58 protein-coding genes and 1 pseudogene (2 of these 59 running past the window's edge) are annotated in these 57,671 nt (G+C 39.0%); 49 read left to right on the top strand and 10 right to left on the bottom strand.

The window, feature by feature from the left end:
• From ACFPU1_RS03760 to ACFPU1_RS03730, 7 genes are all read left to right on the top strand, one after another.
• On the top strand, positions 1 to 558 hold the 3' portion of the coding sequence (locus ACFPU1_RS03760; protein ID WP_054637814.1) for a cytochrome c biogenesis CcdA family protein. Its footprint begins 153 nt before the window's first position; the window shows 558 of its 711 coding nt (coding positions 154-711); its start codon lies beyond the left edge, outside the window; it ends in the stop codon at positions 556 to 558.
• A 96-nt stretch (positions 559 to 654) separates the two neighbouring features.
• Positions 655 to 1,581, top strand: a complete 927-nt coding sequence (locus ACFPU1_RS03755) for a F510_1955 family glycosylhydrolase (protein ID WP_385938797.1) — start codon at positions 655 to 657, stop codon at positions 1,579 to 1,581.
• A 208-nt stretch (positions 1,582 to 1,789) separates the two neighbouring features.
• The gene (locus tag ACFPU1_RS03750) at positions 1,790 to 2,494 is read left to right on the top strand and encodes a response regulator transcription factor (RefSeq protein WP_385938794.1); all 705 of its coding nucleotides are present in this window, start codon (positions 1,790 to 1,792) and stop codon (positions 2,492 to 2,494) included.
• Complete coding sequence (locus tag ACFPU1_RS03745) at positions 2,491 to 3,909, top strand: HAMP domain-containing sensor histidine kinase (protein ID WP_385938791.1); 1,419 nt, start codon at positions 2,491 to 2,493, stop codon at positions 3,907 to 3,909. The genes ACFPU1_RS03750 and ACFPU1_RS03745 overlap by 4 nt, the downstream gene beginning before the upstream one ends.
• Entirely contained in the window at positions 3,896 to 4,126 is a 231-nt protein-coding gene (locus ACFPU1_RS03740) for a hypothetical protein (protein WP_385938788.1), read from the top strand. Before ACFPU1_RS03745 ends, ACFPU1_RS03740 begins: the two co-directional genes overlap by 14 nt.
• Before the next feature lie 345 nt (positions 4,127 to 4,471).
• Complete coding sequence (locus ACFPU1_RS03735; protein WP_385938785.1) at positions 4,472 to 5,635, top strand: FtsW/RodA/SpoVE family cell cycle protein; 1,164 nt, start codon at positions 4,472 to 4,474, stop codon at positions 5,633 to 5,635.
• A gap of 240 nt (positions 5,636 to 5,875) precedes the next feature.
• Entirely contained in the window at positions 5,876 to 6,208 is a 333-nt protein-coding gene (locus ACFPU1_RS03730) for a four-helix bundle copper-binding protein (protein WP_385938782.1), read from the top strand.
• 327 nt (positions 6,209 to 6,535) lie between these two features.
• Here ACFPU1_RS03730 and ACFPU1_RS03725 read toward each other — a convergent pair whose 3' ends face one another.
• The 4 genes and pseudogenes from ACFPU1_RS03725 to ACFPU1_RS03710 form a co-directional block, all read right to left on the bottom strand.
• Complete coding sequence (locus ACFPU1_RS03725) at positions 6,536 to 7,888, bottom strand: cell wall-binding repeat-containing protein (RefSeq protein WP_385938780.1); 1,353 nt, start codon at positions 7,886 to 7,888, stop codon at positions 6,536 to 6,538.
• Positions 7,889 to 8,281: 393 nt separating this feature from the next.
• A pseudogene (gene lgt / locus ACFPU1_RS03720) lies at positions 8,282 to 9,121 on the bottom strand (prolipoprotein diacylglyceryl transferase).
• A 229-nt stretch (positions 9,122 to 9,350) separates the two neighbouring features.
• Entirely contained in the window at positions 9,351 to 10,415 is a 1,065-nt protein-coding gene (locus ACFPU1_RS03715; protein ID WP_385938778.1) for an acyltransferase family protein, read from the bottom strand.
• A 1,059-nt stretch (positions 10,416 to 11,474) separates the two neighbouring features.
• On the bottom strand, positions 11,475 to 12,176 hold the full coding sequence (locus ACFPU1_RS03710) for a response regulator transcription factor (protein WP_385938775.1): 702 nt from the start codon (positions 12,174 to 12,176) through the stop codon (positions 11,475 to 11,477).
• A gap of 580 nt (positions 12,177 to 12,756) precedes the next feature.
• Here ACFPU1_RS03710 and ACFPU1_RS03705 point away from each other — a divergent pair.
• From ACFPU1_RS03705 to ACFPU1_RS03590, 24 genes are all read left to right on the top strand, one after another.
• Complete coding sequence (locus ACFPU1_RS03705; RefSeq protein ID WP_385938772.1) at positions 12,757 to 14,307, top strand: multicopper oxidase family protein; 1,551 nt, start codon at positions 12,757 to 12,759, stop codon at positions 14,305 to 14,307.
• 436 nt (positions 14,308 to 14,743) lie between these two features.
• Positions 14,744 to 15,706 carry a D-alanyl-D-alanine carboxypeptidase family protein gene (locus tag ACFPU1_RS03700; RefSeq protein ID WP_385938769.1) on the top strand — a complete coding sequence of 321 codons (963 nt, stop codon included), beginning with the start codon at positions 14,744 to 14,746 and terminating at the stop codon, positions 15,704 to 15,706.
• Between the two features lie 157 nt (positions 15,707 to 15,863).
• Positions 15,864 to 16,163, top strand: coding sequence for a metal-sensitive transcriptional regulator (locus ACFPU1_RS03695; protein WP_385938766.1), 300 nt, complete (start codon positions 15,864 to 15,866; stop codon positions 16,161 to 16,163).
• Between the two features lie 30 nt (positions 16,164 to 16,193).
• Positions 16,194 to 16,403 carry a copper chaperone CopZ gene (copZ, locus tag ACFPU1_RS03690; protein WP_385938763.1) on the top strand — a complete coding sequence of 70 codons (210 nt, stop codon included), beginning with the start codon at positions 16,194 to 16,196 and terminating at the stop codon, positions 16,401 to 16,403.
• 399 nt (positions 16,404 to 16,802) lie between these two features.
• Positions 16,803 to 19,268, top strand: a complete 2,466-nt coding sequence (locus ACFPU1_RS03685; protein WP_385938760.1) for a heavy metal translocating P-type ATPase — start codon at positions 16,803 to 16,805, stop codon at positions 19,266 to 19,268.
• Between the two features lie 427 nt (positions 19,269 to 19,695).
• On the top strand, positions 19,696 to 19,827 hold the full coding sequence (locus tag ACFPU1_RS03680) for a hypothetical protein (protein WP_385938757.1): 132 nt from the start codon (positions 19,696 to 19,698) through the stop codon (positions 19,825 to 19,827).
• Positions 19,828 to 19,842: 15 nt separating this feature from the next.
• Complete coding sequence (locus tag ACFPU1_RS03675; RefSeq protein ID WP_054637048.1) at positions 19,843 to 20,553, top strand: DUF421 domain-containing protein; 711 nt, start codon at positions 19,843 to 19,845, stop codon at positions 20,551 to 20,553.
• Between the two features lie 45 nt (positions 20,554 to 20,598).
• The gene (locus ACFPU1_RS03670; protein WP_083465515.1) at positions 20,599 to 20,724 is read left to right on the top strand and encodes an FbpB family small basic protein; all 126 of its coding nucleotides are present in this window, start codon (positions 20,599 to 20,601) and stop codon (positions 20,722 to 20,724) included.
• A 276-nt stretch (positions 20,725 to 21,000) separates the two neighbouring features.
• Positions 21,001 to 21,516 (top strand): VanZ family protein, encoded by a 516-nt coding sequence (locus ACFPU1_RS03665; protein WP_385938752.1) that lies wholly within the window; start codon positions 21,001 to 21,003, stop codon positions 21,514 to 21,516.
• 104 nt (positions 21,517 to 21,620) lie between these two features.
• Complete coding sequence (locus ACFPU1_RS03660; RefSeq protein ID WP_385938749.1) at positions 21,621 to 22,556, top strand: DMT family transporter; 936 nt, start codon at positions 21,621 to 21,623, stop codon at positions 22,554 to 22,556.
• 62 nt (positions 22,557 to 22,618) lie between these two features.
• The gene (locus tag ACFPU1_RS03655; RefSeq protein WP_385938746.1) at positions 22,619 to 24,940 is read left to right on the top strand and encodes an AAA family ATPase; all 2,322 of its coding nucleotides are present in this window, start codon (positions 22,619 to 22,621) and stop codon (positions 24,938 to 24,940) included.
• Between the two features lie 14 nt (positions 24,941 to 24,954).
• Positions 24,955 to 25,386, top strand: coding sequence for an acyl-CoA thioesterase (locus ACFPU1_RS03650; protein WP_385938743.1), 432 nt, complete (start codon positions 24,955 to 24,957; stop codon positions 25,384 to 25,386).
• A 53-nt stretch (positions 25,387 to 25,439) separates the two neighbouring features.
• Entirely contained in the window at positions 25,440 to 25,661 is a 222-nt protein-coding gene (gene tlp / locus ACFPU1_RS03645; protein WP_100399122.1) for a small acid-soluble spore protein Tlp, read from the top strand.
• Positions 25,662 to 25,845: 184 nt separating this feature from the next.
• On the top strand, positions 25,846 to 26,160 hold the full coding sequence (locus tag ACFPU1_RS03640; protein ID WP_385938740.1) for a hypothetical protein: 315 nt from the start codon (positions 25,846 to 25,848) through the stop codon (positions 26,158 to 26,160).
• Positions 26,161 to 26,228: 68 nt separating this feature from the next.
• Positions 26,229 to 27,062 carry an ammonia-dependent NAD(+) synthetase gene (gene nadE / locus ACFPU1_RS03635; protein WP_385938737.1) on the top strand — a complete coding sequence of 278 codons (834 nt, stop codon included), beginning with the start codon at positions 26,229 to 26,231 and terminating at the stop codon, positions 27,060 to 27,062.
• Between the two features lie 210 nt (positions 27,063 to 27,272).
• Positions 27,273 to 27,767: a DUF4352 domain-containing protein gene (locus ACFPU1_RS03630; RefSeq protein WP_100399120.1), complete on the top strand. Its 495-nt coding sequence runs from the start codon at positions 27,273 to 27,275 to the stop codon at positions 27,765 to 27,767.
• Positions 27,768 to 27,793: 26 nt separating this feature from the next.
• A complete protein-coding gene (locus ACFPU1_RS03625) occupies positions 27,794 to 28,663 on the top strand; it encodes a PHP domain-containing protein (protein ID WP_054637011.1) in 870 nt (289 codons plus the stop codon).
• A 493-nt stretch (positions 28,664 to 29,156) separates the two neighbouring features.
• A complete protein-coding gene (gene metA / locus ACFPU1_RS03620) occupies positions 29,157 to 30,071 on the top strand; it encodes a homoserine O-acetyltransferase MetA (RefSeq protein WP_385938733.1) in 915 nt (304 codons plus the stop codon).
• 411 nt (positions 30,072 to 30,482) lie between these two features.
• Positions 30,483 to 31,343, top strand: a complete 861-nt coding sequence (locus ACFPU1_RS03615; RefSeq protein ID WP_385938731.1) for an alpha/beta fold hydrolase — start codon at positions 30,483 to 30,485, stop codon at positions 31,341 to 31,343.
• Positions 31,344 to 31,370: 27 nt separating this feature from the next.
• Positions 31,371 to 31,985, top strand: a complete 615-nt coding sequence (locus tag ACFPU1_RS03610; RefSeq protein WP_385938728.1) for a flavin reductase family protein — start codon at positions 31,371 to 31,373, stop codon at positions 31,983 to 31,985.
• 142 nt (positions 31,986 to 32,127) lie between these two features.
• Positions 32,128 to 33,345 (top strand): EAL domain-containing protein, encoded by a 1,218-nt coding sequence (locus tag ACFPU1_RS03605; protein WP_385938726.1) that lies wholly within the window; start codon positions 32,128 to 32,130, stop codon positions 33,343 to 33,345.
• A 77-nt stretch (positions 33,346 to 33,422) separates the two neighbouring features.
• Entirely contained in the window at positions 33,423 to 34,577 is a 1,155-nt protein-coding gene (locus ACFPU1_RS03600) for an MFS transporter (protein WP_385938723.1), read from the top strand.
• 78 nt (positions 34,578 to 34,655) lie between these two features.
• Complete coding sequence (locus ACFPU1_RS03595; protein ID WP_385938720.1) at positions 34,656 to 38,489, top strand: dynamin family protein; 3,834 nt, start codon at positions 34,656 to 34,658, stop codon at positions 38,487 to 38,489.
• A gap of 64 nt (positions 38,490 to 38,553) precedes the next feature.
• Entirely contained in the window at positions 38,554 to 38,886 is a 333-nt protein-coding gene (locus tag ACFPU1_RS03590) for a cyclic-phosphate processing receiver domain-containing protein (RefSeq protein ID WP_385938717.1), read from the top strand.
• Positions 38,887 to 39,392: 506 nt separating this feature from the next.
• Here the strand turns inward: ACFPU1_RS03590 and ACFPU1_RS03585 are convergent.
• Complete coding sequence (locus ACFPU1_RS03585) at positions 39,393 to 39,710, bottom strand: YppG family protein (protein WP_054637021.1); 318 nt, start codon at positions 39,708 to 39,710, stop codon at positions 39,393 to 39,395.
• Between the two features lie 122 nt (positions 39,711 to 39,832).
• Here ACFPU1_RS03585 and ACFPU1_RS03580 point away from each other — a divergent pair, with 122 nt between their 5' ends.
• From ACFPU1_RS03580 to ACFPU1_RS03565, 4 genes are all read left to right on the top strand, one after another.
• Positions 39,833 to 40,762 (top strand): dipeptidase, encoded by a 930-nt coding sequence (locus ACFPU1_RS03580; RefSeq protein ID WP_385938712.1) that lies wholly within the window; start codon positions 39,833 to 39,835, stop codon positions 40,760 to 40,762.
• Between the two features lie 54 nt (positions 40,763 to 40,816).
• A complete protein-coding gene (locus ACFPU1_RS17090) occupies positions 40,817 to 41,107 on the top strand; it encodes an iron-sulfur cluster assembly accessory protein (protein ID WP_442857434.1) in 291 nt (96 codons plus the stop codon).
• Positions 41,108 to 41,252: 145 nt separating this feature from the next.
• Positions 41,253 to 41,513 (top strand): hypothetical protein, encoded by a 261-nt coding sequence (locus tag ACFPU1_RS03570; protein ID WP_385938709.1) that lies wholly within the window; start codon positions 41,253 to 41,255, stop codon positions 41,511 to 41,513.
• Between the two features lie 52 nt (positions 41,514 to 41,565).
• Positions 41,566 to 41,817 carry a hypothetical protein gene (locus tag ACFPU1_RS03565; RefSeq protein ID WP_385938706.1) on the top strand — a complete coding sequence of 84 codons (252 nt, stop codon included), beginning with the start codon at positions 41,566 to 41,568 and terminating at the stop codon, positions 41,815 to 41,817.
• Positions 41,818 to 41,988: 171 nt separating this feature from the next.
• Here ACFPU1_RS03565 and ACFPU1_RS03560 read toward each other — a convergent pair whose 3' ends face one another.
• Positions 41,989 to 42,573, bottom strand: coding sequence for a DNA-3-methyladenine glycosylase (locus tag ACFPU1_RS03560; protein WP_385938703.1), 585 nt, complete (start codon positions 42,571 to 42,573; stop codon positions 41,989 to 41,991).
• Positions 42,574 to 42,674: 101 nt separating this feature from the next.
• Positions 42,675 to 42,797 (bottom strand): hypothetical protein, encoded by a 123-nt coding sequence (locus tag ACFPU1_RS03555; RefSeq protein ID WP_385938700.1) that lies wholly within the window; start codon positions 42,795 to 42,797, stop codon positions 42,675 to 42,677.
• A gap of 166 nt (positions 42,798 to 42,963) precedes the next feature.
• Here ACFPU1_RS03555 and ACFPU1_RS03550 point away from each other — a divergent pair, with 166 nt between their 5' ends.
• The 7 genes from ACFPU1_RS03550 to ACFPU1_RS03520 all read left to right on the top strand — a co-directional run bounded on the left by ACFPU1_RS03550 (position 42,964) and on the right by ACFPU1_RS03520 (position 49,352).
• On the top strand, positions 42,964 to 43,773 hold the full coding sequence (locus ACFPU1_RS03550; RefSeq protein WP_385938697.1) for an ABC transporter ATP-binding protein: 810 nt from the start codon (positions 42,964 to 42,966) through the stop codon (positions 43,771 to 43,773).
• 111 nt (positions 43,774 to 43,884) lie between these two features.
• Positions 43,885 to 44,145, top strand: a complete 261-nt coding sequence (locus ACFPU1_RS03545; protein WP_385938694.1) for a hypothetical protein — start codon at positions 43,885 to 43,887, stop codon at positions 44,143 to 44,145.
• Positions 44,146 to 44,356: 211 nt separating this feature from the next.
• On the top strand, positions 44,357 to 45,136 hold the full coding sequence (locus ACFPU1_RS03540; protein WP_054637029.1) for a SurA N-terminal domain-containing protein: 780 nt from the start codon (positions 44,357 to 44,359) through the stop codon (positions 45,134 to 45,136).
• Positions 45,137 to 45,276: 140 nt separating this feature from the next.
• Positions 45,277 to 46,164, top strand: a complete 888-nt coding sequence (locus ACFPU1_RS03535; protein WP_385938691.1) for a chemotaxis protein — start codon at positions 45,277 to 45,279, stop codon at positions 46,162 to 46,164.
• A gap of 110 nt (positions 46,165 to 46,274) precedes the next feature.
• Entirely contained in the window at positions 46,275 to 47,702 is a 1,428-nt protein-coding gene (locus ACFPU1_RS03530; protein WP_385938688.1) for a sodium/glutamate symporter, read from the top strand.
• 594 nt (positions 47,703 to 48,296) lie between these two features.
• A complete protein-coding gene (locus tag ACFPU1_RS03525; RefSeq protein WP_054637030.1) occupies positions 48,297 to 48,542 on the top strand; it encodes a hypothetical protein in 246 nt (81 codons plus the stop codon).
• 210 nt (positions 48,543 to 48,752) lie between these two features.
• Positions 48,753 to 49,352, top strand: a complete 600-nt coding sequence (locus ACFPU1_RS03520) for a hypothetical protein (RefSeq protein ID WP_385938685.1) — start codon at positions 48,753 to 48,755, stop codon at positions 49,350 to 49,352.
• Positions 49,353 to 49,426: 74 nt separating this feature from the next.
• Here ACFPU1_RS03520 and ACFPU1_RS03515 read toward each other — a convergent pair whose 3' ends face one another.
• Positions 49,427 to 49,567, bottom strand: coding sequence for a hypothetical protein (locus tag ACFPU1_RS03515; RefSeq protein WP_157842982.1), 141 nt, complete (start codon positions 49,565 to 49,567; stop codon positions 49,427 to 49,429).
• A 380-nt stretch (positions 49,568 to 49,947) separates the two neighbouring features.
• Here ACFPU1_RS03515 and ACFPU1_RS03510 point away from each other — a divergent pair, with 380 nt between their 5' ends.
• Both ACFPU1_RS03510 and ACFPU1_RS03505 read left to right on the top strand, forming a co-directional pair.
• Positions 49,948 to 50,718 (top strand): SDR family NAD(P)-dependent oxidoreductase, encoded by a 771-nt coding sequence (locus tag ACFPU1_RS03510; protein ID WP_385938682.1) that lies wholly within the window; start codon positions 49,948 to 49,950, stop codon positions 50,716 to 50,718.
• Positions 50,719 to 51,120: 402 nt separating this feature from the next.
• Entirely contained in the window at positions 51,121 to 51,771 is a 651-nt protein-coding gene (locus ACFPU1_RS03505) for a CAP domain-containing protein (RefSeq protein WP_054637032.1), read from the top strand.
• Between the two features lie 472 nt (positions 51,772 to 52,243).
• Here ACFPU1_RS03505 and ACFPU1_RS03500 read toward each other — a convergent pair whose 3' ends face one another.
• Positions 52,244 to 52,474, bottom strand: a complete 231-nt coding sequence (locus ACFPU1_RS03500; protein ID WP_385938679.1) for a spore germination protein — start codon at positions 52,472 to 52,474, stop codon at positions 52,244 to 52,246.
• Between the two features lie 264 nt (positions 52,475 to 52,738).
• Here ACFPU1_RS03500 and ACFPU1_RS03495 point away from each other — a divergent pair, with 264 nt between their 5' ends.
• Both ACFPU1_RS03495 and ACFPU1_RS03490 read left to right on the top strand, forming a co-directional pair.
• Entirely contained in the window at positions 52,739 to 53,017 is a 279-nt protein-coding gene (locus ACFPU1_RS03495) for a class-II aminoacyl-tRNA synthetase family protein (protein ID WP_385938676.1), read from the top strand.
• A gap of 273 nt (positions 53,018 to 53,290) precedes the next feature.
• Entirely contained in the window at positions 53,291 to 54,163 is an 873-nt protein-coding gene (locus tag ACFPU1_RS03490; RefSeq protein WP_385938673.1) for a polysaccharide deacetylase family protein, read from the top strand.
• 48 nt (positions 54,164 to 54,211) lie between these two features.
• Here the strand turns inward: ACFPU1_RS03490 and ACFPU1_RS03485 are convergent, their stop codons facing one another.
• The gene (locus tag ACFPU1_RS03485) at positions 54,212 to 54,976 is read right to left on the bottom strand and encodes a YheC/YheD family protein (RefSeq protein ID WP_385938670.1); all 765 of its coding nucleotides are present in this window, start codon (positions 54,974 to 54,976) and stop codon (positions 54,212 to 54,214) included.
• An 806-nt stretch (positions 54,977 to 55,782) separates the two neighbouring features.
• Between ACFPU1_RS03485 and ACFPU1_RS03480 the strand changes: the two genes are divergently transcribed.
• The 3 genes from ACFPU1_RS03480 to ACFPU1_RS03470 form a co-directional block, all read left to right on the top strand.
• Positions 55,783 to 56,511, top strand: coding sequence for a YheC/YheD family protein (locus tag ACFPU1_RS03480; protein ID WP_385938667.1), 729 nt, complete (start codon positions 55,783 to 55,785; stop codon positions 56,509 to 56,511).
• A gap of 24 nt (positions 56,512 to 56,535) precedes the next feature.
• On the top strand, positions 56,536 to 57,285 hold the full coding sequence (locus tag ACFPU1_RS03475; RefSeq protein ID WP_385938664.1) for a YheC/YheD family protein: 750 nt from the start codon (positions 56,536 to 56,538) through the stop codon (positions 57,283 to 57,285).
• Positions 57,286 to 57,454: 169 nt separating this feature from the next.
• Positions 57,455 to 57,671, top strand: the 5' portion of a protein-coding gene (locus tag ACFPU1_RS03470) for a thioredoxin domain-containing protein (protein ID WP_385938661.1). Its footprint extends 1,856 nt past the window's final position; the window shows 217 of its 2,073 coding nt (coding positions 1-217); it begins with the start codon at positions 57,455 to 57,457; its stop codon lies off the right edge, out of view.

Raw genomic sequence — 57,671 nt, 5'->3', positions numbered from 1 at the left:
GCGATTATTCATACGATTTTTTTCTTGCTTGGGTTTTCAATTATTTTCGTAGTACTTGGAATGTCTACGAGTTTCATAGGTTCCTTGTTTATGCAATACAATGATTTTATTAGGCAAATGGGTGCTATATTTATTATTTTGTTTGGTTTAGTTATCCTTGGCATTTTCCAACCAAGCTTTTTGATGAAAAACAAACAGTTAAAGTTTAAAAAGAAGCCGTCTGGCTATGTCGGGACTAGCTTTATTGGAATGGGTTTTGCAGCTGGTTGGACACCATGTATTGGACCTATCCTTGCTGGGGTTATGGCATTGAGCCTAACAAATCCAGGGTCTGGGATGATGTATATGGCGATTTACAGTCTCGGTTTTTCTATTCCATTCTTATTGATGACATTCTTTATTGGAAAATTAAACATCATTAGGAAATATAGTTACCAAATCACTAAGATAGGTGGATCTGTTATGGTGATAATGGGGGTGTTTTTGTTTTTCGATTGGATGACACAAATTACTTCTTTTCTAGTTAATCATGTATTTGGTGGATTTACAGGATTTTAAAAGAGGTTATACTACATGAACAAATAAACTGTATCAGTTAACAGTACCCAAGAATAGAAAAAAGAAGACTGCATGAGAGATAGGAGGATACATTTTATGATAAAGATAAAGTACGGTCTATTCGCATTAGGGATATCTTCATTAGTGTTGGCTGCTTGTGGTGATTCGGATAGTCCCGATATAGGAGTAGATTCTTTTACCCATGTCCACGGTCTTTCATATGGAGCCGATGCTCCTTATGATTTATACATGAGCACACACCATGGACTTACTAAAAATGATGAGGAGAGAAATTGGGAGTGGGTTGGTGAACCAGAAGAACGACATGATTTGATGGGCTTTGCCATTTCAAATGAGGGGACAATGATTTCAAGTGGTCACCCCAATGCACAATCAGATTTAGAGAATCCCTTAGGGCTCATGATTAGTGAAGACGATGGGGAAACGTGGGACCCAATTGCCTTACATGGAGAAGTCGATTTTCACTTATTAGAGGTAAATGCCAATGACCCAAGCATCATTTATGGGATTGATAGCCATCAAGAAGGGCTCTTTAAATCAACGGACGGAGGTTACAATTGGGACCGTGTAGAAGCAAGCGGATTTCCTGACAGTGGATCCATTGCTTCCATTGTTTCCGATCCAGGGGATCCTGAATCTTTACTCGCAGGAACGGAACACGGGATCTTACAGTCAAATGACGGCGGAGAAACATGGGAAGAAAAAGATAATACCAGAGTAATGTATAGTGCTACGGGTGCAGGCGAAGCTGGACATATTGTTGGTTATGTAGTGGATCACGAAACGGCCGTCCTTGCAAAAAGCGACGATTTTGGAGAAACATGGGAATCACTTCACTTATCCCTTGAAGAAGATGTAGGGACTCATGTAGCTGTCCATCCTTCCGAGGAAGGAGTGTACGCTGTGGGTACTTTCCATGAAAGTTTATATGAAACGAGAGATGGAGGGGAAACGTGGGAGTTGCTTGCTGAAGAAGGAGTACCATGGGGGCAAGGGAATTAGTTTTTAATAGCTCTGTTTTTCTTCAGTACCCCCAGGTTTCTCATCTCTTCTACTAATTCCTTTTTAGGGGTCAAGAAAAGGAATAAGGGAATGCTTCTTATTAAAAGAGCTAACTTTCTCTAAAGGAAGTTAGCTCTGTGAATTTGACATAGTTAGATAAAGAATTTGCTTAACTTATGTATTCGTTAGTAAGTGGAGGTAAGGCTAGATGGGAAATAGGAAAATCCTGATTGTTGATGATGAGTGGTCCATGCGTAACCTGCTAAAAATTTATTTACACAAAGAAGGGTTTGACTATAGTGAGGCAACTAATGGGAAAGAGGCCTTACAAACGATAGGGTCTTCCTCTTTTGAAGTGATAGTGCTGGACCTAATGATGCCCGACATGGATGGGATAGAAGTTTGTAAAAAGATCCGAGACCAAAGTGACGTTCCTATTTTAATGCTAACAGCACGAAAAGAGACGAAAGACAAAGTGGAGGGTTTAAATATGGGGGCAGATGACTACTTAACAAAACCCTTTGAACCAGAAGAACTTGTAGCTAGAATAAATTCTTTAATAAGAAGAAAAAGTACAAGTATCCTCCCAACAGTGAAGGAAAAGGTCCTCAAAATTGACGGTTTAACCATTGATCATGTCAGCAGGAAAGTTATAGTACACCAATCAGTCATAGAAGTTACCCCTAAGGAATTTGATTTGCTTTACTTATTGGCCAACCATCCTGAAAGAGTTTACACTCGTGAAAACATTTTAGATATTATTTGGGAAGGGGATTTTATTGGATATGAACGCACGGTAGATACCCACGTAAAAAGCATTCGGTCCAAGTTACGAAAAGCTGGATTACCGTTTAATCCAATTGAAACGGTATGGGGTGTAGGTTATAAGTTCAATCCGGGACATAAACAATGAAGTGGAATAGGATCAGTGTAAAGCTGGGCGCTATTATAATTACCCTTTTCCTTTTGGTTTTACTGCCATTAGGTTTTGTCATTAACCAAATCCTCTCAGGTTTTTTCCATCAACAATTGGAAGAGGAGACCAGTCAATTATCTTCTCATTACGCCAGTTTAATTGAAAATAATCAGGACGATATGATTGTCCCAATGATTCAAAGAATGGCTGAACTCTCTCAAATTCCTATGTATATTACCAACGCTGAGGGAGAAGTAATAGCTCTTGCCCACCTTGCTGGGGTAGAGGAAGGGCAGTTAATTACTCAGGAGGAAATGACGGAACTTTTAGCAGGTCGTACAGTAGAAAGTCTTTATGAAGACCCGGAAGGACAGTCCTATTATGCGATAGGCACACCATTTTTCTCCGAGAACTCCTTTGAAGGAAGTGTATTCGTATTATCTACTATGGAAGGGTTGGAGCAATCCCTCCTTCAAGTAAGAAACTTGTTACTGCTATCTGGGGCAGGAGCCTTTTTTTTAGCACTAGGATTTACCATTGTAGTATCGAAAAAATTATCTACACCCTTATTGCAAATGGAAAAAGCAACACGCAAAATTGCGAAGGGAGAATGGGAAACGACAGTACCCCAGAATTCAGGAGATGAAATTGGTTCGTTAGCTAATGCGATTAATGAACTTGCTAGCGATTTGAAAAGATATAGAGATACCAGAAGAGAGTTTTTTGCGAATATATCTCATGAGTTAAAAACCCCTATTACCTATTTAAATGGGTACTCCAAAGTGTTAAAGGAAGGGCTATATCAAACAGAGAAGGAAAAAAATGAATATTTAGATATTATCCAGGGTGAATCCCAAAGGTTGTCGCAACTTATTAATGATATATCGGATCTTTCACAAGCAGAAGAAGGAAAGATAAGTTTGGAGCTCGAATGGGTGGATTTATCTGAAGTTCTTGAAGGGGTTATAAGAAAGACAGCTCTCAAAGCTAAGGTGAAAGGTTTGGATATTCATTTGAAAATTGATAATCACCTTCCTTTGATATATGGGGATGGTTTACGTTTGGAACAGATCTTTCTAAACTTAGTTGAGAATGCAATTCGCTATACAGACAAGGGTTTTATTTCTCTTAGCACTCTAAAATCTGACAAACAAAATGTGATCATTCAGGTAGAAGACTCAGGAAAAGGAATATCCAAAAAAGACCTCCCCTATATCTTTGATCGCTTCTATCGTGTGGAAAAATCTAGGGCGCGTCAATATGGAGGAACTGGGTTAGGGTTAGCTATTGTTAAAAACCTAGTTGAACTTCATAATGGAAATATTGAGGTATCGAGTCAATTGGGAAAAGGAACAGTAATTATAGTAGCTTTCCCTATTAATAGGAGGGAGAAAAGGGATGAGGGGTTTTGATTGGTTTGTAGCTGCGGTGTTAGTTGTGATTGGTCTATCATGCTTAACCATGTCGGCCACATGGATGTTCAGTCCTGATTCCTTACAATATTATGCAGCAACTCTTTTTCATATCTGTTTGTGGGTAATGACACCATTAGCCGTACTTCTTCTTGTGTATATAGCCTTAAGAATTTATGTAAAAACAAAAGGGAATAGCATTAAGAATAGAGAATGAAAAGTCTGAGAATAGAATGATAGGAAATTTAATGAATAGTAAAAAGGGAACTTCCCATATCGGAAGTTCCTTTTTTACGGTGGCTTTTCCTACATTTAGCCTCTTTGCAAACAAGGGCTAAACCCTTTTCTAAAACAGCCTGAACACCTTTCCCTCGTTAATTTTTTGTGTGAATAAGCACATTTTCTTCCTAAGTACATACTTCTTTCACAATCTTTTGTTAAAGTAATTCCGTTATTAAATTGTTAGAGCGAAAGGACTGTGTTGATAGATAACTTGTAAGGTCGGTATTTTACACTCCAAGAGTTTAAAAGAGAAAACAAATGTAATAAGGGAGAGTGAAGTGTGAGAGAACTTAACACAGAAGAAAAACAGTATGATATTAACATTCTTTTTGTTCTATTTTTATTTGCTGTAATTAGTTGTTTATACATTCTTTACGCCCAGCAGATGCCTCAATACAATGAAAATTTTGCTGTCAGACAATTGATTTTTTACTTTGTTGCCTTTGGCGTGGTTTTTGCAGTCATTCATTTTGATTTTGAATACTATGCTAACTTGTCTTGGGTGCTTTATGGGTTTGGTCTGTTTATGCTGCTAGCCCTTGAATTCGCCCCACAATCAATTGCCCCTACTATTGCAGGGGCGGTACGATGGTTTCGAGTTCCTATCATTGGTTCTTTTCAACCCTCTGAACTGGTCAAAATATTCATAATCATTACTTTAAGTACTGTGATTTATAAACATAACCTTCAAAAAACCGCGGCTAATCTTAAAGTCGACTTGTGGCTCCTATGTAAGATGGCATTCGTTGTTCTCCCACCTGTACTTCTACTACAGAGACAACCAGATATGGGAATGGTTATGATGACAGGGGCTATTTTTCTCTCCTTAGTTATTGTATCTGGAATTTCCTATAAGTTAGTATCCTTGATTATTGGAGGACCAGTATTACTATTTACTGGCTTTATTATTGCTTTTTTCCGGTTCCCAAGTTTTGTTGAACAATACTTTTTCAACTTTATATCTGATTATCAAGTGAGGAGGTTTTACGGCTGGCTAAACCCGGCAGAATTCTCAGATGAAGGGTATCAAACAGTTCAGGCAATGACGGCAATTGGGGCAGGACGGTTATATGGAAATCCAGAGGCAGATGTTTATCTTCCTGAAGCCCATACCGATTTCATTTTTGCGGTAATAGGAATGGAACATGGATTTTTAGGAGCTGCTCTAGTTATCACTCTTTACTTTGTTTTACTATATCAAATTTTGATGACGGCCCTTCGCTGCCATAATAGTTTTGGCACCTACTTATGTGCAGGGGTGATTGGTATGCTTTCGTTTCAAGTATTCCAGAATGTTGGAATGAACTTGGGGATTTTGCCAGTAACTGGATTTACACTGCCTTTACTAAGCTACGGAGGAAGTTCTCTTATTGCTACAATGTTTGCTATTGGTATTGTCCTAAGTGTAAGCTATCACTCAAAAAATTATATGTTTGAAAGTTAGGAATGATAAAAGGAAATTACCTCGTTTGCATAAACTGCTGTTTTAATAGTTGAAGGAGCAGCAACCATTTGAGATCAGGATAATAGTTATGGGGGTATGGTGATGTACTCAAGACAACTTGTCCTAGGGGAAAGTATAAAACCAATAAAGGAAACTCCATATTTTCCGTTTAGCAGGAGTTTATAAGAGGGAAAGAGAGCAAAGGGGAATAAATAATTCTTCAAAAAGGAGAGGATCGGGTTGGCGCATGAACAACATCAACAATTGCTTCAAACGCTAAGTGAATGCATTGAGGAATGCGAACACTGTTATCATGCTTGTTTTCAAGAAGAACATGTAAACATGTTGGCAGACTGTATTCAATTGGATAGAGAGTGTGCTGATATTTGTGCGGTAACAGCAAAAGCATTATCCCGGGAGTCTCATTTTACTAAGGAATACCTTGAACTATGTGCGAAAATTTGTGAAGAATGCGGGAAAGAGTGTGAAAAACACGATCAGCATGATCATTGCAAAAGATGTGCGCAAGCTTGCTTTAAGTGCGCGGATGCATGCCGAAAGGCTATTGCCTAAAAAGACTCTCATTATTAGCTCCGAGGTTTGCTATCTTCGGAGCTTTTTTGAGATTTGTCTCGAAGTGAGCTGAAAGCATACCAAATTACCAAAAAGTAATTATTGTGCAAAGTAAAAAATAAGAAATAAACATAGAGAAAATAGTATATTCTCTTTTTTTTTTGCGACGGTAAAACCTATATCTGTAACCATAGCAAATGGGAGTGATAATAAGTTTAGCTTCATTTTTTGTCGTCCAATTGTAGCTCAGTTTTTTATTTAAAAACCATTTAAAAAAGCCTACACAAAAGTGTAGGCTTGGCCTGGCCTCAAAGAAAGGTGTTTCTACTAGTGTCCTCCATGGCCATTGAGACCTTCAAGTTCTAATTTCTGATCAATAATTCCTTGTGTTTCAAAAGATATATCATCGAACGTTCCTAAAATGAAGCCGTGGTTATAAGGACCTTCCATCGGGTTGTTTTCAAATATCGGTTTAAGTGCAGAAAAATATTCGTACACTTCATCGGTCAATTCTCCTTCTTCCAGCCAAATCATTGGTGCATGTTTACCAAGATGCGCAAATGGGGCACCGGCTATAGCTAAATCAGGGGTATCAGTAGAAATGAAAGATAGACCATGACCCGGTTCATTAATTCCCCAACCGAAATCATTATCATCATCTCTAAATTGTGCAAAGGCAACTGAAAGTTCTGCTGGAGATTCACCTTCTATTCGTTCTACTTCCCCGTACTCGTTTAATTCCTCTTCCACATTAGCACTGATTGCACTTTCACTGCCTAAAAGGTAGATATTAGCGTTTCCTTCTCGTTTCTCTAAGGCTTCTGAAGTAGCCTCTGGTATTTCGTCGCTATCTACGTATAGAAGACTTTCATCCATGTGGGCAATCCAGTTTCCTGCCACTGTGGTTAACTCTCGGCTTTCATTTTCCATGGAGCCAACTATTACGTTTTCTGGAGCTTCTCCAATAATTGAAGCATATGCTTCGTCTATTTCATAAGCAAAGGACGCTGGGTCATCTTCTTGTATTTGTTCTACGTTATACTCATCAAGTTCCTCAATGACTGAATCACTTACACTTCCCATGACTATAACTTCAACGCCTTCTTCATTTCCTTTTGGCTGTAAACGACTAATTTCTTGGGATACAACCTCGGGAATATTATCAGATTCTATAAAAAGCGCAGGTCCATCATTAGGATGGTGGACCAAATTTAGACTTGCTAAAGAAACTTGCCAATTATCTTCTGGTACAAGAATGACTGTACCTGGTTGATTTTCCTCATAAACTGCAGGCCATACTGTTTGAGATACTTGAACAGCAAACTCGATCGTGTCATTGTTATCAATTCGAGTAATGTTTTTTGTCTGATTGTCGATTAAACCTTGTGTGGCATTTTCATTAAGGGATTCAGGAGGAGTGGCCGCTTTTTCCCTTATTTCTTCTTCACTGCCACCCTCCATGTTATGATCCATATCCCCATGATCCATATCCCCATGATCCATATCTTCATGGTCCATGTCCCCATGGTCCATGCCTTCCTCCATATCTTCACTCTCTTCTTCTACGTTTTCATTCGTAGTATCCTCTTCAATCACCTCAGCTTCTTCCTCGTTGTTACAGGCAGCTATGATAGCAAGAAGTCCTGCCGTACTAAGTACCTTAAAAATTTTCTTTTTCATTATAATCCTCCTTATTTATGATCTTTTACAGTACAAAGGTTACTATAGCGAATAAATTTGAAAAAAATATGTAGATAGTTTGAGCTTCAACAAAGAAGAAGTTGATTTCTAGTTTTCTTTGTAAGAGGCGAAAGCTATTAGTTGGCTAAAATTAAATTCACCGGTACAATCACTACATATAATGGTAAGTGCTTCTTTCCTTCATTTTTTTCTTTTATAGATATCTCAAAATCCACTTTTTGTAGTGTGTCATTTTAATTTTCTAAGTTGCAATTCGTAATACTGCTATTGCAAGTATTATTAGAAACAGCACATTCTATCTTTTCATTGTGCATCTCTTTACAGTGGAAGTGCTCTTGTTTTACCATAAAGTTTATTTCTTTTTTTTTGGCTCTACTTCTTTTCTTCTGTTTTTTGAGAATAATCATCTAAGTAGCCCCTGTTGGCGAATCCTTTTTTTCGGCGGTACCATATAAGGAATAAAGAACCGAAAATGAGGATTAAAGACATGACCTGAGCTGTGCGAAGTACGTCAAATATCATTAAACTGTCTGTACGTAATCCTTCAATGAAAAAGCGACCCACAGAATACAAAATGAGATAGGTGAAAAACAGTTCACCTTGTCTAAGGTTTACTCTCCGAAGCCAAAGCAAAATAGCCAAGACAGCAAAATTCCAAAGTGATTCATATAAAAAGGTTGGTTAATAATATGTTCCATTAATGTACATTTGATTAATAATAAATTCTGGAATCATAAGTGTTTCCAAAAACTCTCTTGAAACGGGACCTCCATGAGCTTCTTGATTCATAAAGTTCCCCCAACGGCCGACAGCTTGTCCCAATATAATGCCGGGTGCTACTAGATCTGTCAGCTTCCAAAAGGAAATGCCCCGTTTCTTAGAAAAAACATATATAGTTACAAAGGCACCTAAAAGCCCTCCATGAATTGCAAGACCTCCTTCCCAAATAGCAAATACTCTTGCGGGCTCATATATGTATGTTTCCCATTCAAAGACCACATAGTATATTCGAGCGGACACAATGGCAATAGGGAAGGCCCACTTTAAAAGGTCTGCAAATATCTCTTTCGATAATCCTCTTTTTTCAAACTCTCTAGAGACAAGAAGATACCCAAGGAATGCACCGAAACCGATAAGAAATCCGTACCAATAGATTGTAAAAGGCCCTAGCTCAAAAGCGACACGATCATAGGGCTGTATTGCTAATAACATGTATTATACCTCCTTTTTTCTTTTTATGTTTTTCATAATGAATAGGTGAATGTTCCCTAAAAAACACGGAACGGTTTAACAGGAAATTCCCTCATTCGCTTAAGCATACAAGAAAAATGTGATGGTTTCTTGAAGTCAAAAGTTTTATTAAAAGCAGAAGAACCGCAAACTGGGGGAAGTCAGTTTGCGGATGGAGAGAATTTTTCTATCTTTAATATTTAGTATTTTTCTAACCACGGTTGTTTTGGGTTTTTGTATGTTTAGGTATGGGGATAGGCTTGCCTATTAAAAACTGGGTGATTTGAAAAGGGGAGGCCAATTTTGCAACCGTATAAGAACAAAACATACTAAAAGCAACAGCAAAGATAAAATAGACAAGTGGATTTAAAAAATCAATAGGTGGTAAATAAAAAAGAAAAAAGGTGTGTAGTAAATAAATATTAAAAGAGTACTTGCTTATTAAGAGAATAAAGTGGGGCACTTTCTTTACATATAAGGAAAATAATATGATAGCTCCAATTACACTAGAAGTATAAAAGAGATTATCGATTCTCTTAGAGGAAACGACAGGTAAGATATCGCTTCTCACTAACACAAACATAATTATCAAATTAATCATAGGGAAAAGAATAATTATTTTTTTATATTTGATTACTAGTTCTTTTAGAGACTCATAATTTTTTCCACAATAGTAACCCAATACAAAGTAAAAGATCCATCCGACAAATGGCAACCAATGCCCCCTCTGCCAAATGTACTCACCTAAAGGTATAGCTAAAGGTTCAGTAAAGTTAAAAAATGATAAATAAACAACATTTATGATGAGGGAGACAAGAATCACTTTAACTGGTGACCAATTTTTCAAAAATTTATGTAGGAAAACATGTAAAATGTAAAACTGAAAAATAATTAAAATAAAATAACCCGTATAACCCCCTAGGAAAACATTAAACAATGACTCGCGTATAAATCCAGTCAGACTATCCGTTGTTATAAAGGCAAAGACTAGCCCCATAAAAACAAAGGGAAATAACAAATATTTTACACGCTTTAAAAAAAAGCCGTGAGGCACCTTATTTGGGTAAGAGCGTGCTAGGAGTAATTCAGATATAAAGACGAATGCCGGGGTACCAAAAAAAGCAGCAAAGCGTACAGCAATTAAGAAATATTCTTCAAACTGAGACACAGTGTGTTCATAATTGGTTAAAGTAATATTTACAGAGTGAATGACAACTACGGCCAAACAGGCAATCGCTCTCACCCAGTATATTTCGTTTATGATTTTTTTTTCCAAGATCAACACCTCTCTACAAGGACAGACACGCACCTGAGGTGCTTTTTTTATGCAGTTTGCCCTTGTCCACACCTATTACATTCCTATAAGTTTTGTAAGGTTAAAAGTATAAATCTTAAATATGCAGAAAGTATGAAGTTATCAATGTTATTAAATTGAATTCGTGTTTAAAAGAAATAAAGAAATTTTTACAAAAGGCTTAGGACCAGTAGTTTATATTATTAATTTGTTTTTAAAATGAAGTATTTCATTATTTCTTCAAAGATCTATGAAATACTAGTAAAAAAGCAGAAGGAGGAATGAGTGTGAAACTTTTTCGAAAAATATTGTATATGGGGTAATTACAATACTTATATCATATTTTTTCTTTTTGACTAGGTCAGAGTTGGATCCAATGCACGCTTGGAATAGGGCTTTTGCTAATGTTTCTCTCATGTATCTTTTTATTATTATGTTTCTTGGGCCTTTTTCTAAGAAAAGGGGTTGTGAGGTGGCCGCCTGCGAGAAGGGAACTTGGGATTTGGGGAGGAATTGCTGCACTCCTTCATATTATTATTTTTGATGGTTGGATTGAGTGGGAGTTCTCACGCTTTCGTCCTGTTGAGGGAAGTTTCTTTCTTAGTCCTGGATTTGCCATAGGAAACATTTTACTCTTTCTCTTGCTGACATAAAATAATAAAAGTATGCGTTTCTTGAATCAAAAACATGGAAGCACGTACAACAAAAAGCAGGCATTTATTATATGTTGGTTGTGTTACATACTACATACTTCATTTTTTTGCACATCCTCAAAATCCAAATAGGATCCAAGGGCCGTTTTTGATTTCTATTTTGGTTATTATTTTAGTACAGGGTCTGGCTCTTTGTAAGGAAAGCAAGAAGTCGCGTTCCAAGATGAATTCAAAATAAAAGAAAAACAGTGTTGGAAAACGTGTCTTTACGAGTGATCCCCTTAACCTCCAAGAAGAGAACCAGAAAAGAAAATAAACAAGGTAGTAACTCCTCTTATCCAGGGGAACGGTGATGCCTCTGTTTATCAATAAAAGGAAAAGGCATTTATCATTTCGATTCTATATCTTCTTTTATTACTTGGTATCCTATTTCTTCGACTTTTTTAATAACGTTTGTTTTGAAACCACTATCCTTTAGTTTTGTTCGGATGTTTTTTATATAAGATTCTATTTTTATACTCTCACTTTCATCAGACAACTCAAGTTGAGCAAGCAGTTCTTTCGTATATACTTGCCCTGGGTATTGAGACATTCTCTTAAAAACAACGAACTCTTTATTCGTTAGAGGAAGTTGTTTGTTTTGATAGGTCACTTGCTGCTTTTCTATGCTTATTTTTAATCCATCGGCGAATATGATGACATTTTCTCTGACAGAAGTCCTTCTTCGGAGTACAGATAGGATGCATGTTTGTAAATCTTTAGGTTCAAAAGGTTTCACTACGTAATCGTCTGCTCCAAGATTGATTCCTTCTACAATTCTTTCTTTATCTCCTATTGCAGAAATCAGGATCACGGGTACTTGATTCTTTTCCTTTTTTCTTAATTGATGAAGGATCTCTAATCCACTCATTCCTGGCATCATTATATCTAGTAGTATTAAGTCGTACTTTGCTTCAGTTACCATTTTCATAGCTTTTTCACCTGAAGAAGCTGTATCTATAGTGAATTTGCTTGTAGGCTTAATACAAATACGTAAGAGTTTTCTCATTTCACTTTCATCATCAATAATCAAAACTTTTTTCTTTGACATATCATCACCTCATGACTGCTTTCCTTGTAAAAAGTACTGGTATTGTCTATGATGTGTCTTTTCCTTTAGCTTTACAGAAGGTGCAATTTATTTACATGATAAAAAGCTTTTATGAAGAATTTATGTATTCCTAATTCATTAGTTATTTTATTCTAGAAAAGAATCTAGTTACTATAAATGTAAAAGCAATAGGATGGAACGATTACGGCCACAACATTATTTAGTGTAGCAAACACTTAGTACAAATACCAAACCGTATACTTATAGTGGTATATAAATTCAAAAGGTGAAAATAAAAAGAGATCCCAGGTCTACTCAGGATCTCTTTTGCTGTTACCTGGGTGTTACCTAGACCTTATAGTGAGATTATTATGAGTATTTCTTATCAGGGGTATTTTATAATAGGATTCTATAATAAATTTAGAAAGTTTCATATCAATCTTCTACAAACTTTTGTTTACCCCCAAGATGTTACTTTTTGTTACAAGTACTACTCTTTGTGCCCTCTGTTTAAATTATTTAACTACATAATCTTTTCACATTTCCATGTCACAATAACAACTCATGGAGGAGGGTGAATATGAAAAATAACAAAAAGTATATTCTTTTTTTCTCTACTGTTTTATTAGTAGCAGCTTGTTCAAACGAGAGTGTAGATGAAGAAATAAACGAGACTGGCGATGTCACTGGAGAGGCGATAGCAATTGAGAATTCAGATAGCGATACTTCGACTAGTGAAAACGAGGAGGGAAAAACCACCGTTCATTTAACAGCGTCTGAGGAAGAGTGGTCTCTAAATGAAGACCTTTCTTTTGACGCCTGGGTTTATAACAACACTTTGCCTGGCGAAGAAATAAGAGTCCAAGAAGGGGAAGAGGTAGAAATAAAACTGAAAAATGATTTACCTGTTCCTACTGCACTCCATCTGCACGGCATTCCGTTGGATCATGAGATGGATGGTGTTCCAGGGATTTCTCAAAATGTTGTGATGCCCGGCGATTCCTTTACCTACGAATTTACCGCGGATGCTCCTGGAACGTATTGGTACCATTCTCATCAAGATGGAGCCACCCAAGTAGAAAAAGGGTTATATGGTCCCCTTGTTATTGAAACAGAGGACGATCAAAAGTATGACATCGACGAGGTATTAGTCTTAGATGATTACTCTTCTATGATGGAAGGCATGGAGGATCGCGGCAATATGGAAGGCATGATGGATCATGAGTCGCACGGTGCGGTAGAAGAGATGACGCATGATGAAATGATGGCACATATGTACGATACCATGCTCATTAATGGTAAAGCATCTCCTGAAATTGAAAGAGTAGAAGTGCAAGAAGGAGATGCAGTGAAGCTGCGTTTTGTAAATGCAGGTTTGTTTACACAAGTTATTCAAATCCCTGATCATAATTTCAAAGTGACTCATTATGATGGACAAAAAGTCAATGAACCTGAGACTCTTTCTAATACCTCGGTAACTTTAGGCGCTGCTGAACGAGTAGATATTGAAATAGAAGCTAACAACCCGGGAGCTTACGGAGTCGAAATATTTGCTGATACAAATAAAGATAACTTACACACAGTTCTACCATTTGTATATGAGGATTATACAGAGGAAGAGCTTGCTACAAGAGAGGCTGAAGCTGAATTTGATATTTTATCCTATGGAAAACTTGCTGAATCTCTCAACCTAGATGAAGTAACCAAAGAATTCGATATGGTCCTAGACTCGGAAGATGGTGGGGAAATTTTTACCATCAATAATAAAAAAATGGATACGGAAACAGCCGAAGGGCATGAAGTGTATGAAGTTGAAGAAGGCGATGTGGTAAAAATGACCATTGCAAACGAGACAGAAGTGGATCATCCGATGCACTTGCACGGTCATTTCTTCCAAGTTATTTCTAGAAATGGTGAAAAGGTTTCCGGTTCTCCTATCATAATGGAAACGTTAAACGTTCGAGAAGGGGAAGAGTATGAAATCATCCTTGAGGCTGATAATCCAGGAAATTGGCTGTTCCATTGCCATGAGTTCCATCATGCAAGTAATGGAATGGCTAGTGAAATTAAGTACGAAGGGTTTGAACCCTCCTTTACTCCAGACCCTAATGCTCCAAATAAACCGGAATAAAAGAGGTGTTAAGTAACCTTCCACTATGCGCGTAGGCAGGTTGATCCTATTTATTTCAGCCTGCCTTTGCAGCCAAGGTAAATTTTATTTGTCATACAGGACGGATGGGTATAGAAAGTGCCGATTATCTTGTCGAACAAGGTTTTCAAGATGTATTTAATTTTGGTGGAGGAATGGAAGAGTGGAATGGTCCCCTTAAGTAAAGATAAGCGGTAAGGATAAAGGAACTGTTGAGTATTCTTCTCAACAGTTTTTTTAGTTAAACACTTTGAATGAAGGACGTTTTCTGACAAAGGTCAAAGAATTTTTACAAGAAAACTAATAAATCATCAATCTTCATCATATCTTCATATTTTATAGGTAAAGTAACATCGTGCTTTCTCTGAACTTAAACGATGTTATATTTTTTACCTACCAAATAAAAGGGAGAGAAGTTATGTTTTTACTAGCTAAAATCTTAGTTACAGCTATCATTGTTTATTTGTTATTTTACCATTCACCGCTTTCTTCCTCTGCCCAAGAGCGCCTGGACCTTTATAGTGAATCTGTTCTTTTAATGGATGGAAAAAATGGGGAAATAATATATAAAAAACAAGGCGAAAAACAGATGTACCCGGCATCCATTACAAAGATTGTTACTGGCATTCTTGCATTAGAAATGGGAAAGCCACAAGAACAAGTAATAATTAGTGAAGAAACGACAACAATAGAAGGCACAAGGGTATATCTTCTAGAGGATGAAGTCGTCTCATTAGAACGATTAGTCCAAGGACTCATGATTAGTTCCGGGAACGACGCGGGTCATGCGATTGCTGAGCACCTGGCTGGAAGTGAAGAAGACTTTTCTGAGAAAATGAATGAATTTATAAGAAAACGTTTAGATCTACAGAACACCAATTTCACGAACCCTCACGGACTATTTAATGAAAATCATTACACTACAGCCTATGACATGGCTGAGATTACGAGGTATGCTTTATCTAATGAGGATTTCCGGGAAATTGTAGCAACAAAAGAAATGGAATGGAATGGTAAGGGATGGGAAACAACCATTTTTAATCACAATCGGATGCTTTGGAACTATGATGGTGCATTTGGGGTTAAAAATGGTTTTGTCCAAAGGTCTGGGTTTACCTTAGTAACCGCAGCCGAAAGAAATAACCGTGAACTTATTGTTGTTGTGTTAAATGCCGGAACTGCCGATCAGAGTTATCAAGATACCATAAGGTTACTAGACTATGGGTTTAAAAATTATGCCCAAGAAGAAATGAAGGAAAAAGAGTTTTTCTTAAACACAAACCCAACCCCGTATTACCCAAATCAATTAATAGAACCTTTGGAAAAATTCAGGATCTTGAAGCTGGAAGTTATAGAAACCAGAGAAGAAAGAATGAAATAAAAGTCCGAATTATTCTTCTGGACTTTTATTTCATTCTTGAGATACATAACGGGGGTATAGTAAGATCTATATAGTGGTATGTTATTCGGTCATATAACTGATCACATATTGTATAACTAGTTTTGAAAGAATGTTTATCAAGAAGGGCGTGAAATAGATGGAAGACCTCTCTAACCCATCTCCTAAAAGGGTAGTCCAGCCAAATAAACAACAATTATTGAATCGACTGAAACGAATTGAGGGTCAAGTTCGTGGAGTTCATAAGATGGTTGAAGAAGATCGTTACTGTGTTGATATATTAAACCAAATTGCAGCTATAAATTCTGCTGTAAATAAAGTATCACTAGCTCTTTTAGAAGACCATACTACCCATTGTGTCTCTAAAGCGGTAAAAGAAAATAGCGGTGATGAGGCAATAAGCGAGTTAATGGATGTTTTTCAACGATTAGTTAAGTAGTGAATACGACTGGAAAAGGAGGTGGATGTAATGCTAACGGAAACGTTTCATGTTAAAGGAATGACTTGCGGTCATTGTGTATCCTCTGTGGAAAACAGCGTTGGAGATCTAGATGGTGTGGAAGAAGTGAAAGTTGAACTCGAGAAAGGTGTAGTGGAAGTTTCTTTTGATGCTACCCAAATAAAACGGAAACAAATTAAAGAAATGATTGAGGATCTAGGTTACAGTGTAGATTCTTAAATCTCACCTCTGTGGCCTTCTCTTTACTAAAGAGAAGGTTTTTTACTTCTATAATACCAGCGCAAATATAATATTAATGTGCCCTTTACATACCATACGGGGGTATTGTATTATTAAAATAATTACGATTGCCTTCTTTATTTTCCTTCCTTTAGTGAGAATAGTCACTATGGCTCTTAAACATTTTAGATAAAATGAAAAAAACGCTAAAGGACGTGGTTGTAAATGATGAATGAATTTGGTTGGAGCATGATGGGTTGGGGAATGATATTTTTCGTTTTCCTTTGTTTATTTTTCATTGGGCTTGTTATTTATTTTGCCGTGAAATTAGCGACAAAAAAACGTTAAAAGTATCTCAATAAATTGAATTTCCTTATACGTAGAAAAGGAGAGGAAGATATGACTGTCAGGACGTTTTCAATTCAGGGAATGAGTTGTGCTTCTTGTGTGAATCGAATAGAAAAAGAGATATCCAAACTCAAAGGAGTACATTCAGTAAGTGTGAACTTGGCGTTAAACCAAGCACAAGTGAAAGGGGACGAAAAGGAAGTATCCGCCCCTCAGATTGTTGAAGCCATTGATAAAGCTGGGTATAGTGCAAGACAAATACAAGAGGAGCAAACTCGCCGGAAACTTACCTTTTCAATCGAAGGGATGAGCTGTGCTTCTTGTGTCAACAGAATCGAAAAAGCTGTTTTAAAAGTGGAAGGTATACACGAAGTAAATGTAAACTTAGCTTCAAATCAAGCTCAAGTTACCGGCGAAAAAGAAGTGCTTTCTGTTGAAAGTGTAATAGAGGCAATTGATAAGACTGGATATAAAGCTACTTTAATCGAAGAAAAAGCAAATAGAGAGTTTAGAGATGAAAATGAAGAAGAAACAAAGAAATTGTTTAAAGACTTTACAATTGCAGCTATCCTTACCTCAATTGTTTTAATCGGAAGCATTCCACATATGATGCACGAATGGGGTAATTGGGTACCTACTGCTATTGCAAGTCCGTTCTTTTTATTGTTATTAACCACCTATATCCAGCTAGTACCTGGGTGGAGATTCTATAAGAACAGTTATAAAGTGCTGAAAAATAAATCAGCTGACATGAATGTACTTGTGGCTATGGGAACAACGGCCGCTTGGGTTTATAGCGGGGCTATGACCTTGTTTCCAAGTCAGCTTACGGAAATGGGATTTCCTTACCAACTCTACTATGATGTAACGACTGTTATTACTACACTTATTCTGTTAGGTCGTTACTTTGAAGTAAAAGCAAAAGGGCAAACATCTACAGCGATAAAAAAATTAATGAGTTTGCAAGCAAAGACAGCAAGAATAGTTCGAGACGGGGAAGAACTTGAGCTACCAGTAGAAGAGGTACAAATTAATGATCATGTTCTTGTACGACCGGGTGAGCGTATTCCAGTAGATGGAACGATACTTCAAGGAAGGTCTGCAGTGGATGAGTCGATGTTAACCGGTGAATCACTGCCAATAGAGAAAACTGAGGGAGATAAAGTGATTGGGGCTACTATTAACAAATCCGGAAGCTTTACCTTCCGTGCAACAAAAGTGGGGCAAGAAACTGCCTTAGCCCAAATTGTGAGAATGGTCAGTGAGGCCCAAGGGTCCAAAGCACCTATCCAACGGGTAGTGGATGTCATTTCAGCTTATTTTGTTCCAGCGGTTGTCATTTTTGCTGTTCTTTCATTTATTACTTGGTATTTTATCGGTCCAGAACCATCCCTTATTTTCGCCCTGACAACATTTATTGCGATACTCATTATTGCATGCCCTTGTGCTCTTGGTTTGGCTACACCCACAGCGATTATGGTGGGTACGGAAAAGGGGGCAGAAAATGGAATATTAATTAAAGATGCCACTAGCCTGGAACGTGCTCATAAAGTAGAAACTGTGATCTTAGATAAAACAGGTACCATTACAGAAGGTAAGCCTAAACTAACTGATGTGCTTCCTACTCCTAACGGTTTTTCTGAAAATGAATTATTGCAAATCGCTGCTTCTGTGGAGACTAGTTCCGAACATCCATTAGGGGAGGCAATCGTTGAAGGAGCGCAGACAAGGGGTATAGAGATTCAAAAACCTGAATCCTTTGAAGCCATTGTAGGCCAAGGTTTAAGAGCAGAGGTGGAAGGAAAAGACGTATTGATTGGCAACGTAAAATTAATGAGGCAGTATAACATTGAGTTAAAGGCATTTGAGGAAAAAGCCACACAGTTGGCTGACAAAGGGAAAACCCCTATGTATGTGGCAGTGAACGGAGAGTTTGCAGGGGTGATTGCTGTTGCAGATACCCTCAAGAAAGATACTATCCCTGGGATAAAACGACTTAAGTCCATGGGAATTGATGTGATTATGTTAACAGGAGATCATGAGCGTACGGCAAAAGCCATCGCCAAGGAAGCTGGAATTGATCACTTTATTGCTGAAGTATTGCCAGAGCACAAAGCAGAGGAAGTTAAAAAGTTGCAAGACCAAGGAAAGTTGGTTGCTATGGTTGGTGATGGGATTAATGATGCCCCAGCTTTGGCACAAGCGGATATTGGTATTGCTATCGGTACTGGCACAGACGTGGCTATGGAAACCGCCAACATCACACTGATGCGTGGAGATATAACAAGTATCGCAACGGCCTTGCGTTTATCCAAGTCAACAATGAAAATGATTTGGCAAAACCTTACCTGGGCATTTGGCTATAACGTAGTGTTAATTCCAGTAGCGGCAGGTCTTTTATATCCCTTCTTTGGAATTTTGTTAAATCCAATGCTGGCAGGAGCGGCTATGGCATTTAGTTCAGTGTCAGTGGTCCTAAATACTTTACGATTAAGAAAGTTCAAAACAGCGGTGTGAAAACAGCTATCTCCTTTTTATCGCTCGTATTGTGAGATGTTGGATTAAGTACTGCGTAAGGAGCTGTTTAGATTCAAACAGGCCAAACTTCAAAGGCTGAAGGGCAACAAATTTCCTAATTAACGACGAGGACCTAAAAAATAAAAATGGAATGAAATTTAATGATAGTAAAATAACCTCACGAGTTTGTAAAGTGGGGTTATTTGTGTGCAAATTCTTTTCGTGTCCTACGTAAAGCATCCAAACAGCAATCAGAGGTCTTTTTATGTAATGGCTCTTAATACTTCTCAGTCATCAGAAAGTTCCTCCTCAAAGAAGTATGAATCATCCCTTGTTTAACTTAAATTTCACGTACCGTATTATAAAATTTCATAACGTAAAGAAAAATCGTACACAATAAAACCAGAAAAAGAAAGGTGGAGGATGTATGAAAGAGAAGAAACAGACAAAAAAGAAAGAAGAGCAGTATGTTTCTCCCGGCCAGGAAGCTGAAGAACGAAAGCATATGTCATACGCTGAAATTGAACAAGATAAAATGGACAGTTCCAAAAAATGGTAAGAAATTGAGGTGAGAATCCTGGAATTCTGGACAGGTTCAGAAGCACTTCCAATCACAGGATTTGTAATTAGGGCTATTATCGTCTACATTTATATCTTTCTCATGGTAAAGATACTAGGTCAGCGATCAATGGGCTCTATTGATCCTTTAGATTTTATTTTTGGTGTCGTGATCGGTGATATTGTCGGGGAGCCTTTATCAAGCGGTGATCTTCCATTGGGTGGTCCGTTAGCATCAGCAGGATTAATAGCAGCCTTTCACTTTACCCTTACCTATACCGCATTAAAAACACCCCGCTTCAGAAGAGTAATTGAAGACGAGCCTCTCATTGTCATAGAAAAAGGAAAAATTCTGCATGACCAATTAAAAAAGGCAAAAGTCACAATAGAATCACTATTAATGGACTTGCGGCTGAGGGATGCATCAGATTTAAATGAAGTGGATTATGCCATTCTTGAGGCAAACGGCCAAATAAGTGTAATTAAAAAGAGTGCCAATCAGGCTCTTACCCCAACAGACATGAACATGGACCCTAAAGATAAAGGTTATCCTAAGGTCATTATTGAGGACGGGAAAATTATTCATGCCAATCTTAAGGAATTAGGATCCATAGATTGGCTGAAAGAAGAACTGTTAAAACGCGGGCATAGAAATCCTCATGAAATCTTTTTACTGACCATCGATGAAACATCGGGCTGGTATATCAGCCCTAAACAACAGGTATAAGATGAATCTTTTTTTTCCATAATGGAGAAAAAGGAGTGAAGAATATTGAGAAAAATTAAGCGTTTAACCTTTGAAGAATTAGTGAAGGTAAATAAAGTGGAAATCATGAAGGACAAAAAGATGCTTGAAGAACTTGAGGAAAGATGGGAAAATCGCAGAGCAGTCAGATAATAGTATCATCGTACCAGCAGGAGCCTGTTGCTCTTTCTGGTTTTTTTTGTAGAGAATGGTTTATGTATTTGCTTAGTCTTTCGTATTACATAACGCGACGAATTAACCGAATTAAATGATTTTCTTAGTCTCTTAATGCTTAAGAAACAGAGGAAAGGATTATGGTATTGTCTTGCAGGGTAAAGGTGTGTCGAACAGGCACTATAAAAATACATTGTCAATGATTATAGATCATTTCATAATAAACATGCACCTATTAATTGAATAACAGGGGGAGTGATACATATTCTCCAGACGGAAATAAACGATAAAAAAATAAGGTCTGTCATAACCCCGTTGCTTTGGGCTGTATTTATTATTTATATGGCAGTTCTTTTCTATGTCACATTGTTAGCATGGAATTACGGAGCTTCCTTTGGGCCACAGGGTCCAGGCGGGAGAAATTACAATCTCGTTCCCTTTCGCAGCATTTATAGAATTGCTGTGTTCAGCCCGGGGCTAGCAGACCCCCTCCGCATATTAGCAGGGAACATTGTGCTTTTTATTCCTTTTGGTTTCATTTTGGGTTTGTTAAGCAGAAAAAAAAGCAGAGCAATCTTGACCATTCCTGTTGCCGCTATGCTTGTTTCTACTTTTATTGAAGTGAACCAGTTTATCTTTACGCACAGAGTGGCCAATGTTGACGATGTCATATTAAATACCCTCGGCGCATTAATAGGAGTCATTGCTGCCATTTTCATTGGCTTTCTACTCAGGCGAGTGATATGGATTTCCGTGAAAAACCGTCAGTAAAAGGCGGTTTTTTTGATGGAACGGGCCCGGCTCTTTCGAAAGCCGAAAAAATGATACAATAAAAAGTGGAATACATAGCACTTTAGAGAGAAGAGGATAGAACAATGAAAGAACGTCCAAAGTGGCTGGTTTATGTCATGCTTGTTTTTGCAACGTCAATGTGGGGGAGCGGCTTTATTGCCGGGAAAATAGCTGTGGAAGATTTTGGACCTTTTACTGTTGCGTTTCTCCGTTTTTTCTTTGCCGCGGTCTTGTTGTTTCCTCTCATGTGGAAAATGGAACCAAAGCGTCCTGTGGTTACTCGAAGAGACTGGCTGTTCTTTGCTCTTCTTGGGTTAACAGGAATTTTCATCTACAATGTCTGCTTTTTTCTTGCAAGCATGTATGCTCCTGTGGTAAAAAGTTCATTGTTTATTGCCACCAACCCTGTTTTGATTTTACTATTGTCGATTCTTTTCTTGAAAGAGCGAGTTACTCGGTTTCAAATCGCAGGAATGATTTTGGCACTAAGCGGTGCAGCAACGATTATAAGTGAAGGAAACATGGGAGCCATTATAACTGGCGGCTTAGAAGCGATTGATATTATTTTGCTTTTAGCAGTGGTAACATGGGCATTGTACAGCGTGCTTGGAAAAGTGGTATTAAAGAAGTTCAGCCCTGTAGTTTCGACTACTTATGCTGTCATGTTCGGAACAATCTTTCTTTTGCCTTTCTCCTTATATGAAGCTTCTCCTCTCAGCTGGTTGGAAGCCTCACCTTCTTCCTGGCTGGCCATCTTACATATGAGTGTTTTTGTGACAGTGATCAGTTTTGTTATGTACTATGACGGGATACAACAAATCGGAGCTTCGAAGGCAGCATTATTTATAAATGTGATGCCTGTTTCAGCAGTAGTGATGGCGGTAATATTTTTAAATGAATCCTTTGGCATGATACATTTAGCAGGAGCACTTCTTGTTTTTTCTGGAGTAACTTTAGGGACAAAAGTGATAGGGCCTCAGGTAAAGCCCGTTCCTTTCTTTCGGAAAAAGGCAGGATAAGGCTCAGACGATACCTTGCAGGCTGACAATAGAACGTGATTCATGTAAAGATAGGTGATTGTATGACTCAGCAAGAAAAAACTGAAATCATAGATGAAATAAAGGCGTGGGAAAAAGATCTAAGTCTTTTTTCCATGGAGAAAGCCAGGAATTATATTGATAAATTGTCGGGTGACGAGAATGATGTGGAACCATTTATAGGCGTCTTATACGCTTTCATGTCATACACCCGTTTTAAGCAAGTAAAAAAAATAGATCCTCTTATTCGTGATTGGATGGATAAAGGTGAGAAGCGCAATGAGAACTATCCTTTATTTCTTATAATCAAAGGACAGGATATTCTTTGGAGAGCAGAGCAGACCCTCTTTCCTAACAACCTTCCTTCGATAAGAGAGACAGACCAGAGTTCTGCAAGAAAAAAAACAGCTGAACAGCTATACACCGCTTCCTCTTCCCAAATAGAGGAAATGAAGGCTCAGAGCGAGGCTCTCAAAAGAGCAAAGGTGATGTTTGAGAAAGCGGACAAGGAGCAAGAGGCAGATTTTGCAGAAGAAGCGTATCAAATACTGATCAAGGGGTTAGAGCGTCTCCGTTTGTTACAGGAATCATCACGGCTCTATCAGGAGACGGCGACCGGCACCTTTTATTCCCCTGAACATGTGAAAGAGATGAAAGATGCGTTGCAGGAGATTAATCATATTTCCAGGGAATGGCATTCTCATTTTGAAGGGTTCAAAGACAGAAAAGAAGATGACAGTCCCCTGCAGGAGTTAGATCAGTTAATTGGCCTGCAGGAGGTAAAGGACCGGGTTCATCAGTTGTATTATTATCTGCAATACCAGAAAAGAAGAAAAGAAGAAGGTTTTGTCCTTCAGGATGAATTAAGCTTAAACATGATCTTAACCGGGAATCCTGGCACTGGAAAAACCATGCTTGCCCGCTTGCTCGCTAAAATTTATCATGATGTTGGACTGTTGCCCAGGGAAGAGGTTTTAGAAGCGGACCGCTCACATTTAGTTGGCTCTTATGTAGGCCAGACTGAAGAAAAGACTCTTAATTTAATCAAAGAAGCAGTAGGAGGAGTTCTTTTTATAGATGAAGCCTACAGCTTGAAAAGAGAAGGCATGACTGGCAACGATTATGGACAAACCGCCATTGACACGGTGGTGTCCGCCATTACAAGCAGTGAGTATGCAGGGACGTTTTCTCTTATTCTGGCTGGATATCCTGAAGAAATGAGACAGTTTTTACGTGCCAACCCGGGGCTTCGCAGCCGTTTTCCGGAAAGTAATCACATTCATATTTCTGACTATTCTCTCAAGGAATTGCTTGATATAGGCGATAAGGTTGCATTAGCAAATGATTATACGTTATCTGCTGATGGGAAAAGAACGCTGGAAGAGCGGATTGCAGCTGAGCAGGTAGATGAGTCGTTTGGAAATGCTCGTACTGTCAAGAACATCATTCTTGATGCTATTTTTCAAAAAGGAGCAAAGGCAGGAAAAAAAGAGTCACCTTCCCTGGATGACTATGCCGTGTTAACAAGTGAGGATTTGAAAGATAAGAAAAAAGAACAAGAAAAAGAACGGCAAGCAGGTATAGAAGAGCTAAACGAACTTGTCGGCCTGGATAAAGTAAAAAAAGAAATGAAAAAGCTGGCTTCCTTTGTGCAGGTGCAGCAAGAAAGAAGACAGGCAGGCCTTCCTTCTGCTCCTCTTTCTCTTCACACGATTTTTAATGGAAGACCAGGTACGGGAAAAACAAGTACAGCTGCCATTTACGCAAAAATCTTAAAGGAACTGGGCTTTTTAAAAAGAGGGCATCTCGTTGTCTGCGGACGGAGTGACCTTGTAGCAGGATATGTGGGCCAGACGGCCTTAAAAACAAAACAGAAAATCCGTGAATCCCTGGGAGGAGTACTCTTTATAGATGAGGCCTATTCATTACTGCCTAAAGGAGCAGGGGATTTTAGCAGAGAGGCAATTGACACGCTTGTTGAAGAAATGACAAAGCATGAAGAAAACCTGGTCGTTATTTTATCCGGTTACCCAGAACCAATGGAGAATCTTCTTGAAAGTAATCCAGGACTGCGATCTCGTTTTAAAAAGTCTTTTACGTTTCCCGATTATTCAGGCGAAGAGCTGGCTGAAATTACAAAGAAAAAAGCTAGTGAGTACGGATACCGCTTTACCCCGGAAGCGTGGGAAGCTTTACTCGAACATCTGGCAGAAAGAACGGTCCCTGGGAATGGACGGCTGGCACAAGATCTTGCAGAAGAAATGTTTCAGCAGCAAGCGGTCAGGTTGTTGAACCGTAATGAGAGTGGGGACTATGCACTACTGGAAAAAGAGGATGTGACAGAGGCTTTGCACATTAAGTTATAAAAGGAGCTGGAAAAATGAAAGCAGCAGCAAACATTGAAGTCAGATATGCAGAAACCGATCAAATGGGTATCGTCCACCACTCTAATTATCTCGTATGGTGTGAGCTTGCACGCACAAAATTGATCAATGAACTTGGCTTTAATTACAAAGAGCTTGAAGAGCAAGGCATACTGTCCCCAGTGACAAATGTGAACCTTGATTATAAGGCTCCGTCAACTTATGGGGATGTCATCACCGCTGAAACATGGATAGAAGCTTATGATGGTCTGCGGGTGACATACGGTTACAACATAATCAACCAAAAAGGTATTCTCTGTGTTAAGGGAACCACCACTCACGTGTGTATTCGCAAAAACACATTCCGGCCCATCTCTATAAAGAAGCATCTTCCTGACTGGCACGAGAAGTATGAAATGATTAAGAAACAAGTGAAAGAAAATGTATAACAACCTTCTTCTCATTCCACACTAATGTGGACAAATGAGAAGGAGGAAATAAAATGGCTAAACCTGATGACCGTTCAGATAACGTTGAAAAACTGGAAAAAATGAAGGATAACACCCTTAAGAATATGGAAGCCGCTGAGGAAACGATGAATAACCTTGATTTGAAGGAATCAGACAAAAAAGCAATTGAAGCAAAGAATGCAAGAAGACAGGAAAGCCTGGGAAATATATATGAAGAAATTGCAGACGAAGAAAGAGATGCGAAACGACGGTAGCAGGAAGGGGCAGCTCCTTAAAAGAGCTGCTTTTTTTAATGTAAAAAGAAACATGTGATATACTTCACCGGCATCCGTGCATACATTTATGAATCCAAAGAAACATTTTCTTCCGTTATAACAGACAAAAATGCCTTCGTGTGATATAAAAAAGAGACAGGGAAATTGGAAAAGGAGCTAAATTATGGCGTTTGGAATCAGGCGAGAAGAACTCAAAGAATGGAAACGAAAAGCTTCAAATGGAGAAATCGCATTTATCACTCATTTTTGGTATGACCCTAGGTTTCCGGATTGTGATACAGTCACAAAAGTAGGCTGTTCAAATGTGAAAGCACTGATCAGCTGGGGAAAGCAATACGGCCTGAAAGAAGAGTGGATTCATCTTCGAAAGCCATACCCCCATTTTGACCTGTTAGGGGAAAAGCAAGCCGAAATTTTACAGAAAGAAGGAAAACAGTCCCAATTATTAAAGCTGAAAAAAAGAAACCATGTCCCTTAATGCTATGGTTTAGTATACTGGGATGTAGGATAAATAATAAGCAAATGATGGTCATTGGAGTGATTAAATTGTCTATTTCACAGAAGCAGATTGTAGAAGCTTTGGAAGTGAAGCCGGATATTGATCCTGTTGAAGAAATTAATAAGAGAAAAGAGTTTTTAAAATCATATGCAAAAAAAGCCCACGTATCTGGATATGTATTGGGGATATCGGGGGGGCAGGATTCTACATTAGCCGGTAAAATAGCGCAAATGGCTATTGAGGAATTAAATGAAGAAGAGGACAAAGAATATTCTTTTATTGCCGTTCGTCTGCCATATGGCGAACAGTTCGATGAAGATGATGCTCAACAGGCGCTAAAGTACATCAGCCCTTCAAAGACAATTACAATAAACATTCAACAAGCAGTGGATGCGGCAGAAGAGGCTTTTGAACAAGCAGTGGGCCATAAAATGAGTGATTTTAACAAAGGGAACACAAAGGCAAGGGAAAGAATGAAAGCCCAATACGATTTGGCAGCGGAGTTTGGCTGCCTAGTGATCGGGACAGACCATGCAGCGGAAGCTGTTACTGGATTTTACACTAAGTATGGTGACGGGGCCTGTGACGTCGCACCGTTATTTGGTCTGAACAAAAGGCAGGGAAAAGAGCTTTTACGTAAACTTGATGCTCCGGCACACTTATACGAGAAGGTGCCTACTGCTGATCTAGAAAGCGATAAACCAGGTATTTCAGATGAAGAAGCTCTGGGAGTCACCTATGACGATATTGATAATTTCCTGGAAGGCAAAACGGTAAGTGAAGCCGTGAAAGTAAACCTCATTACCAGGTATACTCAAACAGAGCATAAAAGACAGCTGCCGGTTACCATTCAAGATGATTGGTGGAACGAAGGGAAATAAGCGTCATATTTGTTTTATTAGAACAAGGTGGCCATAACGGTCGCCTCCTTTGATGTGGGGTGGAAAACAGAGAACAAGCGCCTATGTGATATAAAATGATGCTAAGCTTTGTTCTATGGAAAAGCAAAGTCTCATATCTTTTCTGTTGAGAAGGGCACCAGGTTTGAACATGTTGGAACAGATTAGGTAGAATGGAGAGAGTGATTTAGCATGACGGTGAAATATGGGGTATTACTTGGACTTGTTTTATTGCTCGGTTTTTTCTCAGGTGTCTTATTTCAGTCACAGACTACAAGCGGGTTAACGGATAACCCCTATGCACAGATTGTGGAGGGGTCTGAACACCTGTTGGAAAAAGGTGAAACGGCAAGAATAGGCGGAATGGATGTGACCGTCCACGAAGCATATGAGACCGAAGAGGAAGGGGAAACCTTTTTGGTTGTTGATGTCTCTTTCTTTAATGCCACTGAAGAAGTAAAAGAAATATCTTTATTCAACACATTGGTCGTAAACGACGAAGGATATACTTATGAGTACCATGACAACTATGACGATAAAAGGCTCATTGGAGGTCAACTCCGGCCTGAAGGGCAAAGAAGAGGGACGTTGGCATTTAAAGTAGAACCATCTTCATATTATGAGTTTACCTATACAGACCATATGAGAAAAGGGCAAGTAGCTTGGGCAGTGAAAACTGCTTCGTAAACAAAGCGGAGGTGGACCAGCAATTGATGCAGGCAGACTTACATATGCACTCTACGGCTTCAGATGGGGGCTATTCACCCGCTAAGCTGATGGAAAAGTGCAAAGAGGCAGGATTACACATCGTAGCATTGACAGACCATGATACAACAAATGGGGTAAAAGAAGCGCAGGCGGCAGGGAAACAGCTGAATCTGACTGTGATTCCAGGCATTGAGCTTTCCACGAAGTGGAAAGGGAAAAGCGTTCACATGCTAGGCTACGGGGTGAATATTGAAGATGCAGCATTTCAAGAAGTGCTGGAAGGACAACGACAAATGAGAAACAAGCGTATGGAAGTTATGCTTGAACGTTTACAGGGTGCTGGAGTTACATTGCAGGAAGAAGATGTACTCCGTTATGTGGACGGGGGCAGTGTTGGCCGCCCGCACGTAGCAAAAGCACTGATTGATAGAGGGTACGTTAAAGAAGTATCAGAGGCATTTGATAAATATTTAGGAGAAGGAAAGCCGGCTTACGTATCGAAGGCAAAAGAATTCACTCCTGAAGAAGCCATATCACTTATTCATAAAGCCGGAGGGCTTGCAGTCGTTGCTCATCCTGGGTATTACGGTCTTGATGAAGACATTGAAAAATGGGTGCATCAGAGCGGGCTTGACGGGGTGGAAATTGAACACAGAGATCACGATCCTGAAGAAAGAAAACACTACGAAAAACTGACTTCCAAACTGGAGAAAGAAACAAACAAGACTCTGCTTCGGACAGGAGGATCAGATTTTCACCACGAAGAATACGGAAGGAAAAAAGAACCTCTTGGTGTAACCACCATCTCTGGCGAAAAAGCTGAAATATTACTACGTGCTATAGAAAAAAGGCATTCCTCTCAAACATCCGGTTGATCCCGGATGTTTCTTTTATAAAAGCTTTTGTGAAAGAACCACTTATTCTGGAGGGAGTCAAGTTGGCTGCTTTTTAATTTACGTAAACTAAAAGAACCCCCAGGGACTGGCCCCATATAACCCCTTTGGGAACAGGGGACCAGGGTGGGAAGCAGGTGTTGCAGCTCTTCTCCAAAAGAAGAATAGAGAAGACAATAGATAGATATGTTATAAAATAGTATAATGAATCCTGTAAAAGATTTGCGAAAAATTCGGTTTTATGATAATTTTAACAATTACAGAATAACTTTATGAAAGTATGATAGATCGGTTGGAATGGGTAGATACCAATCAAGCTGATGCTGTAGAGAGTCAGCTTTTCAGTTGAGTGGTGAGCTTTCCGGTTTTATCTATTCATCATATGATATAACTTTTGAAAACGAATCTTTCAGGGAGCACTATAAAATATATACAATAAAGATAGCTGAGTATTGAGAGAAAGTAGGAGAGAATTATGCCTATTAAGGTACCCGATCATTTACCCGCAAAAGATATATTGTCGAAAGAAAATATATTTATTATGAATGAAAGCAGGGCTTATACTCAGGATATTCGCCCACTTAAAATACTGATTTTAAACTTAATGCCAATAAAAGAAACGACAGAAACACAATTGCTCAGGCTGTTGGGGAACACCCCCCTTCAATTGGATGTTTCATTGCTTCACCCTCATACACACAGATCCAAAAATACACCAATTGAGCATCTCGCCTCCTTTTATAAAACCTTTGATGAAGTCCGTGAAAGAAAATTTGACGGAATGATTATAACCGGAGCGCCTATAGAGAAGCTCCCTTTTGAAGATGTTACTTATTGGGAAGAGCTAAAGAGCATCTTAGAGTGGAGCAAATCAAATGTAACTTCCACCCTTCATATTTGCTGGGGGGCGCAGGCAGGCATGTATTATCATTACGGAGTTCCTAAACATGAACTTCCTGTTAAGCAGTTTGGTATTTATGAACATTTTGTTGAAAAGCCGAATGAAAGCTTAATGAGAGGCTTTGATGATGTTTTTTATGTCCCTCATTCCAGATATACGGGTACCAGGCGTGAAGATGTAGACAAGGTACCTGAGCTTCAGGTGCTGTCTGAATCTCCTGAAGCCGGCGTATATATCGTCGCCTCAAAAGATGGCAAACAAATTTTTGTGACAGGCCACAGTGAATATGATACCTGTACACTTCAGGATGAATATGAACGGGATTACAACCGGGGAGTGAAGACAGCGGAGCCAGAGAATTATTACCCGGAAAACAACAGAAAGGCAAGGCCTCAGCTTAGATGGAGAGCTCATTCTAATCTTTTGTTTTCAAATTGGCTAAATTATTACGTCTACCAGCAGACACCATACGACCTTCGTTCCTATTAGGACGGTGACAAAATAGTCTCAGTATCCTCCACAAAGTTAGATTTTTATTACGCAGGCCATTGGCTGGTTTGAGTTTCGTATTGAACGAGACTTAAACCAGCCTATTTACTTTCACTTGCTCTTTAATTGATTGTGCTTCAGCTCTTAGTAAGCAGAAGGGATGTTCTTCTTCTTCCTCCTGGATCTCTTGATCATTAACCCCAAAAGAAGAAGTGGCCCATTTCTGCGTGATCCGTCCCTATTGTTTTGTTTCTTTGTCCTTTGCACGAAGGAGCTGAATCCCAAACATGGAATTGGTTTTTATTACAGCCACACTTTTTGAATCGTGAAAAAGAAAAAAAGTACATGGAAACATTGCTTGTGTAAATCATATAAAGGAGATGACAGTGGACGAAGAAAAGGAAGGGTGCTATGGAGGGCAAGTATATAAAAGTGAACAATGTCTCTGTTTATGTTGAAGAATACATGCCAAAAAGCTATGGAAAAGATACTCCTGACGTATGTTTAATCCACGGCCTCGTGTCTTCAGTTCACAGCTTTAAGCCTGTTATCCCGAAGCTTGCTGAATTTGCACGTGTGATTGCATTGGATCTTCCCGGCTTTGGCAAAAGTGAAAAAGGGACCGGTTACCTTTATTCGTATGAAAATTATGCAGCTACAATCGCTGAATTAATGGAAATTCTCTCGGTGAAGAAAATAACCGCGGTGGGACACTCGATGGGAGGACAAATCTGCCTCTATCTGGCTAAGTATTACCCAGACCTTATTTCGGAGCTGGTGCTGATGGCTCCTTCCAGTTATGTAGGCCGGTCTTCAATTAGGCTGCGCCTGGCTACTTATCTGCCTCTTGCCCCCTTATGCGCCCGCTTTCTCATTAACCGTTCAGATTTACGAAATATTTTTAAAAGTGTAGTGTATGATGAAAAGCATGCGGACGATGAAAGCTATCAAATATATGTGGCCCCTTTTAAGGACAAGGCCTTCTACCAGTCCCTTATTGGTTTAATACGCCACCGGGAAGGGGATTTGAAAGATGAAGACCTTTTTGGTATTGCTCATCACACTCTTCTTCTATGGGGAGAGAATGATCAAGTAGTTCCTTTATCTATAGGTGAACGTCTATCTACCCAACTGACTCAGGCCAGGTTTATTACTTATCCCAAAACAGGGCATCTCCTCCCAAAAGAGCAGCCAGAAAAAACTCTGACTGAGATGATAAATTTTTTAGAAGAGAGAGGACGTTTTCAAAGGTTGCCTAAGAAAGAAATCTAGAATACGATGAGAGGAGAGGTGAGAAAGATGAACATTGATGCAAAAAATTTATCCAGGAAAGAAAATTATAAGCTGTTAATCTCCAGTATTCTCCCGAGGCCCATAGCATTTATTACAACCGAGGGAAAGGATGGGACAATTAATGCCGCTCCTTTCAGCTTTTTTAATGTTATTACAGCGGAACCTCCATTAGTCGGTGTGTCAGTTGGACGAAAACCTGATGGTTCATTTAAAGATACTGCGAGAAACATTCTTGAAGCAAATAATCAATTTGTTATCCATATTGTGGATGAAACCTTAATTGAACAGGTTAATCAAAGTGCAGCCAATTATCCAGCGAATGTCAGCGAGGTGGAAGAAACAGGATTGACATTAATAAAAAGCGAAAAAGTAACGGTTCCTGTGATTAAAGAAGCGAAAGTGGCGTTGGAATGTACCCTCCATCAGCATATGGAACTTGGGGGGAAACAAGATGAGCCGCGGTGTGATTTTATTATTGGAGAAGTGGTTTCCTATCGGGTAAGTGATTCTCTCTATAAAGAAGGAAATATTCAAACGGAATTGCTGGCTCCTGTCAGCAGGCTTGGCGGGGTGGACTATGGACTGCTTGGAGAGATTATATCCAAGCCGCGGCCAACCTAATAAAAGCGGGCTCATCCTCGATTGAGCCGGCTTTTTGTACGAGAAAGGTTTACGTAGAATGCTCCTGATTTTTTATAATAAGATGAGCCATGATATAATAAACATTGAGAGATGTGGTAACGGATAGAAAAGGTGATAAAAAATGGATGCATTAGATATCGTTCTACATAAAGACAAGGCTCTTCCTTATTTTCAGCCAGTGATAGGAGCCGATAAACAGGATGTCATTGGTTATGAAGTGGTCGGCAGGTTCAAAAATGAAGAAGAAATCATCAGTTTAGGCTCTTTTTTCCAAGATCAGTCGGTTCCTGAAGAGTATAGGCTGGAAATGGATGAATATATTCAGGATCAGGCCATTCAGAAATATATTGACGAGGAGCAGGATGGGTATCTTTTTTTAAATGTGGATGCCAACCTGTTAGTGGGGGATGGAGCCGACCAATTTATTTCCAGGCTTAGAGCACGAGAGGAAAATGAGGATTTTGATATGACCAGGGTGGTTCTCATCATTACTGAACATGATTTTCATGGTGAGGTATCTCACCTTAAATATTTTATTCAATACGTGCAAAGTGTCGGAATAAAAGTGGCGATTGATGATGTGGAAAAAAGCGGCACCCACCTGGACCGCATTGCTTATTTGCGTCCGAATATTATTAAGGTGAATATGGACCTCATTGATGATGGGTCCTTTCCTGATGTCTATCGGGAAGTTCTTCACTCGTTATCCATGCTTTCAAGAAAGATAGGTGCTGCTCTCTTGTTTAAGAGAATCAGCACATTTAACCAGTTAAACTATGCCTGGCGTCACGGGGCTCGTTATTATCAAGGTTCATATTTGGAAAAAGACCTTTCTGACTTCGTTGATCCATTTAAATATAAAGAAAGCCTTAAAAAGGATTTCCACCACTTTCTTGATTTTGAAAGAAAAAAAATTAAGGCTCAGCTTACTTTGAGTGAAAAATTAAACATACGTCTTCAAGAAGCACTGCATGATCTTAAAGACCAAAAGGATTACGACCATATTGCCCAAGTCGTAGCAAAGCGACTTGATGACCTTTGTTTTCGGGTATATATATGTAATGAAGATGGATTCCAGCAATCTGGAAATGCTGTAAAAGTAGAAGGAACATGGGAGTACCATCCGGAAGATAAATCAAAAAACTGGAGCTGGCGCCCTTACTTTCTGGAAAACATTATTCGTATGAATTATGAAGGGAGAGGCTTTTTGTCTGATTTGTATACAGACATCCATAAGGATGAACTCATCAGAACATATTCTTCGCCAATTAATGAGCAGATGTATGTCTTCATTGACATCCCTTATTCCTATTTATTTGAACAAGACTTTTTATTGTAAGATTGTACCCACCCCCTTAATGGGGGTCTTTATTTTCTACAACGTTTTGGCCAAAGATTGAAAAGGAGAGAAAAACTATGCGCAGGCAGACACTTCCCCTTATGGGCTACTTGTTTTTTGCTTACTCAGCCCTAACCGTCTTGGTCAGTTATCTTCCTGTATATTTTCAAAATGAAGGCTGGTCACAAAGTCAAATCGGCTGGCTGATTGCTATCGGGCCCCTGGCAGCTGTGTTTGCCCAGCCTTTCTGGGGGTACATGAGCGACAAGTGGAAAACGATCAAGAAAATACTTATAATCTGCCTTAGTTCAGGCGCCGTAGTCAGCGTCTTCTTTTTTCAGATAACTGAATTCTATGCTCTGTTCATTTTTGGCTTTATGCTCTTTATTTTTGTGGCGCCAACTACGGCTCTTGGAGACAGCTTGACTCAGAAAACAGCAATGCAGCAGGGCTTGAGCTTCGGGCGAATACGTATGTGGGGTTCTCTTGGATTCGCCTTTACCTCACTGGTCAGTGGTTTCTTTTTAGAGCGCGTAGGGGTCTCTTATTTATACGTTCCCTTTTTGCTTTTTACTCTTCTTGCCCTCTCAATGGCATGGCTGGTCACAGATGCTAAGCCTGCGAATAAACCGGTTACTATCGTTTATGCTCTTCAGTTTGGAGTGAAACCAAGAGTACTGTTTTTTCTGGGAATGATTTTTTTTATTTCGGTAGGACACCGGGCAAATGACAGTTTTTTAGGGTTGTTTATTGTAGAACTTGGCGGAGCGGAGTCTTTGATTGGAATGGCGTGGTTTGTGGGGGTTGTTTCTGAGGCAGTCGTCTTTTTTCTATCTTACTTATGGTTCCGCAGATTTCACCCGCTCTTTTTTATTTTAATTGCTGGTTTGCTGTATGCCTTTCGCTGGTTTATGATGGCAGGAATGGATGATCCAAGTCATGTTCTTTGGCTTCAGGTTCTTCACGGTATTACTTTTGGAGGGATGTATTTTTCAGCTCTTCAGTATATCTCTAAGCTAGTGCCCGAAGAACTACAGGCTACAGGGCATTTACTTTTTATCACTACATTTTTTGGATTGTCAGGTGTTATAGGATCGCTAGGCGGGGGATGGATGATGGAACATTACGGAGGAGAAGGACTGTATACTCTCCTTGGCGTTTTTGCGGTTACCGGCGTCCTCTTCCTTTTCATTTATTCGTTACGTCTTAAAATTGCATTAAGAGAAACCTAGAGTATAAAGTAGACTGACAATTTTTAATTCGTTACACTTAGATAAGGAACCCTAGACCGATATTGCAGGTGATAGGAAATGAGAACATGGAAGTCTGCTCTGTTGACCAAACAGGAAATTCAAACTTTGATGAAGCAAAGTAGCTTTAACAAGCAAATGCTCCAGGAAATAGGGGAGGAACTTGCTGAACAATGGAAAGCAGCCGGTGATATTGAAAACTCAAAAAAAGCAGAACGACTCCTTTTAAAGATGAAGGAGAATAAATGGAAAGTGGCCTTTTGCGGGCACTTTTCTGCAGGAAAGTCGACTATGATTAATCATCTTCTAGGAAAAGATCTTCTGCCTTCACACCCTATCCCCACAAGTGCAAATATTGTTGAAATTAAAAAAGGAAACCATGAGGCAAGGATTACATTCAAAGAAAAATCTCCAGTCTTGTTAGAAGATCCAACTGATCTTCAGACCATAAAGGAGTATTGCAAAGACGGTGATGAAGTTACGGAAGTCTCTATTGCTACTCCGACCACCAGCATTCCTGCAAATGTCATCATTATGGATACGCCAGGAATTGATTCAACAGATAAAGCACATCGCCTGGCAGCGGAAGCAAAGCTTGATGAAGCTGATTTAATCCTGTATTTGATGGATTATCACCATGTTGAATCCAAAGAGAATATGGCATTTATCAAAGAGTTGAATGAACGGTATATGTACCCTGTAGCAGTGATTAGTCAAATCGACAAACATAATGAAGCAGAACTTTCTTTTAAGTCATTTAAAAAGAAGGTCGCAAGTACGTTAGCAAGACAATCACTTGCCACAAGTGGCACGTTTTTTATATCTTCCTTTTCACCTGAGCTGGAAATAAATGAGTGGAAGCTTTTACAGGAAGAGCTGTCTTCGAGAGTAACAAATAAGGAAAAAGATATTACTCAAACGGCAGCTTTAGGCTTTTATCGATTATTAGAAAAACATATAGCCTGGGAACAATCCAACGCAGAAGAAAAGGAAGGGTTGACCTTTACATGGGAAAAAGGCGTTTCTTCCTTTTCGCTTAATAAAGAGCTTGAAAAAATGGAGGAAAGAATGAAAGCTCTTCCTTTGTTGGAGGACGAAATGGAAAGGGAGCTCTTAAGGGCCTTTGACCATATTTTTTCTAATGCCAAACTGACTCCCTATCACACTCGGAATGCTGCGCGAAGCTATCTTGAATCACGACAGGGAAGCTTTAAAGTGCGAGGCCTTTTTTCAAGGAGAAAGACAAAAAGTGAACAAAAGGAACGTCTGGAGGCTTTGACTCATTCCGTACAGGAAAATGTAAGGGCTTATATTGAGATCCATCTTAAGCAAAAATTACAGGACCTTCTTCGTGTGTACAGGATAGACGATATTGACATCGAACAGGAGATCCAAAACATTGATGTTCCAATAACCTCTGAAGTCATTCGCAAAGCAGAACGAAAAGGTGCCTTATTTACTCAGGATTATGTGCTGACCTACTGCAGATTGTTAGTATCAGAAGTCCGTTTACTATTTAAAGAAGCTCTTCACCCGGTAATTGGGAGAATGAAGCTGAACCTTGAAGAGCAAAAGAAAAAAGAACAGGAGTCATTAAAGCGGCAAATAGTGATTACAGAAGAAAAGCGGAGAATGGCAGCGAAAGCAGAAGAATATCAAACAGCTTGGAGGAAGAGGATTACAAGCTACATTGACCGTGTATCTGATATTACTGAGGAAGAAAAAGAAGCAGAGAAACCATCTGAAACTGCATTTAAAATAAATGCAAAAGAACAAAGAAAAGGTTTTTCCGTCAATATAGGGAGCATGGCAGAGCATGATGATTCACGCTCTCGTCTTTCTGAGGCTCCCGGAAATCTCAGTGAACAACTCCTATGGATAGAAGAGGGAGCTGGCATAATATCTGCTTTTGAAGGCCTGACATTGGTAAGAAAAAGGCTTTTAGAACGCCTTGAAAGGCTTAAAGAGGATTCATTTCAAGTGGCACTGTTTGGGGCCTTCAGTGCTGGAAAATCTTCCTTTGCCAATACCCTTCTTGGCGGGGAGTATCTCCCGGTCTCGCCTAACCCAACAACGGCCAGCGTCAACCATATCATGTCTCCTGATGATAAAAATAAGAATGGCACAGTACGCATTACGTATAAAACAGAAAAAGACTTGCTAAACGATCTTAACGATATTCTAGTATTTAGTGAAACTTCAGTGAGTTCCGTTTCTGAGTTTCTGTCTTTGTGGCAAAAACGAGAGAGGATGCTGCAAAGAGCGAAGCAGCAGGCGGAGATAGAGAAAGACGAGCGCCACGAGAAAGAGGAAGAGAAATGGGAAGATCCTTTTACCTATTTAGACGGTGACCGGCTCGCGCAGCTTTCCCTCTTTGCTCACGGCTATGGAACCTATAAAGGAAACCTGGGAGAAGAGAAGAAAACAGACCTTGTGACATTTCAAAAAGCAGCGGCTGAGGAAGAGCACGCTATGTTTATAGCTGAAACCTATTTCTATCTTTCATGCCCTCTCACAAACAGCGGGGTGACACTGACTGATACTCCAGGAGCAAGCTCTGTTTATCAAAGGCATACGGCTACGGCTTTTGAATATATGAAAAATGCAGACGCTCTGTTATTTTTAACCTACTATAATCATGCTTTTTCAAAAGCTGATGAAGAGTTTCTCATTCAATTAGGAAGAATAAAGGAATTTTTCCGTTACGACAAAATGTTTTTTATCGTAAATGCAAGTGATCTTGCTTCAAGTGAGGATGAACTTACGTCTGTTTTAAAGCATGTAGAAGATGAGCTCATAACTTTTGGAATTCGACGTCCGAGAATACTGCCGGTTTCAAGTAAAAGCGGACTGTTGGGAGTCAAAGCAAAGTCAGGGGAGTTAAGTTCAGACGAGGAAAAATGGCTGGATGCTCATTATCCATCTGTTGCTAAAGAGCAACTTCTTCACTATGCCGGCATAGAAGAATTTTGGCATCAATTCCACGGATTCAGGCAACAGGTCATGAATGAAACTCTTATCAAAGAATGCTGGGATGATATAAAGTTTGCCAAAGATAGCCTTTTACGTCTTAGAGGCGAAGCTTTTGAAACAGTAAAGCAAAGAAAAGAAACCCTGCTCATGTACCAGAAGAACTCAGAGGAAACAATAGGAAAAATAAGAAATATGGAGACCGATGTATATGAAAAGCAACTTGCTCAAGAAATAGAGGAACTTTTGTTTTATGTGAAACAGAGGGTGTTTTATCGGTACTTTGATGAATTTAAAAAAACATTTACACCTCTTCAGTTTTCTGATGAAGAAGATTTTAAAAGACGACTCAGACAGCTGGTCAACGAGTTCTTACGTTTCTTTTCTCATGATTTAACACAAGAAATCAGGGCAACGTATATCCGCCTGGAACGCTTTCTAAATGGACAAATAAAAAAAGCCGAAGCCCATATTCAGAAAATAGGTGAGAGAATTGAGCCGATGCTTTCAGGTGGGGACACGAAGACAGAGATCCCTTCTTATCCTGTAGCAAAGGGACTTACGGTAGATGGAAAAACAGTACTCTCCCTTTATGAAGGATATACGAGCTCCCACGAGTTTTTTATTGAAAAAGGAAATGTGGAATTTAAAGACAAGCTCGAAATTGCTCTTCGTCCGTGGGTCGATGACTTCATTGAAGACTGGAAAAAGACAATGATCAAAGAGCTCCTTCCTTTTTTACGAGGAAAAATCCAGGGTATCAAAGATGAAAAAATAAAGGAATTAGATTTCCTGGCTAACGATAAAGTGAAACAGCTGGAAAAGCCTGTTCGGACAATAAACATAGAGGATGCCATTGAGAACCTTACTGTCATCCAAAATAGAGAATTGGATGCGAGTGTTGTTAGTGATGGCAGATTGTGATACGGTGAAAGAAGTAGATGGAAACCCTTGCTAACGAAAATCTGCTTTATAAGGATATGGTTATTTGAATAAGCGACTAAATGTTTTTTTAGATGATGTACGTCAATGTCCAGAGGAGCATGTGTTAGCGAAAACGGCTGATGACTGTATTGAGCTTATAAGGGAAGGAAATCCAATCACTCACCTTTCACTTGACCATGACTTGGGAAGTAAGGAGAAAAACGGCTACGCAGTGGTATTGCATATGATTGAACAAGGTGTGTATGCACAACGAATTACGATTCATTCAGCTAACGCGAGTGAAGGAAAAAAAATGTACAAGCGACTTTTGGAGGCCCAGAAAGACGGCAATATGCCCCGTGAGATAAAAGTGGTTCACAGACCTTTACCGTTATAGATCATATTTTAAAGTGAGTTGCTGATAGAGCAATTCACTTTTTTTAATAAGGAAAAGATAGCAGAGCAATCGTTTTTTACGGACAAGCAAAGGGGTATGATAAAAAGCACGCTGTAATAATAGAAAGGTGAGGTGAAAGTATGCGTATTACAGATAGAGGAAAAAAAGCGGTCTTTGAGAGCATTGTCACTACGCAAGCTTCTATTTATCTTACGGGAAAAGAAACTCATGGCTGACAAGGCACAATTGAGTACGAACTTGTCCTGGAAGGTCAAGAGCAAAACAATGAGGAAGCAGAGTCCATCAACATTACCATTGATGAGAGATTTGCAAGTAGGGTAGGACCTGATCCTGTTCTCGATAAACATCCTTCATTAGGGTGGATGTTGAAAAACAAAAATGAAACAGTTGCGTATGGGATTCCGTTGACAAAAAATAAAGAAAGCAAGGAATAAATCCTTGCTTTCTTTTCTATTATCGTTGTACATAGGATAGCATTATACCGGTTATGATCTTTTAATAAATAACTCGGACATTTGTCTGACAAGAGGCTGTACCTGGTGAACAGTCTGCATTACTGTATTCATTGTCGTCATTGTTTTTTGCAGGTCAAGATTTCCTTGATCATTTACAAACCCGTTCATCACCGCGGATAATGGAGAGTTTCTTCTAGGACCTCCATGAAGCGGAGCTCCTCCCGGGAAAGGATAGGGCTGTTGCATTGCATATGGATGATACTGCCCTCTTGGCGTATGAGGGGAGGAATAAGGATGGTGTGGTTGAACAGGGAAAGGTGGTTCAGCATAAGGAAGTTTACGATTCATATTTTTTCACTCCTCTGAACTTCTGGCTGCCAATATCTACTGGCGTCTGTTTTAGTTTATGTTTGTTACTTTCTAGTAGGGTGGGCATATACCCGATACTTTTGGAAAAAGGAGGAGATGTCTTGTTCATCTCTGATACTCACAGTGATCCCCTATGGAAAATGTGGAAAACGAAAGATCGTAACTTTTCCAAAAGTCCTGCCTTGTCCGTTTCAGCTGAACATCTGGTACAAGGAGGTGTGAATGCCCAGGTGTTCGCACTGTTTGTGCCTGTTGCGCCTGCCGAGCATAGCCGTTTTTCTATTCTGCTTGCACAGATGGATTTGTTTTATGAAGAAGTGATTACTCACCCGTGCATCAGATGGGAGCCAGGCCAGCCGTTACATGAGATAAAAGGAAAAACACAGGCAATTCTTGCCCTTGAAGGAGCAGGTTATATAGGAGAAGATCCTGTATTATGGAGGCTGCTTAAACACTGGGGGGTGGAGATGGCAAGCCTGACCTGGAATGAAGCAAATGAACTAGGGGACGGTGTCCTTGAAGAAAGGGGAGCCGGATTAAGCTCAAAAGGAAAACATGTCGTAAAATTACACCAGGAGCTTGGGATCGTAACGGATATTTCCCACCTGAATGAGCATGGTTTCTGGGATGTGGTTGAGCACGGTGGTACCCTGATTGCAAGTCATTCTAATTCCTCGTTTGTGTGCGGACATAAACGTAACTTAACGGATCAGCAGATCCGGGCACTGATTCAGAAAAACAGTTTTATCGGACTTACTTTTTATCCCCCGTTTATTACAGAAAAGAAAATAGCTTTAGTGGAGGACTTGGCGAGCCATATTGATCACATTGGCAGCTTAGGGGGGATTGAGCACGTTGGTTTCGGGTCAGATTTTGATGGAATTGATCAGACGATTCAAGGCCTGTCATCCCCTGCTGATTATGATGCTTTGATAAATTGGCTTCTTAAGCGTTATGATGAAAATATAGTAAGAGGAATAGCCGGGGAAAACTTTGCCCGTTTTTGGAGAGACACCCGGAGGTTTTTTTAGTTTTCAAATTGGAAATATTAATCTACAATAGGGTAGTGAAAAGAGGTGAGATGAATGGAAATTACTAATGAAGCTAAATCATTTATCCAAGATGTAATGAAAGAACATTCCATGTCTAACATTCGTGTCGTATTTGCCGGAATGGGCTGAGGAGGTCCAAAATTTGGGCTGGCTCTGGATGAGCCACAGGACTCGGATGTTGTGAAGGAAATTAACGGATTAAACGTAGCCATTGAAGAGCAGATTGTCTCTCACGTGGATACGGTGACATTGGATGTAGAGGCTGATATGTCGGGTAATAAGTCACTGACTATGAAAAACAGTGCTGGCTCTGACTGCTGTTAGTCTTTAAGAAGGAAGCCTGGTTTCTTTTATGAGAAGCCGGGCTTTTTATATTGCAATGGAGGAGATTTTTGAATAAGTAATGGTGAAAAGAGGTAAGGGAAAGTAAAGAACTATAGGTAACAATTATTGGTAAGGGGGATTACTGATGAATCGTAAACCGAAAGAACTGAAAATCTTTCTTTATGATGAAATGGTGCAAAAAGATAATCGCCTGGCCAGCGCATTAGAAGAAGAAGGTAAAAAAGAGGGATTTAAACAAGAGGATATAAGGGAGGTACTCAATGATCTCGAGCAAAACGGAAGTATTACCTTTGCCGAGCAAGAAAACCCCCTGCATCCCAACAAGCATCCAGAGGATGTTATTGTCATTCAAGATGATAAACTATTCAGGGATTTCCTGCGTTAAATACAGGGATAACAAAGCTTAAGGACTGTCTTTCAAACAGGAGGTATAAGCGATGGATGTTCAGAAGGAACAATATTTGCGGGAAGCGTACAAGCTGTATAAAGACGGAAAGAACAAAAAAGGAACGTTGCAGGCAAACTCAATGACAATGGAAGACAAAAGCGACTTTCATTTTGAAAAAGGCTTTATTGAAGAGCTTGAAAGGGAAGGTCTGCTACGTATTATAACAAATAAAGAAAACCGGATAGAATTTACCATTACGGAAAAAGGATACCAATTTGTTAATGAAAACCTGTTACAATAACGGAAACATAAAAGAGGATAGCACAAAATCAACACCGTTCTTTTGAGTGGGAGATATAGAAAAAGTAACGTAGTAAAAAGGTAACCAATTTAAAGTTAATTTGGTTACCTTTTTTTATTAACTGAAAAATCTACTTGTAGAATTGTAATCTTAAAACAGTGGATCTCCATTCTATCGAGAGACAAATGGATTTCCGGTCACCCAAAATCTCCAGGGATAGTCCTTCGCTTCTCCAGAGTTTTCAATTCCGATTCTTGGTCCCTGAGAAATGTATTCCTCGTTTCGCCCCTCAGCAATATAAAGGGGCGGCTGATGAAAGGGGTGACCGTAATCGTCTTTAATAATGCCGAGAGCCTTTGTCAATTTTCCAGGGCCATTTGTCAGGTCCTTTTCCTTTTTATCACCTCGACGTTCATACATTAAATCTATCCCAAGGAGTGGTTCTACTGCCCGTATCAGTACAGCTTCTGGTTTACCGGGCTCACCACTTACCACGTTCACTAAACAGTGAGTGTGCATCACATACGTATACACATAGCCAGGAGGACCAAACATGACCTCTGTGCGTTTTGTCCTTCTATTATTAAAGCTGTGGGCCGCCCGGTCTTCAGGACCCATATACGCTTCGGTTTCTACGATATAACCGGCTGTCACGCCTTCCTTTGTTTCTTTTATAAGAATGTGTCCTAAAAGCGATTTGGCAAGTGTGAGGGTGGATTTTTGATAAAAGTCCACTGGCAAGGGGGAAAACAGCATTAAGCATCTTCCTTCTCTATTGGTGTTTATTTATCAGGGTAACATAGAGTGGATACAAAATAAGAAACGGAACCTTTTTGGTTCCGCCTGTTTTATTAAAGCTATTCATTTTCTTCAAGGTCGCCTGGTATATCTTCTTCCTCATCGGCGGGCGGCTGGTCACCACATGCCCCTAAAAATACGAGCATTGATGATATTGACAATAGGATTCCAAGTTTTTTCATCTCTATACCTCCCTTATTTCCCGTCTTTTTACATATTCTCTTCATCTTCTCTTTCTTTTCCTTTTTCCTTGCTCCATTAAACCAATAAAACATCACACAAAACAAGGAATTTATCGAATGGTGGAGAATAGTTTAAAAAGATACTGTATTTGCGGAGGCAGAAAAAATGATGAAGAAATCAAATGATTCAATGATTGAACTAAAAGATATCACGGTCAAAATTCAGGGAAAAACGCTTCTGGAACACTTTGAGTGGACCATTTCCCATGGAGAGCACTGGGGTCTACTCGGCCTTAATGGCTCAGGGAAAACGACTATTTTAAAACTTATTACTGGATTTCTTTGGCCGACCAAAGGTAATGTTACAGTTTTGGGAAATAAATTCGGACAAGTCAATGTACAAGAAGTAAGAAAGAAAATTGGCTGGGTGAGTGATGCACTTGATGACCGGTACCGAGCAAAGCCGGGAGACACGGCATTAGAAATTGCAGCAAGCGGAAAGTATGGTTCCATTGGTATTTATTCACCCTTATCGCGCCAGGAATATCTTAATGCCAAAGAAGCCCTTTCTCTTTTTGGAATGGAGCCAGCAGAGGAAAAAGTTTTTTACCAGCTCTCCCAGGGAGAAAAGAGAAGGGTGATGCTGGCAAGAGCCTGGCTGGCAGAACCAGATCTTCTTTTACTGGATGAACCATGCAGCGGGCTTGATGTTAAAGCGAGAGAGGATTTACTTTCCCGGCTTGAGTCCCTGTCAAAGGAACCGAACAGCCCTGCAGTGATTTATGTGACTCACCACGTAGAAGAGATCCTGCCTTTTGTCACTCACATGCAGCTCATCAAGAATGGAACGTCAGCAGGAAACGGGCGAAAAGAGGAAGTGATCACATCTTCTAACCTGACCAACACGTTTGATGTCCCTTGTGAAATAGAATGGAAGGACAACAGACCGTGGCTAAGTATCACGTCTATGAAGTGATGAAAGGATCCTTACTAAAGGAATCCTTTCCCTCTCAAAAAAATTTCACGTACCGTATTTGTTTTAAAAATTAATAAATAGTAAAAATATAAAGTAAGGAAGGTGATGGAATTGAATAAGAAAACTTTCAGAATTCTGCGTTGGGCAGCAGGAACTGGGGCTGTTCTATGGGCTTTAGTAGTTATATTCACAGATGGAGCAACAGAAATTCCAGGTGTATTTGGAATACTGTTCGGTGCTTTTTTACTGTTTTTAGGACTTGAATATAAAGAGGACAATGAAAGCCGCAGAGGATTTTCCTATATGTGCATTTTTGCTGCCCTCATTTCCTTTTTCTTTGCTCTTAACCGTTTTTTTGGGGTGCTTCCATAAGCATTAGGGTGTTTTGAAAATTTTACATGATTCCTTTCACTTTTTCTCATAAATGCTCTGTACCTTGATATAGAGAGAATCACAGAGGTATTACTATGAAATAATTCCTTTGTTACGCGGATGTTACAACTTCATCACAATTGAGAAAAACATAGAAGAAGTTGAATATGTTACAATACGAAACAGCACACGAAAAGAAAGGGGAATCCTTTTGAGCAAAAAATGGATTTTAGCGACTGCAATGACAATCTCTGTAACAGTTATGGCTGCTTGTGGAGATGATGATACTGATTCACCTGAAGTAACAGATGAAGAGTTAGAGCAAGAAGAACAACAGGAGGCCCCTGAAGGTGAAGAAATGGAGCTTGAAGATGAAGAAGCTATGGAACTTCCGGATGAGCCTGACATGGATGACTTTCCAGATCCTGTGGCCGAAGTAAACGGAGAACCGATCTCAAGTGAACAATTTGGCGAGATTTATTCATTCACCCTTCAAACTGCTGCAATGCAGGGCATAGATCCTGAAGATGAAGAAAGTGAACAAATGCTTATTGATCAAACGTTAGAACAGCTAATTGGCTTAGAACTGCTTACTCAAGCTGCTGAAGAGCAAGGCTATGAAGTAACAGATGAAGAAGTGGACGAGCAGCTTCAGCAGGAAAGAGAACAGGCTGGGCTGGATGATGAGGAAGAGTATATTGCATTCCTTGAAGAGCAAGGTCTTGATGAAGAAGAACTCAGACAAGACATTAGTGAGCAACTGAAAATAGATCGTTTCATTGAAGAAGAAACTGAGCAGGAAGATGTTTCTGATGAGGAAGTAGAAGAGGTTTATGAACAGGTTGCTGAAATGCAGGGAGACGATGCCCCTGAACTTGATGAAATTCGAGAAGACCTTGAAGACCAAATCAGGCAGCAAAATGAGTCCGAACAAGTACAAGGGCTAGTCAACAGCTTGCGCGAAGAAAGCGATGTAGAGGTTCATATTTAGTATTAAGGTAAGAGCAGGGAAAACCTGCTCTTTTTTTATGTAATTTTTAAATAGGAAGCCGATATTACTCATAGAAGCTTTTTCTGTTTGTCTGTAGAAGAGCTAAGGATACATTTAACATGAAAAGGATGAGTGAGGGTATGAAGGAAACGAGCCAATCAAATATACTCCTTGAAAGTGGAACAAATGAATTGGAAATAGTCATGTATAAGGTAGGTGGGGAAACATTTGGAATAAATGTATTAAAAGTTAGAGAAATTATCCAGCCACTTCCTGTCACAAAAACCCCACAGCATCACCAGTACGTGGAAGGAGTGTTTCGTTTAAGGCAAGAGGTCATTCCTGTGGTTAATTTAGCGAAGGTTCTGGGGTACCCTCCTTCACCGGAGCCTAACCAGGACAAGTTTATTATTGGAGAACTGAATAAAGTAAAGGTGGCTTTCCATGTCCAGAGTGTATCGCGAATACATCGCATTTCCTGGGAGCAAATAGAAAAACCTAGTGAACTTTCTCAAGGATCTCACATTCAAACGATAGGCGTAATTAAATTGGAAGACGAGATTGCTTTGTTACTCGACTATGAAAGAATTTTAATGGAAATCTCCCCTCAAGTAGGTATACATATGGATCAATTAAAGGCTCTAGAACCACGAGATCGCTCCAGCAAAAAAATCGTGATAGCTGAGGATTCGCCTATTCTGCGTAAGATGCTTGAGGATACATTACAAGAAGCCGGATACATGCAATTGAGCTTTTTTGAAAATGGCCAGGATGCATGGGAATTTCTCGATTCTGGCAGCCATTGTGATTTATTGATTACTGATTTGGAGATGCCAAAAATGGATGGGCATCATTTAACCTATAAAATTAGAAGGGACCAAAAGCTTAAGGAATTGCCTGTCATTATCTTTAGTTCGTTGATTACCGAGGATTTATTTCATAAGGGAGAAAAAGTAGGAGCAAGTGCTCAAATCAGCAAACCTGAAATTGTTGAATTGGTAGAAACAATAGATCAACACATCGAGTAATTCCATGGAAGCCTGGCGATTTATTTGTCAGGCTTTAATAGGTTTTACTAAAAAAAACTAGTGGAAAGAGTAAAAAAGATATCAAACTTCATACAGTAGGTGAAGAAACTATGGATTTGTCACCAGATGTAGTGGGTTTTAGCTTTTTGCTCTTGGGTATTTTTTTGATCCTTGGAAAGCTCATAAGAGTGTATGTCACCCCCTTGCAAAAAATTTTTTTACCAAGCTCTATTATTGCAGGCTTGCTTGCTCTTTTTCTTGGCCCTGAAGTGATTGGGCTGCTTGTTCCAGGTGAGGTGAACCTCGTGCATGAGGGAGGCCTTTTTCCTGAACCAATTCTTGAAGTCTGGGGTGTACTCCCCGAACTGCTTATTAATGTTATTTTCGCTTCATTATTTCTAGGGAAAACCATTCCTCATGTAAAGGAAGTGTGGAATGTAGCCGGTCCGCAAATAACCTTCGCTCATTTTCTGTCCTGGGGTCAATATGTTGTTGGAATATCGCTGGTATTATTCTTTTTGACACCTGTTTTTGGTATGAATCCTTTAGCAGGTGCTTTGCTTGAAATAAGCTTTGTTGGCGGTCATGGGACTGCAGCAGGTTTATCCGGAACTTTTGAAGCGGTTGGTTTTGAAGAAGGGACTGATTTAGCAGTTGGTTTTGCGACAGTTGGAGTACTATCAGGTGTTATTATTGGAATGGTGCTCGTTAACTGGGCAGCAAGAAAAGGAAGAACTGAAATAATTGATAACCCGGAGAACTTTTCCGAAGAAAAGAAAGTGGGACTTATCAAAGCAGAGAACCAGGAATCAGCGGGTAAGAAAACGACTCGGCCTGAATTTATTGAACCATTAACAGCTCATTTTGCTTATATAGGACTTGCCATACTTATTGGTTTTTTATTGCTGGAAGGCCTGATTTTATTAGAAGAATTTACATGGGGGCCCGCCACTGGAGTAGAACTGATGAGTTATTTGCCGCTCTTCCCTTTGGCAATGATAGGTGCTGTAGTGGTACAGTTGTTTATGGACAAATTTATTAAGCACAGAACCATTGACGGGGAAATGATTTCCAGGATTCAAGGGTTTGCTCTTGATTTACTCATTGTTTCCGCTCTTGCTACTCTTTCTGTTTCAGTGATTGGTGAATACCTTATCCCATTTATCATTATGTCTGTTGCAGCAATTTTGTGGAATGTATTAGCTTTACTATATATTGCTCCTCGTATAATGCCAGACTATTGGTTTGAGAGGGCTATTGGAGATTTTGCCCAAGCTATGGGGATGTCGGCTGCAGGGCTGTTAATGATTAACATTACAGACCCAGAAGAAAAAAGCCCGGCTCTAAAAGGCTTTGGCTATAAACAATTATTTCTGGACATTATTGTTGGAGGAGGACTCTTTACTGCTTCATCAGTACCGCTCATTATCTTGTTTGGTCCAGCAACCGTTTTAATTATCGCAGCCGTTTTAATGGTTGCCTGGCTGTTAGTGGGTCTGCTTTACTTTGGAAAGAAAAAATCAACCGAAGAATCATAAGTCATCCGTTATCCGGGTGGCTTTTTTTATGTATTATTACACGTTGTGAATAACAAACAATGTGTTAAGTAACAGAATGAGTAAACAAAAAATAATACCGCTAATTTGTTATATAAAATTCAAAAAAACTGTTGACTGTATTATAACAACGTCATATAATAAAATTAACAAAAAAAACAGAAAATTAATTAAAAGGGAGAGAGACAAAATGAAAACAACAGAAAAGAAGACAAACGAGAGAAGATTTACCCCGGTAAAAGAAGAGAAGACTGTGCTTGAAATGATTAACGATTACCATATGACAAATAGATAATAACAAGACAAAAGGCTGGGTTATCCCCGCCTTTTTGAATTGGATAGAAACCTGCGCTTATGAAGTGCAGGTTTCTTTTTGGTAGGCAGCTCTATTGGATATGTGCTTAGAAGTCTGATAATAAAACAAATATTTCAAATTAAATGAAAAATAAGGAAAGGAAAGAAGGAATTAGGGTATCTTAAATCGAACTGGTAAGGTGAGAGTTTCACTTTTTTTCTTCAGATGGGTCTTGGAAGAAAGCTTAGATAGCAAGAAAAGAAGAAAAAGGGGGTACCTGCATGGTACAGGGACATATTGAAGGAATTGTTCAAGGCAAACATGCTGTTTTGGTCATTGGAGAAAAAGAAATTATTGCACCTGTTGATGAACTTCCTAAAGATATTTATGTAGGTAAGACCGTGTACGGTAAATGTAACCGATTTGGAGAAATCATAGCTTTCACCGATTCAGAAGATGAGGCAGCAATGAAAGAAAATTGGGTAAACCGCACGTTTTCCCAATTGAAAACCCTGGTTGGAAAATGACTTTATTATTTTTCTATAAATATGTTATCTGAGAAAATTCCTGGATGAATCCAGGAATTTTTTTATGTTACTGTTACTGCTATATTCGTATATTTTCTTTGTGACAGATAGTGGGTAAGAGGAATTATAGCCTGTATGATGTTAATAGTAGTCAGAAAAAAAGAAAAGCATTAAGATAGGAGTTAGCAGGAATAAGGGAGTGTAGAGATTATGGATCTAAATCAAAGAATAAATGATCTCAAAGACAAAATATCAGGTTCAGTTTTTCAAAAGGGAAACGAAAAAATGATGAAACTGGAACGAGAAAATAAGAGACAAGCACAAAATATTGAAAATTTGCAAGGTGAAATCTCTCGTATAAAAGATTTTGTACCAGAAATAATATCTACTGCCAAGGAAGGGTTCGATTTCTTTTGTATAAAGGAGATAAACAGAGAAGGAAAGTACAGGGAATGTATAGCGGTTTTCACAAAAGACGACAACCTGTATTTAAAATCAGACGCCGGTAAGGATAGAAATTTTATATTCGAAGTAAAAGGTAATCACCTCGTACCTTTACAAAAATATTTGATTGAAACTATAAAAAGAAACATCCAGGACCCTGGGTATGAAGAGATGGTACTTCAAGTGCTCGAAGAAAAGGCAACTGAATTGGAGGTAATAGAGATCGAAGGAGAAATTTCTTTTGCCGGGGATTCCTCCAACGGTACATTGCAAGAAGTCTACCAGAAAAAGGGTTATGAAGTTTATTTCAATGAAGAAAAAACAGAAGCTTTTATTCAAAAACATTTGCAGGGAACCCAAGAGTAGATGGATATAAAATTGACAATAAGAGAAGGTGCTTTTATCAGCACCTTCTCTTATTCATGTATCTTTAAGTATTACTATGCTACATCTTCTTGAGTGACCCAAACTGAGGACTGTTCTCCTTCAGTTTGTTTGCCTTCCTTATCCTTATTTTTTAAGGCAAGAACAGCAACGGCTCCTATAATTATAGCTAGACCACCAAACAGAAATTTTTTCATTTGGCACACCTCCTTTGTAACATACATACATCATACTATTTTTGTTAAACATTTTGGGCAGAAAATTCAAAAAATATAAATTGACAAAATTTTGTAACATAAAGAATCTGCAAAAAGAGAACGTTCAGGAAGTAATCACTTATTTACCATACTCTTAAATAAACCAGTTTTATTTCGCTTCAATAAAAAACGCAGAGTGCACAAACCTTCTGCGTTTTTTATTGTGAGCAACTCGTGTAGCAAAAAAACTATTAAGAGAATAGTAGTAAGAATAAAAACGAGTGACAATCCTCACAAAAATCAAAACGCCAGCTGTGTTAATTTTAATATGACTTCAGAAAATTGTAGGAAATGAAAAAATAGTAAGGGGAGTGTTTAAAATGAGAAATTTTGAGGATAAAGTAGTATTAATTACTGGTGGAGCCGACGGTATCGGCAAGGTTACTGCTGAGTATTTTTTACAAGAAGGTGCTAAAGTAGTCATTGTTGACATTAATCAAGAACTAATTGTCAGCGCAGAGAAAGAATTGAAAGAACATGGAACAGTTATTGCAATTCAGGCTGATGTGTCAAAGAAAGAGGACACAAAAAAATACGTGGAGCAAACATTGGATGAGTTTGGTTCGATTGACGTATTCTTTAATAATGCGGGAATTGAAGGGAAAGTGGCACCAATTATAGATCAAGATATTGAGGACTTTGATAAAACCTTGGCTGTAAATGTACGGGGAGTTTTTCTAGGCCTACAGCACGTATTACCAGTCATGATGAAACAAGAAAAAGGAAGTATTATAAATAATTCTTCTGTTGCAGGATTTATGGGGAGTCCAGGTGTTGCACCTTATGTAGCTTCAAAACATGCAGTGATTGGTTTAACGAAAACAGCAGCACTTGAAGCAGCCCCTCATAATATTCGTGTGAATTCTATTCATCCGTCTCCTGTAGAAACGAGAATGATGCGGTCTTTGGAAGAGGGCTTTAACCCTGGACATGCTGAAGAAGCAAAAGGTGAGCTGGCAAGGGCTATTCCTCTTGGCAGATACGGGGAATCACACGAAATTGCAAAGCTTGTTCTCTTTCTCGCTTCAGAAGACAGTGCTTTCATAACCGGGGCCCAGTATCGAATTGATGGGGGAATGGGCGCTTCTTAAATTTGTAAGATGGAAATAGTATTAAAAACTTTGAAGAGAAGGGACCTCCCTTCTCTTAGTATAATGTGGTTGGCATACGTAAAAGCGCTGTGGTCGTTAGGCGGAGGCAGGGTGTACATAGCGAGGTGGAATTTTAAGTTGGACCTTCGCCCCTTCGAAACGAGTCTCATAGAATAACTGGGGGGAACAAGGGGAAAAATTTATAAAACAATAGGAAGAAATAGGGAATTACTGTGTAAATACCATAAAAATGGTGAAAATCAAGAGAAGTTTTCCTGATATAGTAAGAAAAATAGTATACTAGAATGAAGAAACAATCCCATTTTTTTCATTTTAAACTTTTATGATTGTATGTCTTAAGATCTTTAGACTTGTTTTTTCACTTTACGGAGGTGAAGGTAAGTGGCAAAAGTGTTTTGGATAATAGCTCTATTTTTACTTATTCCCACAACAATTTTTGGGCAGGAAGAAACAACTCACACAGTAGCACCCGGGGATACAATGTGGAGTATTTCTCAGCAGCATGATGTAACGATAGAAGATATTTTGAAGGTCAACCCAGATATCGTTGATGCAGAGGTTATCTACGTGAAACAAGTGATTCAACTTCCATATCAAGAGAGTGCAGAAGAGTCCCCTACTTATGACGAATCACCGGAAGGAGGCCAAGGAGGCTTTGTCAAAGAAGTTATTCGCTTGACTAACGAAGAGCGGGATCATCACGGACTGGAACCTTTGGAAGAATATGAAAAACTATCTAAAGTAGCCCACTTAAAGTCGGAGGATATGAGGAATGAAGGTTATTTCTCTCATAATAGCCCAACCTATGGAAGCCCTTTTGATATGATGATTTCTCAAGGAATCGATTTTCAAGGAGCAGGGGAAAACTTGGCTGCAGGACAAACCTCTCCAGAACAAGTAGTAGAAGAATGGATGGCTTCTCCTGGGCACCAAGATAATATCTTGCGCTCGGATTTCACACATATTGGAGTAGGGTACGTCGAAGGAGGAGCGAACGGGTCATACTGGACTCAAATGTTTGTGGCACAGTAACGGCTCCTTTTTACAAAGGAAAGCCCGCTATTGAACTAATGAGAAAAATGTATATTCCTTAATATATTATCTTGTGGTGGCCGGAGACCGTAGGATATCTTCATTATGAAATGTATATTGAATAAGGATATAACATATATAACGGTTACCGATTTCTGCCGCTTTGTTCCTGAGCGTCTTTCATCATCTATCATGGTAGTGACAAATAAAGGTAGGACGAAATGTTTATTTCGTCCTACCTTTATTGTTTACCCGGCATGTTTACACGTTCCAGTGGCTCAAGTCCAGAACGGTGGAGGTTGTTGTGATAAAGGCAAGGGTGGCGTGGGACTCAGAATCTGAGTGAACCATAAAACAGCTTTTTTCTTCGCAAACTCTACGATTGTTATAATAGTGTTACAACCAATACGGGTGTCAGGCACCATAATAAAAAATCAAATTTTTGTAACAAATCTAGAGCCTATGTAAAGGCTCAATCATTTTTAGAATTTGAATTAGAAGTAACCTCTATGTTTGTCATATCTTTTCCATCAGGATCAATTAACTTGTTTTTATTCTTGGCAACTAGCTTCGCCCATTCCCCGACAACGAGATTTCCCCCTTGAGATTTTTCATATGCCTTGTGCTCCTCATGTACAGTGTTACCAAAGTTTATGGAGCTGTTATCACCCATATTGTTTACTCGGATATTTATTCTGCCCATATATAACCCTCCTGGCTATTCTCTTGTTTTTTTATTATATGATCATTTTTAAAAAAGGAGTGGTTTTCTTTCCTGGGAAAGGTGCGTAATTGATAGTAGTAAATATTGGCCGCAAAGAAAGCATAAGATTATCCTTCAGACAAAACGGGACGAGGTAACAGTTACACCTTTTTAAATTTATTTCTGTCTTGGAGTGAGTAAGAATAAGCGGTTTAGTTATGCAAAAGATAAAGAGAAAGAGAAAGAGAAAGGGTGAAAAGCAGGATGGAAAAACAGGATATTCTACAGTTGTTAAATGGCTCACATACAAAAGAGGAGGTTGATCAATTTGTTATTTCAAACCAACAAGATTCAATCAAAGCTAAGGAGGCTCTTTTGTATCAAATAAATAAAATACAAAGTGAAATTGCAGATCGTGAGGCTTTTCTATCAAATGACGCCTTTGTGTTATTGGATGGAGAAGAAATGCATGAGTGGCTGAGGACTAAAGATGAAGAGTTGAATTTTTTAACTACGGTTTATTCCAGGTTTAAAGAACTTTAAAAGCTTTAACAGGGCTCTATCGGTGAGCGGTGACACCAGATGATTTGGCAACAAGATCATGTTTATCGTCATAAATAAGGCAATTGGTGTGGCTGAGTGATCTTCCCTTCTTGAGCAAACGCGCAGCTGCAAGCAGGTATGTACCTTTCCCCCCTTTTATAAATAATGCCTTTGCTGACTTACATCAATAAACCAGCACACCCATTTTCAGTGAATAGGGCTGCACTGGGGAGATAAACTAATTTCAAGACTAGAAGAAAAGAGGGCAGATCTATGAAAAAGAATATCATTTTTATCCTGCTTTTTTTTGTATTAACTTGTTCGTGTGTTGGATTTTTAGCTGGTGAAGGCTTGGCACAGGAAAATACACCGGCACAAAATGGAGAGGTGCAGTGGTGGTGGAAAAAGGATAAAGCAAGGGATTCTGAGCAAGGTATCCCTGAGCTTAAAGGTGGCAGTGAAGCAGATCAGCGTGTTCAGGAGCCTTTGGGACTTGATGAGCTGCAGGCCCGTTATCCAGATACAGTATTTTTACATGGACCAACCACAGAAAACAGAGTTGCTTTAACGTTTGATGATGGCCCGGATCCAAGGTTTACTCCAGAAGTTCTCGATGTATTAGCTGAATATAATGTACCGGCAACCTTTTTCTTAATGGGTGCAAGAGCAGAAGAATCACCTGAGCTTGCAAGACGAATTACAGAAGAAGGCCATGTTGTGGGAAATCACACATTTTGGCATCCGGACCTAGTGGAAGAAGGCGATATCGAAACACTGGTTAATGAAGTGACACGGACAGAAGATACGTTGGCGAACATTATTGACTACCGGACAACGCTATTTCGCCCTCCATACGGATTTTTGTATGATGAATTAGTTGAAGAACTGCAGGAGCTGGAATACTCTGTCATTGCCTGGTCCGTTGATTCTTTAGACTGGCAGAACATTGGCCCTCAGGAAATTGCCCAGAATGTTTTTGAAGACATCCATCCTGGAGCGATTATTTTGATGCATGACGGCGCTCCGGCAGAAGAGGATAGAACAGAAACCATTGAGTCTCTTCGTGAAATCATCCCTGTTTTACAAGAGCAAGGTTATGAGTTCGTTACCGTCCCGGACTTATTAAATATTCCATACCAAAGATAATCTTTGTTGTATGAAGAAGCAGAGTTTCCTCCACTGATAAAATGGAGGTTATACTCTGCTTTTTTTATATTGCCTCCATTTCTGTTTATATGCTTTTATTCTTTTATAAATTTTAGGATTATTCAATAAACGAAATAGAGAAGTATTTGGTTTTAAATTCGCTTCTATAATCCATATATTCCCTTTCTTATCTACTCCTATATCTAATCCAATAGCTGAGTAGTTTTTAGTGGAATAGGAAAAAAGTTGTTCAACAGTTCTGAGAGAAACACGGTTAATTTCAGAGGTTGTTTTATTTGGTGTTTTCTTTTTTATATTAGAACGCATGATTGCTTCTTTTACAGGAAGTACTTTTGTGGCAGAATTAGTAATCACGTACCCTGGAGAGGCAATCTTTGCGGCTTTACCTGTGATCGTCCAAATCGTCCAGTCTGTAGTTGCACTTCGTTGCAGCATGACACGAATATCAATTGGCTGTTTGTTAATCTTAGCTAAAGGAATATATTGTTGAATGATATATTTTTCTTTACCGATTTTCTCAATTAAGGCTTTATGCATCTGATATTTAGTAGGAAGAACTGCATAGTAATCTTCGAATTCCAGCTTGTACTTGCCCTTGGGCAGCATAGATAATTTGATGACTCCATATCCTAACCTTCCGTGAATTGGTTTTATGATTACTTTTTGGTATCTATTCAAAAAAGTTTCTACATTTTGTTTGGAAAAAAGTCTAGTTTTAGGGAGGTATGGACGCAGTTCTTTGTTCTCTTTTAATACACGATAAATGTCCCACTTACTTCTCGTAACCTTCATATGTGAGTAACCTCTCTTTCAAGAATTATCCCTTTTGGATTTCTACCGTGGAAAACATTATAAAATAGCAACTAATTTTTAATATAACAGCAGACAGAGAAGACTCCTAACCCCATTGGGTCAGGAGTCCTGTGGATTTACACACTATTTGGAATGCTTTCTTTTAAAAAAGTTTCTTAAATAAACTTTTTTCATGCCTCTTTTTGCATGCTTTTTCATGTTTTTACCTTTACGAAGTCCCATTTGACTCACCTCCTTTCTTGTTATCTACAAATAGTTAATGATTTTTGAGAGGGAAATGATCCGGCTAAATGTTTATTCTATAAAAATTGGTTGTTTATATTGCTATCCTTTCTTTTTTATAAAAGACTGCTAGGTTTGAAAATTGAGTGGTCAGAGTGCACAAAGTTAGTAAGCTGTAATAAAAGGTAGAAGGGCAAATGGCTCATATCCTCTCAGTTATAAGGCTTTTTACTTTTTCTTTTTCTTTTTACCTTTGCGAAGTCCCATGAAATTCACCTCCCTTGGAAGTTCTAACATAGTAAATGAAAGGCAAACAAGATTTGAACCGGCTAAACGCTTACTTTGATAAAAATAGTTATTTATATTCTGTTTAATAGCTGATCTGTTGGAAGATTACTGAGAATAGTGGGGATGGGTCAGGTTCAGCGGAGTTTTACTGGTGGCAGTAAAGAGAAAGGTAAAATGAATCAAATACCTTGTTCAAATACCCTGCCTTTTCACTCTTCTTACCAATACACTAAAAAAGGACATGTAAGGAGAGCTATAGAAAGGACGGGTAAGCATTGAAGAAAATAAGGGGGAGAAATAAATGGGAATTGTATTTGGCTCTGAAAAAAACAAAGCAGGTGAGACCCTATCTAGTATTTACAAAACGTTGGAACAGAAATAATTTTCAAAACATGTTATCCAAATATAAGCAAATAGTTATAAAGCCCAATGATGGTTTGCAAGCTCGAAATATATATTTTGTTACAGAATATAAAAAGAAGATTGTGGTCCAGTTGTACAGGAAGAAACGCTATTTTTCTACCAGTGACCTTGTTTATGAGTTCATGAGAAAAAGAATAGGCAAAAGGCCTTACATTATTCAAAAAAGGATTAACTTAGCAAAGATTCATAAAAGACCTATTGATGTGAGGGTAATCATCCAAAGAAATACCCTTCGTTCTCCGTGGGTAGCGACAGCTTATAAAGTAAGAGTCGCTGGTGCCGGGAGAAAAGTAACAAATGCCAGTAAAGGCGGAAGTGTTTTCACTTTTAAAGAAGCTATGCAAAGGAGCAGCTTTCCTGACTATATGCATGAAGATCTTTTAAGGAAATTGAAACAAGTATCCATAAGGTCAGCTGAATCCCTGAACTCGTATTATCCTAAAAAAAGAATCTATGGCATTGATATTGGCATTAAAGAAGATGGTTCACTCCATATCTTTGAAATTAACCGTAATCCTTCTTTCAAAGGGTTTTCTCCAGGTCAATCAAGAAGAATGAAAAGATTTAAACAAAAGAAATAAGTGAAAGGAAGGGTTGGTAACAATATGGCCGTTCGTTTAAAAGGGAGAAATAAATATAAAATGTATAGAGCAATGAGAAAAAATAAAAGCCTTCGCTCTTCTCTTCCTGAAACCAGAATGTTTAATTCGAAAAATTTTCAGCATATGGTAAAAAAGTACAAAACTGTTGTCATTAAACCTAACAATGGAAAGCAAGGAAAAAGAATATATTTTGTGACCAACCGTAACGGAAAGTATTATGTTCATTTAAATAAAAAATATAAAGTCTTTTCAAGTAGAAACTCCACGTACCGATATATCCGGAAAGCATCAAAGAAAAAAAGGTTCATCATCCAGCAGGAAATAAGTCTAGCTAAAATAAAAAAACGCCGTTTTGATTTTCGAATTATTGTCCAAAGAAAATGCAGAAAGGATCCCTGGGTCGTTAACGGAATAATTGTGCGCCAGGCCGGCCGTGGGTTTAAAGTTACCAATAGAAAAAACAATGGGAGGGTTCTGTCAGTTGATAGGGCTCTTTCTCAGATAAATATAAAAAACAAAAGCGCAAAAATTATGGAGGTTAAACGTCTTTCTCTCGAAGCGGCTAAGACGTTAGGGACCTCTTTTCCCGGTCAAAGAATTTTTGGGGTCGATATTGGCATGGATCCAAAAGATAACCTTTATATCTTTGAATTGAATCGCTGGCCTTTATTAGGGGGCTTTCGAAGCTTAAAAGATAAAACGCAATATAAACGGATTATGTATTTTAAAAGAGTGAGCCGGAAAAAGAAATAAGGGAAGGGAAGAAATAGTTCTTGATGTAATAAATCTAGAAATTAAGCCCTTACATGAAATGGAGGGAGGATTTAAGCCGCTGCCTTAATTCAGTGGCTCTTTTTTTGTTTTAAAAAGGGTCAAGCCAAGGGTAAAGAAAATTAAACTATGAAGACATCGGGAGGAATTTATGAATACAAACAGCGAAAACAAAACACCGAATCGCCTGATCCATGAGAAATCCCCTTATTTACAGCAGCATGCCTACAATCCTGTGGACTGGTATCCGTGGGGCGAGGAAGCTTTTGAAAAAGCAAAGAAAGAAAACAAACCAGTATTCTTAAGTATAGGATATTCAACGTGCCATTGGTGTCATGTTATGGAGCGTGAGAGTTTTGAAGATGAAG

Origin of the sequence: Thalassorhabdus alkalitolerans, assembly GCF_042656525.1 — a bacterium.
GTDB lineage: Bacteria > Bacillota > Bacilli > Bacillales > Marinococcaceae > Thalassorhabdus > Thalassorhabdus alkalitolerans.
This window is presented reverse-complemented; position numbering and strand designations above follow the sequence as displayed.

Excerpts from the sequence above, each read along its gene's own strand:
- ACFPU1_RS03500 (WP_385938679.1), bottom strand. The coding sequence starts at position 52,474 with ATGGGCAGAATAAATATCCGAGTAAACAATATGGGTGATAACAGCTCC.
- tlp (WP_100399122.1), top strand. The coding sequence starts at position 25,440 with ATGGCTAAACCTGATGACCGTTCAGATAACGTTGAAAAACTGGAAAAA.
- ACFPU1_RS03740 (WP_385938788.1), top strand. The coding sequence starts at position 3,896 with ATGAGGGGTTTTGATTGGTTTGTAGCTGCGGTGTTAGTTGTGATTGGT.
- ACFPU1_RS03655 (WP_385938746.1), top strand. The coding sequence starts at position 22,619 with ATGACTCAGCAAGAAAAAACTGAAATCATAGATGAAATAAAGGCGTGG.
- ACFPU1_RS03710 (WP_385938775.1), bottom strand. The coding sequence starts at position 12,176 with ATGTCAAAGAAAAAAGTTTTGATTATTGATGATGAAAGTGAAATGAGA.
- ACFPU1_RS03705 (WP_385938772.1), top strand. The coding sequence starts at position 12,757 with ATGAAAAATAACAAAAAGTATATTCTTTTTTTCTCTACTGTTTTATTA.
- ACFPU1_RS03625 (WP_054637011.1), top strand. The coding sequence starts at position 27,794 with ATGCAGGCAGACTTACATATGCACTCTACGGCTTCAGATGGGGGCTAT.
- ACFPU1_RS03685 (WP_385938760.1), top strand. The coding sequence starts at position 16,803 with ATGACTGTCAGGACGTTTTCAATTCAGGGAATGAGTTGTGCTTCTTGT.
- ACFPU1_RS03485 (WP_385938670.1), bottom strand. The coding sequence starts at position 54,976 with ATGAAGGTTACGAGAAGTAAGTGGGACATTTATCGTGTATTAAAAGAG.
- ACFPU1_RS03535 (WP_385938691.1), top strand. The coding sequence starts at position 45,277 with ATGAAGGAAACGAGCCAATCAAATATACTCCTTGAAAGTGGAACAAAT.
- ACFPU1_RS03490 (WP_385938673.1), top strand. The coding sequence starts at position 53,291 with ATGAAAAAGAATATCATTTTTATCCTGCTTTTTTTTGTATTAACTTGT.
- ACFPU1_RS03495 (WP_385938676.1), top strand. The coding sequence starts at position 52,739 with ATGGAAAAACAGGATATTCTACAGTTGTTAAATGGCTCACATACAAAA.
- ACFPU1_RS03525 (WP_054637030.1), top strand. The coding sequence starts at position 48,297 with ATGGTACAGGGACATATTGAAGGAATTGTTCAAGGCAAACATGCTGTT.
- ACFPU1_RS03680 (WP_385938757.1), top strand. The coding sequence starts at position 19,696 with ATGAAAGAGAAGAAACAGACAAAAAAGAAAGAAGAGCAGTATGTTTCT.
- ACFPU1_RS03530 (WP_385938688.1), top strand. The coding sequence starts at position 46,275 with ATGGATTTGTCACCAGATGTAGTGGGTTTTAGCTTTTTGCTCTTGGGT.
- ACFPU1_RS03695 (WP_385938766.1), top strand. The coding sequence starts at position 15,864 with ATGGAAGACCTCTCTAACCCATCTCCTAAAAGGGTAGTCCAGCCAAAT.
- ACFPU1_RS03600 (WP_385938723.1), top strand. The coding sequence starts at position 33,423 with ATGCGCAGGCAGACACTTCCCCTTATGGGCTACTTGTTTTTTGCTTAC.
- ACFPU1_RS03560 (WP_385938703.1), bottom strand. The coding sequence starts at position 42,573 with ATGCTGTTTTCCCCCTTGCCAGTGGACTTTTATCAAAAATCCACCCTC.
- ACFPU1_RS03515 (WP_157842982.1), bottom strand. The coding sequence starts at position 49,567 with ATGAAAAAATTTCTGTTTGGTGGTCTAGCTATAATTATAGGAGCCGTT.
- ACFPU1_RS03510 (WP_385938682.1), top strand. The coding sequence starts at position 49,948 with ATGAGAAATTTTGAGGATAAAGTAGTATTAATTACTGGTGGAGCCGAC.
- ACFPU1_RS03550 (WP_385938697.1), top strand. The coding sequence starts at position 42,964 with ATGATGAAGAAATCAAATGATTCAATGATTGAACTAAAAGATATCACG.
- ACFPU1_RS03555 (WP_385938700.1), bottom strand. The coding sequence starts at position 42,797 with ATGAAAAAACTTGGAATCCTATTGTCAATATCATCAATGCTCGTATTT.
- copZ (WP_385938763.1), top strand. The coding sequence starts at position 16,194 with ATGCTAACGGAAACGTTTCATGTTAAAGGAATGACTTGCGGTCATTGT.
- metA (WP_385938733.1), top strand. The coding sequence starts at position 29,157 with ATGCCTATTAAGGTACCCGATCATTTACCCGCAAAAGATATATTGTCG.
- ACFPU1_RS03605 (WP_385938726.1), top strand. The coding sequence starts at position 32,128 with ATGGATGCATTAGATATCGTTCTACATAAAGACAAGGCTCTTCCTTAT.
- ACFPU1_RS03630 (WP_100399120.1), top strand. The coding sequence starts at position 27,273 with ATGACGGTGAAATATGGGGTATTACTTGGACTTGTTTTATTGCTCGGT.
- ACFPU1_RS03615 (WP_385938731.1), top strand. The coding sequence starts at position 30,483 with ATGGAGGGCAAGTATATAAAAGTGAACAATGTCTCTGTTTATGTTGAA.
- ACFPU1_RS03745 (WP_385938791.1), top strand. The coding sequence starts at position 2,491 with ATGAAGTGGAATAGGATCAGTGTAAAGCTGGGCGCTATTATAATTACC.
- ACFPU1_RS03595 (WP_385938720.1), top strand. The coding sequence starts at position 34,656 with ATGAGAACATGGAAGTCTGCTCTGTTGACCAAACAGGAAATTCAAACT.
- ACFPU1_RS03565 (WP_385938706.1), top strand. The coding sequence starts at position 41,566 with ATGGATGTTCAGAAGGAACAATATTTGCGGGAAGCGTACAAGCTGTAT.
- ACFPU1_RS03750 (WP_385938794.1), top strand. The coding sequence starts at position 1,790 with ATGGGAAATAGGAAAATCCTGATTGTTGATGATGAGTGGTCCATGCGT.
- ACFPU1_RS03725 (WP_385938780.1), bottom strand. The coding sequence starts at position 7,888 with ATGAAAAAGAAAATTTTTAAGGTACTTAGTACGGCAGGACTTCTTGCT.
- ACFPU1_RS03700 (WP_385938769.1), top strand. The coding sequence starts at position 14,744 with ATGTTTTTACTAGCTAAAATCTTAGTTACAGCTATCATTGTTTATTTG.
- ACFPU1_RS03475 (WP_385938664.1), top strand. The coding sequence starts at position 56,536 with ATGGCCGTTCGTTTAAAAGGGAGAAATAAATATAAAATGTATAGAGCA.
- ACFPU1_RS03640 (WP_385938740.1), top strand. The coding sequence starts at position 25,846 with ATGGCGTTTGGAATCAGGCGAGAAGAACTCAAAGAATGGAAACGAAAA.
- ACFPU1_RS03660 (WP_385938749.1), top strand. The coding sequence starts at position 21,621 with ATGAAAGAACGTCCAAAGTGGCTGGTTTATGTCATGCTTGTTTTTGCA.
- ACFPU1_RS03570 (WP_385938709.1), top strand. The coding sequence starts at position 41,253 with ATGAATCGTAAACCGAAAGAACTGAAAATCTTTCTTTATGATGAAATG.
- ACFPU1_RS03650 (WP_385938743.1), top strand. The coding sequence starts at position 24,955 with ATGAAAGCAGCAGCAAACATTGAAGTCAGATATGCAGAAACCGATCAA.
- ACFPU1_RS03755 (WP_385938797.1), top strand. The coding sequence starts at position 655 with ATGATAAAGATAAAGTACGGTCTATTCGCATTAGGGATATCTTCATTA.
- ACFPU1_RS03610 (WP_385938728.1), top strand. The coding sequence starts at position 31,371 with ATGAACATTGATGCAAAAAATTTATCCAGGAAAGAAAATTATAAGCTG.
- ACFPU1_RS03585 (WP_054637021.1), bottom strand. The coding sequence starts at position 39,710 with ATGAATCGTAAACTTCCTTATGCTGAACCACCTTTCCCTGTTCAACCA.
- ACFPU1_RS03520 (WP_385938685.1), top strand. The coding sequence starts at position 48,753 with ATGGATCTAAATCAAAGAATAAATGATCTCAAAGACAAAATATCAGGT.